Source organism: Streptomyces sp. NPDC111507 (assembly GCF_055638955.1).
This window is the reverse complement of sequence record NZ_JBVKBU010000002.1, coordinates 511262-567148: the sequence shown is the minus strand read 5'-3', so window position 1 is coordinate 567148 and position 55887 is coordinate 511262. Positions and strand designations below refer to the sequence as shown.

51 protein-coding genes and 2 pseudogenes (2 of these 53 only partly in view) are annotated in these 55887 nt (G+C 70.1%); 34 read left to right on the top strand and 19 right to left on the bottom strand.

Annotated elements, in window-relative coordinates; genetic code table 11:
- From ACZ7M2_RS10055 to ACZ7M2_RS10045, 3 genes are all read left to right on the top strand, one after another.
- A protein-coding gene (locus ACZ7M2_RS10055; RefSeq protein ID WP_352049168.1) for an NAD(P)H-quinone dehydrogenase crosses the window boundary here: on the top strand, nucleotides 1–136 show its 3' portion. The gene continues 1313 nt to the left of window position 1, outside the view; the window shows 136 of its 1449 coding nt (coding positions 1314–1449); its start codon lies beyond the left edge, outside the window; it ends in the stop codon at nucleotides 134–136.
- A gap of 167 nt (nucleotides 137–303) precedes the next feature.
- Nucleotides 304–1266: a DeoR/GlpR family DNA-binding transcription regulator gene (locus ACZ7M2_RS10050; RefSeq protein WP_075028312.1), complete on the top strand. Its 963-nt coding sequence runs from the start codon at nucleotides 304–306 to the stop codon at nucleotides 1264–1266.
- A 241-nt stretch (nucleotides 1267–1507) separates the two neighbouring features.
- Entirely contained in the window at nucleotides 1508–2686 is a 1179-nt protein-coding gene (locus ACZ7M2_RS10045; RefSeq protein ID WP_471594854.1) for an AI-2E family transporter, read from the top strand.
- Between the two features lie 79 nt (nucleotides 2687–2765).
- Here ACZ7M2_RS10045 and ACZ7M2_RS10040 read toward each other — a convergent pair whose 3' ends face one another.
- Nucleotides 2766–4538 (bottom strand): acetyl/propionyl/methylcrotonyl-CoA carboxylase subunit alpha, encoded by a 1773-nt coding sequence (locus ACZ7M2_RS10040; protein ID WP_471594853.1) that lies wholly within the window; start codon nucleotides 4536–4538, stop codon nucleotides 2766–2768.
- Nucleotides 4539–4893: 355 nt separating this feature from the next.
- Between ACZ7M2_RS10040 and ACZ7M2_RS10035 the strand changes: the two genes are divergently transcribed.
- Nucleotides 4894–5436, top strand: coding sequence for a hypothetical protein (locus tag ACZ7M2_RS10035; protein ID WP_471594852.1), 543 nt, complete (start codon nucleotides 4894–4896; stop codon nucleotides 5434–5436).
- Here ACZ7M2_RS10035 and ACZ7M2_RS10030 read toward each other — a convergent pair whose 3' ends face one another.
- Both ACZ7M2_RS10030 and mmpB read right to left on the bottom strand, forming a co-directional pair.
- Nucleotides 5437–6057, bottom strand: coding sequence for a Maf family protein (locus ACZ7M2_RS10030; protein WP_471594851.1), 621 nt, complete (start codon nucleotides 6055–6057; stop codon nucleotides 5437–5439). It lies immediately after the preceding gene.
- A 73-nt stretch (nucleotides 6058–6130) separates the two neighbouring features.
- On the bottom strand, nucleotides 6131–6259 hold the full coding sequence (gene mmpB, locus ACZ7M2_RS10025; protein WP_096239832.1) for a morphogenic membrane protein MmpB: 129 nt from the start codon (nucleotides 6257–6259) through the stop codon (nucleotides 6131–6133).
- A gap of 164 nt (nucleotides 6260–6423) precedes the next feature.
- Between mmpB and ACZ7M2_RS10020 the strand changes: the two genes are divergently transcribed.
- Nucleotides 6424–7554 carry an SGNH/GDSL hydrolase family protein gene (locus ACZ7M2_RS10020; protein ID WP_471594850.1) on the top strand — a complete coding sequence of 377 codons (1131 nt, stop codon included), beginning with the start codon at nucleotides 6424–6426 and terminating at the stop codon, nucleotides 7552–7554.
- Here the strand turns inward: ACZ7M2_RS10020 and ACZ7M2_RS10015 are convergent.
- The gene (locus ACZ7M2_RS10015; RefSeq protein WP_471594849.1) at nucleotides 7551–7757 is read right to left on the bottom strand and encodes an acyl-CoA carboxylase epsilon subunit; all 207 of its coding nucleotides are present in this window, start codon (nucleotides 7755–7757) and stop codon (nucleotides 7551–7553) included. The two genes, ACZ7M2_RS10020 and ACZ7M2_RS10015, sit on opposite strands and share 4 nt — an antisense overlap.
- 24 nt (nucleotides 7758–7781) lie before the next feature.
- Nucleotides 7782–9374 carry an acyl-CoA carboxylase subunit beta gene (locus ACZ7M2_RS10010; protein ID WP_471594848.1) on the bottom strand — a complete coding sequence of 531 codons (1593 nt, stop codon included), beginning with the start codon at nucleotides 9372–9374 and terminating at the stop codon, nucleotides 7782–7784.
- 131 nt (nucleotides 9375–9505) lie between these two features.
- Here ACZ7M2_RS10010 and ACZ7M2_RS10005 point away from each other — a divergent pair, with 131 nt between their 5' ends.
- A complete protein-coding gene (locus ACZ7M2_RS10005) occupies nucleotides 9506–10372 on the top strand; it encodes a biotin--[acetyl-CoA-carboxylase] ligase (protein WP_471594847.1) in 867 nt (288 codons plus the stop codon).
- A 397-nt stretch (nucleotides 10373–10769) separates the two neighbouring features.
- Entirely contained in the window at nucleotides 10770–11852 is a 1083-nt protein-coding gene (locus ACZ7M2_RS10000; protein ID WP_471595216.1) for an adenylate/guanylate cyclase domain-containing protein, read from the top strand.
- A 31-nt stretch (nucleotides 11853–11883) separates the two neighbouring features.
- Here the strand turns inward: ACZ7M2_RS10000 and ACZ7M2_RS09995 are convergent, their stop codons facing one another.
- Nucleotides 11884–12729 (bottom strand): hypothetical protein, encoded by an 846-nt coding sequence (locus tag ACZ7M2_RS09995; protein ID WP_471594846.1) that lies wholly within the window; start codon nucleotides 12727–12729, stop codon nucleotides 11884–11886.
- A gap of 220 nt (nucleotides 12730–12949) precedes the next feature.
- On the opposite strand from ACZ7M2_RS09995, the gene ACZ7M2_RS09990 reads away from it, so the two are divergent.
- The 5 genes from ACZ7M2_RS09990 to ACZ7M2_RS09970 all read left to right on the top strand — a co-directional run bounded on the left by ACZ7M2_RS09990 (nucleotide 12950) and on the right by ACZ7M2_RS09970 (nucleotide 18809).
- The gene (locus ACZ7M2_RS09990; RefSeq protein ID WP_097286015.1) at nucleotides 12950–13756 is read left to right on the top strand and encodes an enoyl-CoA hydratase/isomerase family protein; all 807 of its coding nucleotides are present in this window, start codon (nucleotides 12950–12952) and stop codon (nucleotides 13754–13756) included.
- Nucleotides 13757–13852: 96 nt separating this feature from the next.
- Nucleotides 13853–15007: a GGDEF domain-containing protein gene (locus ACZ7M2_RS09985; protein WP_471594845.1), complete on the top strand. Its 1155-nt coding sequence runs from the start codon at nucleotides 13853–13855 to the stop codon at nucleotides 15005–15007.
- Nucleotides 15008–15106: 99 nt separating this feature from the next.
- Nucleotides 15107–16645, top strand: coding sequence for a histidine ammonia-lyase (hutH, locus tag ACZ7M2_RS09980; protein WP_471595215.1), 1539 nt, complete (start codon nucleotides 15107–15109; stop codon nucleotides 16643–16645).
- A gap of 193 nt (nucleotides 16646–16838) precedes the next feature.
- Nucleotides 16839–17042 (top strand): cold-shock protein, encoded by a 204-nt coding sequence (locus ACZ7M2_RS09975; protein ID WP_028803001.1) that lies wholly within the window; start codon nucleotides 16839–16841, stop codon nucleotides 17040–17042.
- Nucleotides 17043–17177: 135 nt separating this feature from the next.
- Nucleotides 17178–18809: a DEAD/DEAH box helicase gene (locus tag ACZ7M2_RS09970; RefSeq protein WP_471594844.1), complete on the top strand. Its 1632-nt coding sequence runs from the start codon at nucleotides 17178–17180 to the stop codon at nucleotides 18807–18809.
- A gap of 102 nt (nucleotides 18810–18911) precedes the next feature.
- Here ACZ7M2_RS09970 and ACZ7M2_RS09965 read toward each other — a convergent pair whose 3' ends face one another.
- Together ACZ7M2_RS09965 and ACZ7M2_RS09960 are read right to left on the bottom strand one after the other, a co-directional pair.
- Nucleotides 18912–19649 carry a DUF2625 family protein gene (locus tag ACZ7M2_RS09965; RefSeq protein ID WP_471594843.1) on the bottom strand — a complete coding sequence of 246 codons (738 nt, stop codon included), beginning with the start codon at nucleotides 19647–19649 and terminating at the stop codon, nucleotides 18912–18914.
- A 35-nt stretch (nucleotides 19650–19684) separates the two neighbouring features.
- Nucleotides 19685–20065 carry a cell wall protein gene (locus ACZ7M2_RS09960; protein ID WP_471594842.1) on the bottom strand — a complete coding sequence of 127 codons (381 nt, stop codon included), beginning with the start codon at nucleotides 20063–20065 and terminating at the stop codon, nucleotides 19685–19687.
- 110 nt (nucleotides 20066–20175) lie between these two features.
- Between ACZ7M2_RS09960 and ACZ7M2_RS09955 the strand changes: the two genes are divergently transcribed.
- From ACZ7M2_RS09955 to ACZ7M2_RS09935, 5 genes are all read left to right on the top strand, one after another.
- Entirely contained in the window at nucleotides 20176–20523 is a 348-nt protein-coding gene (locus tag ACZ7M2_RS09955; protein ID WP_471594841.1) for a hypothetical protein, read from the top strand.
- 266 nt (nucleotides 20524–20789) lie between these two features.
- Nucleotides 20790–22055: a L,D-transpeptidase gene (locus ACZ7M2_RS09950; protein WP_471594840.1), complete on the top strand. Its 1266-nt coding sequence runs from the start codon at nucleotides 20790–20792 to the stop codon at nucleotides 22053–22055.
- Nucleotides 22056–22459: 404 nt separating this feature from the next.
- Entirely contained in the window at nucleotides 22460–23926 is a 1467-nt protein-coding gene (locus ACZ7M2_RS09945) for an ABC transporter permease (RefSeq protein ID WP_470052397.1), read from the top strand.
- Nucleotides 23927–23955: 29 nt separating this feature from the next.
- The gene (locus ACZ7M2_RS09940) at nucleotides 23956–24639 is read left to right on the top strand and encodes an ABC transporter ATP-binding protein (RefSeq protein ID WP_319751483.1); all 684 of its coding nucleotides are present in this window, start codon (nucleotides 23956–23958) and stop codon (nucleotides 24637–24639) included.
- Nucleotides 24640–24872: 233 nt separating this feature from the next.
- Nucleotides 24873–28145, top strand: coding sequence for a S8 family peptidase (locus tag ACZ7M2_RS09935; RefSeq protein WP_471594839.1), 3273 nt, complete (start codon nucleotides 24873–24875; stop codon nucleotides 28143–28145).
- A gap of 129 nt (nucleotides 28146–28274) precedes the next feature.
- Here ACZ7M2_RS09935 and ACZ7M2_RS09930 read toward each other — a convergent pair whose 3' ends face one another.
- Nucleotides 28275–29624, bottom strand: coding sequence for a glycoside hydrolase family protein (locus ACZ7M2_RS09930; protein WP_471594838.1), 1350 nt, complete (start codon nucleotides 29622–29624; stop codon nucleotides 28275–28277).
- A 180-nt stretch (nucleotides 29625–29804) separates the two neighbouring features.
- Here ACZ7M2_RS09930 and ACZ7M2_RS09925 point away from each other — a divergent pair, with 180 nt between their 5' ends.
- From ACZ7M2_RS09925 to ACZ7M2_RS09900, 6 genes and pseudogenes are all read left to right on the top strand, one after another.
- Nucleotides 29805–30824 (top strand): LacI family DNA-binding transcriptional regulator, encoded by a 1020-nt coding sequence (locus ACZ7M2_RS09925; RefSeq protein ID WP_471594837.1) that lies wholly within the window; start codon nucleotides 29805–29807, stop codon nucleotides 30822–30824.
- A gap of 137 nt (nucleotides 30825–30961) precedes the next feature.
- A complete protein-coding gene (locus tag ACZ7M2_RS09920; RefSeq protein ID WP_471594836.1) occupies nucleotides 30962–32308 on the top strand; it encodes an ABC transporter substrate-binding protein in 1347 nt (448 codons plus the stop codon).
- Between the two features lie 65 nt (nucleotides 32309–32373).
- A complete protein-coding gene (locus ACZ7M2_RS09915) occupies nucleotides 32374–33369 on the top strand; it encodes a carbohydrate ABC transporter permease (protein ID WP_471594835.1) in 996 nt (331 codons plus the stop codon).
- A gap of 15 nt (nucleotides 33370–33384) precedes the next feature.
- The gene (locus ACZ7M2_RS09910; protein ID WP_471594834.1) at nucleotides 33385–34221 is read left to right on the top strand and encodes a carbohydrate ABC transporter permease; all 837 of its coding nucleotides are present in this window, start codon (nucleotides 33385–33387) and stop codon (nucleotides 34219–34221) included.
- 24 nt (nucleotides 34222–34245) lie between these two features.
- Nucleotides 34246–34491: pseudogene (locus ACZ7M2_RS09905) on the top strand (DUF397 domain-containing protein); the annotation flags it as partial.
- Nucleotides 34492–34568: 77 nt separating this feature from the next.
- On the top strand, nucleotides 34569–35339 hold the full coding sequence (locus tag ACZ7M2_RS09900) for a globin domain-containing protein (RefSeq protein WP_471594833.1): 771 nt from the start codon (nucleotides 34569–34571) through the stop codon (nucleotides 35337–35339).
- Between the two features lie 134 nt (nucleotides 35340–35473).
- Here ACZ7M2_RS09900 and ACZ7M2_RS09895 read toward each other — a convergent pair whose 3' ends face one another.
- Nucleotides 35474–36364, bottom strand: coding sequence for a helix-turn-helix domain-containing protein (locus tag ACZ7M2_RS09895; RefSeq protein WP_471594832.1), 891 nt, complete (start codon nucleotides 36362–36364; stop codon nucleotides 35474–35476).
- Nucleotides 36365–36539: 175 nt separating this feature from the next.
- Between ACZ7M2_RS09895 and ACZ7M2_RS09890 the strand changes: the two genes are divergently transcribed.
- Nucleotides 36540–37580, top strand: a complete 1041-nt coding sequence (locus tag ACZ7M2_RS09890) for an NAD(P)-dependent alcohol dehydrogenase (RefSeq protein WP_470052389.1) — start codon at nucleotides 36540–36542, stop codon at nucleotides 37578–37580.
- Nucleotides 37581–37664: 84 nt separating this feature from the next.
- On the opposite strand, the gene ACZ7M2_RS09885 is transcribed toward ACZ7M2_RS09890, so the two are convergent.
- Genes ACZ7M2_RS09885 through ACZ7M2_RS09875 form a run of 3 tightly spaced genes read right to left on the bottom strand, consistent with a single transcriptional unit; the run spans nucleotide 37665 to nucleotide 40839 of the window.
- Nucleotides 37665–38750, bottom strand: coding sequence for a FecCD family ABC transporter permease (locus ACZ7M2_RS09885; RefSeq protein ID WP_471594831.1), 1086 nt, complete (start codon nucleotides 38748–38750; stop codon nucleotides 37665–37667).
- Nucleotides 38747–39733: a FecCD family ABC transporter permease gene (locus tag ACZ7M2_RS09880; RefSeq protein WP_471595214.1), complete on the bottom strand. Its 987-nt coding sequence runs from the start codon at nucleotides 39731–39733 to the stop codon at nucleotides 38747–38749. Before ACZ7M2_RS09880 ends, ACZ7M2_RS09885 begins: the two co-directional genes overlap by 4 nt.
- Before the next feature lie 44 nt (nucleotides 39734–39777).
- Nucleotides 39778–40839 carry an iron-siderophore ABC transporter substrate-binding protein gene (locus ACZ7M2_RS09875; RefSeq protein ID WP_471594830.1) on the bottom strand — a complete coding sequence of 354 codons (1062 nt, stop codon included), beginning with the start codon at nucleotides 40837–40839 and terminating at the stop codon, nucleotides 39778–39780.
- Nucleotides 40840–40992: 153 nt separating this feature from the next.
- Between ACZ7M2_RS09875 and ACZ7M2_RS09870 the strand changes: the two genes are divergently transcribed.
- Complete coding sequence (locus tag ACZ7M2_RS09870) at nucleotides 40993–42630, top strand: multicopper oxidase family protein (protein ID WP_471594829.1); 1638 nt, start codon at nucleotides 40993–40995, stop codon at nucleotides 42628–42630.
- A gap of 30 nt (nucleotides 42631–42660) precedes the next feature.
- On the opposite strand, the gene ACZ7M2_RS09865 is transcribed toward ACZ7M2_RS09870, so the two are convergent.
- Entirely contained in the window at nucleotides 42661–42810 is a 150-nt protein-coding gene (locus tag ACZ7M2_RS09865; protein WP_471594828.1) for a hypothetical protein, read from the bottom strand.
- A 194-nt stretch (nucleotides 42811–43004) separates the two neighbouring features.
- On the opposite strand from ACZ7M2_RS09865, the gene ACZ7M2_RS09860 reads away from it, so the two are divergent.
- From ACZ7M2_RS09860 to ACZ7M2_RS09835, 6 genes and pseudogenes are all read left to right on the top strand, one after another.
- Nucleotides 43005–43535: a hypothetical protein gene (locus ACZ7M2_RS09860; protein WP_471594827.1), complete on the top strand. Its 531-nt coding sequence runs from the start codon at nucleotides 43005–43007 to the stop codon at nucleotides 43533–43535.
- A 263-nt stretch (nucleotides 43536–43798) separates the two neighbouring features.
- Nucleotides 43799–44026, top strand: coding sequence for a ferredoxin (locus ACZ7M2_RS09855; protein WP_352049790.1), 228 nt, complete (start codon nucleotides 43799–43801; stop codon nucleotides 44024–44026).
- Nucleotides 44023–45414 carry an NAD(P)/FAD-dependent oxidoreductase gene (locus ACZ7M2_RS09850; RefSeq protein ID WP_403696649.1) on the top strand — a complete coding sequence of 464 codons (1392 nt, stop codon included), beginning with the start codon at nucleotides 44023–44025 and terminating at the stop codon, nucleotides 45412–45414. The genes ACZ7M2_RS09855 and ACZ7M2_RS09850 overlap by 4 nt, the downstream gene beginning before the upstream one ends.
- Before the next feature lie 45 nt (nucleotides 45415–45459).
- The gene (locus ACZ7M2_RS09845; protein ID WP_471594826.1) at nucleotides 45460–46674 is read left to right on the top strand and encodes a cytochrome P450; all 1215 of its coding nucleotides are present in this window, start codon (nucleotides 45460–45462) and stop codon (nucleotides 46672–46674) included.
- Nucleotides 46675–46898: 224 nt separating this feature from the next.
- On the top strand, nucleotides 46899–47741 hold the full coding sequence (locus ACZ7M2_RS09840; RefSeq protein WP_471594825.1) for a YhjD/YihY/BrkB family envelope integrity protein: 843 nt from the start codon (nucleotides 46899–46901) through the stop codon (nucleotides 47739–47741).
- Nucleotides 47742–48021: 280 nt separating this feature from the next.
- A pseudogene (locus ACZ7M2_RS09835) lies at nucleotides 48022–48123 on the top strand (phosphotyrosine protein phosphatase); the annotation flags it as partial.
- Nucleotides 48124–48194: 71 nt separating this feature from the next.
- Here ACZ7M2_RS09835 and ACZ7M2_RS09830 read toward each other — a convergent pair.
- On the bottom strand, nucleotides 48195–49703 hold the full coding sequence (locus tag ACZ7M2_RS09830; RefSeq protein WP_471594824.1) for an FAD-binding oxidoreductase: 1509 nt from the start codon (nucleotides 49701–49703) through the stop codon (nucleotides 48195–48197).
- A 400-nt stretch (nucleotides 49704–50103) separates the two neighbouring features.
- On the opposite strand from ACZ7M2_RS09830, the gene ACZ7M2_RS09825 reads away from it, so the two are divergent.
- Together ACZ7M2_RS09825 and ACZ7M2_RS09820 are read left to right on the top strand one after the other, a co-directional pair.
- Nucleotides 50104–50586 (top strand): hypothetical protein, encoded by a 483-nt coding sequence (locus tag ACZ7M2_RS09825; protein WP_471594823.1) that lies wholly within the window; start codon nucleotides 50104–50106, stop codon nucleotides 50584–50586.
- A 276-nt stretch (nucleotides 50587–50862) separates the two neighbouring features.
- A complete protein-coding gene (locus ACZ7M2_RS09820) occupies nucleotides 50863–52356 on the top strand; it encodes a vanadium-dependent haloperoxidase (RefSeq protein WP_471594822.1) in 1494 nt (497 codons plus the stop codon).
- Between the two features lie 339 nt (nucleotides 52357–52695).
- On the opposite strand, the gene ACZ7M2_RS09815 is transcribed toward ACZ7M2_RS09820, so the two are convergent.
- From ACZ7M2_RS09815 to ACZ7M2_RS09805, 3 genes are all read right to left on the bottom strand, one after another.
- A complete protein-coding gene (locus ACZ7M2_RS09815) occupies nucleotides 52696–53160 on the bottom strand; it encodes a GNAT family N-acetyltransferase (RefSeq protein WP_471594821.1) in 465 nt (154 codons plus the stop codon).
- A gap of 267 nt (nucleotides 53161–53427) precedes the next feature.
- On the bottom strand, nucleotides 53428–53712 hold the full coding sequence (locus ACZ7M2_RS09810) for a hypothetical protein (RefSeq protein ID WP_352049798.1): 285 nt from the start codon (nucleotides 53710–53712) through the stop codon (nucleotides 53428–53430).
- 174 nt (nucleotides 53713–53886) lie between these two features.
- Nucleotides 53887–54642, bottom strand: coding sequence for a hypothetical protein (locus ACZ7M2_RS09805; protein ID WP_471594820.1), 756 nt, complete (start codon nucleotides 54640–54642; stop codon nucleotides 53887–53889).
- 176 nt (nucleotides 54643–54818) lie between these two features.
- Here ACZ7M2_RS09805 and ACZ7M2_RS09800 point away from each other — a divergent pair, with 176 nt between their 5' ends.
- Nucleotides 54819–55205, top strand: a complete 387-nt coding sequence (locus ACZ7M2_RS09800) for an Imm32 family immunity protein (protein WP_471594819.1) — start codon at nucleotides 54819–54821, stop codon at nucleotides 55203–55205.
- Nucleotides 55206–55226: 21 nt separating this feature from the next.
- Here the strand turns inward: ACZ7M2_RS09800 and ACZ7M2_RS09795 are convergent, their stop codons facing one another.
- Nucleotides 55227–55887, bottom strand: partial view of a SpoIIE family protein phosphatase gene (locus ACZ7M2_RS09795; RefSeq protein WP_471594818.1) — the 3' portion only. 1778 nt of this gene lie beyond the right edge of the window; 661 of the gene's 2439 nt are visible here — the last part of the coding sequence; the start codon falls outside the window, past its right edge; its stop codon occupies nucleotides 55227–55229.

Genomic DNA, 55887 nt, shown 5'->3' with positions numbered 1-55887 from the left:
CATCTCGATCGCGGTCGACAACAATCTGACGGTCGAACAGATCGCGAACGCGTTCACCGTGTATCCCTCCCTTTCGGGCTCGATCGCCGAGGTCGCACGGCAGTTGCACACCCGCAAGGCGGGCGACGGGGGCTGACGTCCCACCCCGACTTCCCGCTGGTCACGGGGAGTTGTCGACCATTCGTACGGCATAGGCGGCGCGAGTAGGCGCGTATACCACTTCGCGTACTGCCATGCGAACAACTTCTGTTATTCGGCGCAAACTGCTGAAAGCAGACGGTCGTTGGGGTTACTGTCAGTTTCGTGTTCGCTGCAGAACGTCGCCAATTGATCCTCGAAATGGTGCGAGCGAACGGGGCCGTGTCGCTCCGTGAGCTCGCCCGCGTCGTCCAGACCTCCGAAGTGACCGTACGGCGGGACGTGCGCGCACTGGAGGCAGAAGGACTCCTCGACCGCCGGCATGGCGGTGCGGTATTGCCGGGCGGGTTCACGCGGGAGTCCGGCTTTCCGCAGAAATCGCATCTCGCGACCGCCGAGAAGACGGCCATCGCCGATCTCGCCGCGGGTCTCGTCGAAGAGGGCGAGGCCATCGTGGTGGGCGCGGGCACCACGACGCAGGAGCTGGCGCGCCGGCTCGCGCGGGTGCCCGGGCTGACCGTCGTCACCAACTCCCTGCTGGTGGCGCAGGCGCTGGCCCATGCCAACCGCGTCGAGGTCGTGATGACCGGCGGCACCCTGCGCGGTTCCAACTACGCCCTGGTCGGCAGCGGCGCCGAGCAGTCCCTCCAGGGGTTGCGGGTCTCGCGGGCCTTTCTCTCCGGCAGTGGGCTCACCGCCGAGCGCGGGCTGTCCACCTCCAACATGCTGTCGGCGTCCGTCGACCGCGCGCTGGTGCAGGCCGCCGCGGAGGTCGTCGTCCTCGCCGACCACACCAAGCTCGGCACCGACACGATGTTCCAGACGGTGCCGACCGATCTGATCACCCGCCTGGTCACGGACGAGCCGCCGGCTCACGACGACCGCGCGGTCACCGAACTGCAGGCCCTGGCGGACCAGGGCGTACAGATCGCGGTGGCCGGGCAGTCGGGCGGCGGCACGGGAGGGGATACGGTCCCGGCGGGGCGCCAGCCGCGCCGGGACATGCCCCTCCCCGGTCCGCGCCGCGGCCAGGTGCCGGGTGCGGGACCGCAGTTGCGCAGCGCTACGGTCCTGGGCGAGCAGTCCCCGGGAGAGCGGGCGCGAGTGGCGGATTTGCGCCGCCGCTGACCGATCCGACCGGCGTGCACCGCCATGGGCCGTATGGCGTACGCCGGGCACCCTCCACTCGGCCGTCCCCCCGGTCGCGCTACGGGGAAGCGGTCCAGCTCACGGCGTACGGGTACGGTTTGTCCGCATGCGTCCCGGCTTGCGACGGCTCCTCGTCCACCCGCAACCTGTCCCTGACACGGCGACGGGAGGCGGTGACGCACAGGTGAACGACGGATCGCGTCGTTCGCACCGGCGACGGATGCGGTACGTCGTCCTGGGGAGCCGGCCCGCCCGCGGGTCCGCCCGCGGGGTGAAGACGGTGGCACGGGCCCGTACGGCGGGGACGGCGATCCGGCGTGCCGCGGAGCGCGACGACGTGCCGGTGAACCAGGGGCTTCGGACGGCCGCGGCGTACGCATGGCGGCTGCTGGTGCTCGGGGTGGTCGTGTACGCGGCCTTCAAGATCCTGGGCCGGTTGCAACTGGTCGCCGTGGCGCTGTTCCTCGCGCTGGTGGTGACCTCGGTGCTGCGTCCTCTGGCCGATCTGCTGGCGCGGCGCATGCCCCGGTCCCTGGCCGTCGTGGTGAGCGTGGTGGGCAGTCTGGTGCTGATGCTCGGGCTGCTGGCGCTGGTCGGCAGTCTGGTCGCGGGCGAGTCGGACCAGTTGGGCCAGCAGTTCGCCGGGGGCGTCGGGCGGATCCAGCGGTGGCTGGAGGGCCCTCCCTTCCGCGTCCGCCACACCGTGCTGTCGGACTTTCAGGGCAAGGTGAGGACGTACCTCTCGGAGCACCGCTCCACGCTGATCAGCAGTGCCCTCAGCGGCGTGGGGCGGGCGGTGGAGGTGCTGACCGGAGCGGTGCTCGCGCTGTTCTGCTCGCTGTTCTTCATCCACTCCGGGGACAGGTTCTGGCACTGGTTCCAGGGCCTGCTGCCCGAGAGTGCCAGGGATCCCTGGGGCCGCGCGGGACGGGCCGCCTGGCGGACGTTCGCCGGGTACACCCGCGGCATCATCATCGTGGCCGCCACCAACGCCGTACTGGTCGGGATCGCCCTGTTCGCGCTGCGCGTGCCGCTGGCCCTGCCACTGACCCTGCTGGAGTTCTTCGCCGCGTTCATCCCGCTGGTGGGCTCGCCCATCGCGCTGGCCGTGGCCACGGTCGTCGCGCTGGCCTCACGGGGGCCGGTCATCGCGCTCGTGGTGCTCGCCATGATCGTGGTCGTCGGCCAGATCGAGGGCCATGTCCTGCACCCGCTCGTGCTGAGCTGGGCGGTCCGGCTGCACCCGGTGGTCGTGGCCCTGTCCGTCATCTCCGGCGGCATCCTCGCCGGTGTGATCGGCGCGGTCGTCGCCGTCCCGATGGTGTCGGTCGCCTGGTCCGTGATCAGCGAGATCCGAACCCGCCCCGACCCGGCCCATCCCGGCCGCTCACCCGGCTGAGGCGACGAACAACGCCGAAGCGCCCGGCGGACCGATCGCTCGGTTCGGCGGGCGCTTCGGATGTCGTACGACCGTGTCGTCAGTCCTTGATCTCACAGATCGCGGCGCCGGACGTGATGGACGCGCCGACCTCCGCGCTCAGGCCCTTGATGGTGCCGGAGCGGTGGGCGTTGAGGGGCTGTTCCATCTTCATGGCCTCCAGGACGACGACGAGGTCGCCCTCCTTGACCTCCTGGCCCTCCTCGACCGCGACCTTGACGATCGTGCCCTGCATCGGCGAGGCGAGCGTGTCACCGGAGGCGACCGGGCCGGACTTCTTGGCCGCGCGGCGCTTGGGCTTGGCGCCCGCGGCGAGGCCGGTGCGGGCCAGGGACATGCCCAGCGAGGAGGGCAGCGAGACCTCCAGGCGCTTGCCGCCGACCTCGACGACCACCGTCTCGCGGCCCGGCTCCTCGTCGGTCTCCGTGTCCGCGGGAGCCGTGAAGGCGGGGATCTCGTTGGCGAACTCGGTCTCGATCCAGCGGGTGTGGACCGTGAACGGGTCGGCGGAGCCGGTCAGTTCGGGGGCGAAGGCCGGGTCCTGGACCACCGCGCGGTGGAACGGGATGGCGGTCGCCATGCCCTCGACCTGGAACTCCTCGAGGGCGCGGGCGGCACGCTGGAGCGCCTGCTCGCGGGTGGCGCCGGTGACGATCAGCTTGGCGAGCAGGGAGTCCCAGGCCGGGCCGATCACACTGCCGGACTCGACGCCCGCGTCCAGGCGCACGCCCGGACCCGACGGCGGGGCGAACAGCGTCACCGTGCCGGGGGCGGGCAGGAAGTTGCGTCCCGGGTCTTCGCCGTTGATGCGGAACTCGAAGGAGTGGCCGCGCAGGGCGGGGTCGCCGTAGCCGAGTTCCTCGCCGTCGGCGATGCGGAACATCTCGCGGACGAGGTCGATGCCGGCGACTTCCTCGGTGACGGGGTGCTCGACCTGGAGGCGGGTGTTGACCTCGAGGAAGGAGATCGTGCCGTCCATGCCGACGAGGAACTCCACGGTGCCGGCGCCGACGTAGCCGGCTTCCTTGAGGATCGCCTTGGAGGAGGAGTACAGCTCCGCCACCTGGGCGTCCGACAGGAACGGCGCGGGGGCCTCCTCCACCAGTTTCTGGTGGCGGCGCTGGAGGGAGCAGTCGCGGGTGGAGACGACGACGACGTTGCCGTGGGTGTCGGCCAGGCACTGGGTCTCGACGTGGCGGGGCTTGTCGAGGTAGCGCTCGACGAAGCACTCGCCGCGGCCGAACGCGGCCACCGCCTCACGCACGGCGGACTCGTACAGCTCGGGGACCTCTTCGAGGGTGCGGGCGACCTTCAGGCCGCGTCCGCCGCCGCCGAAGGCCGCCTTGATCGCGATCGGCAGTCCGTGCTCGCGGGCGAAGGCGACGACCTCGTCGGCGCCGTTCACCGGGTCCGGTGTCCCCGCGACGAGGGGGGCTCCGGCGCGCTGGGCGATGTGGCGGGCGGCGACCTTGTCGCCGAGGTCGCGGATGGCCTGCGGGGGCGGGCCGATCCAGGTCAGGCCGGCGTCCAGGACCGCCTGGGCGAACTCGGCGTTCTCCGACAGGAAGCCGTAGCCCGGGTGGATGGCGTCCGCGCCGGAGTCCTTGGCGGCCTGGAGGACCTTGGCGATGTCCAGGTAGCTGGTGGCGGGGGTGTCACCGCCCAGGGCGAACGCCTCGTCCGCCGCCCGGACATGCAGAGCGTCCCTGTCTGGTTCCGCATACACGGCAACGCTCGCGATCCCGGCATCCCGGCACGCCCGGGCCACGCGGACAGCGATTTCGCCACGGTTGGCGATGAGCACCTTGCGCACGATGGCTCCCTCCTTGAAACAAGCCGAGTTTAGGGACTGCCGACACGACCTTTCGACCCGTCCCCAATGGTGAGCTTGCCCACACGGAGCGTGATTCGAGGCTCGCTCGACCCGCGAGATCCCTTGTCACACCGCGGTACGCAGGAATCCTTGGCTGAACCCTAGCCCTCCTGTGTGGCCAAGGTCTCTGTGAGGCCGTGCTGCGACGCACAGCGTTTCTTTGTGGAGTCCCTACGAATGGCCCAACGATTCTTTGCCCGCGGCCGAACCCTTGTCCCGGCGTTTACCCGTTAGTAGCGTTCGGGAGGTCTCGAACATACTTGGGGTAACAGCACTCGGAAGTGGGTGGGGACCGGTGGTGCGCAGACCGGTGGCGTGGGTGGCGGCGATCGTGCTCTTCGTGGAGGCGATCGGCATCGCGCTGCTGAACTGGTTCCTCGGCGTGGTCGTCGACCGCCAGGACATGTCTCTGGCGGGTCTCGACTCGGACATGATGTCCGTCTCGTCCAAGGTCGGGGGGCTGGTCTTCGGCCTCTACTTCGCGCTGTGCGGCGTCGCCGCGCTGCTCGTCGCGGTGCGCGGCCGCGCCCCGGGCCTCTTCGGCCGCATCCTGCTGATCAGCGCCGCCGTGGTGCACGGTCTGCTCGGCGCGTTCACGGTGGGCCTGGTGGGCTGGGGCGCGTTCGTGTTCATGATGGTGGCGCTCGGGCTGATCGTGTTCACTCTGTTGGCCTTCGACCGCGGCGCGGGTCCCGCCGACGCCGCGCCGGGCGACGGCGCGGGCGGCAAGGACGGCAAGGACGGCAACGGGGGCACGAACGGGGACCCGAACGGCGGTATGAACGGGGGTACCGGGGGATCCCCGGTCACGGCGCCCCCGACACCGAGCGCGTCCTGATCACTTCTCGCGCGGGGTCCACAACTCCGTGATGCTCACGCCCAGTTGGGCCAGCAGGCGGCGCACCAGCGGCAGGGAGATGCCGATGACGTTGCCGTGGTCGCCGTCGATGCCCTCGATGAAGGGGGCCGAGCGGCCGTCGAGCGTGAAGGCCCCGGCGACGTGGAGCGGCTCGCCCGAGGCGACGTACGCGGCGATCTCGGCGTCGGTCGGGTCGCCGAAGCGGACCACCGTGGACGCGGTCGCCGACGCGTAGCGTTTGGCGGCCGTGTCGTAGACGCAGTGTCCCGTCTGGAGGGTGCCGGCCCGGCCGCGCATCGCCTTCCAGCGCGCGGTGGCCTCCTCGGCGTCCGCGGGCTTGCCCAGTGCCTCGCCGTCCAGGTCGAGGACCGAGTCGCAGCCGATCACCAGGGCGCCCTGGACCTCGGTCCGGGCGGCCACGACGGAGGCCTTGGCCTCGGCCAGGGCGAGCGCGAGTTCGGCGGGGGTCGGGGCGGAGACGGCGTCCTCGTCGACGCCGCTCACGATGACCTCGGGGTCGAGTCCGGCCTGGCGCAGCAGGCCGAGCCGGGCGGGGGACTGCGAGGCGAGCACGAGGCGGCGGCGCGGCTGATCAGTCATGCGGTCAGGGTATCGGCGTGGGCGTGTCGTCCCCCGTCGCCTGTCCCACCTCGCGCCGAGCACGCCGCGCCGATCACATCACTCCGAGGACGATCATCGCGAGCAGCATGGCCAACGCCATGAGAAGGCCGAGTCGCCGCAACATCTCCTGCATGTCGCGAAGTTCCTTGGGCGGCTCGTTCTCCGGGTCGGACCACAGCATGCCTTCGATCGTGCGGCGGCGAGGGCGCCGACCGCCTGAGTACGCGTACTCAACTTGCCCACGACCCGATTAAACGGGTCCAGGGTTCCTTTAGTGTGCCTCCTCCTGTTACGGTCATGCCAGCTACTAAAGGAACTCTGGTCCCTTTTATGGAGGCAGCTGCCGTGTTCACCACCGTCTGGACCGCATCGCCCCAGCTCCCCGCCATGGGCTTCACCCCCAACTGGTCCCAGGAGGGCTTCTGGCGCCAGTCCCTGCGCCAGGTCGTCCGCATCGGGGCGGGCGGCGGCCGGGTTCGTATACGGCTGTCGAACGCGTACGGCAGCTCGCCGCTGCGGATCGCGGGAGCCACCGTGGCCCGTGCGGGTGAGGGGGCCGGTGTCGAGCCCGGCTCACTGCGGCGGCTCACCTTCGAGGGGGCCGGGGGCGTCGAGATCCCGGCGCGCGGACAGGTCGCCAGCGACCCCGCCGAACTCGCGGTGGAGGCCCTGGAGTCCGTGACCGTCACCCTGCACCTCGACGCCGTCACCGGGCCCGCGACCTTCCACGCCCAGGCCTTCGCGACGAGCCACCGGGGTGAGGGCGACCGCCTCGACGACCTCGACGGCGACGGATTCGGCGAGACGAGCGAGTCCTGGTACTTCCTGTCGGCCGTCGAGGTCGACGCGGACCGCACGGATGGTGTCGTGCTCTTCGGGGACTCCATCGTGGACGGGTTCGGCTCGACGCCGGGCGCGAACCGCCGCTGGTCGGACGCGCTCGCCGAGCGCACGGGGCGGCCCGTTCTGGGCGCGGGCATCGGCGGGAACCTGCTGCTGAACGACTCCGCCTGGTACGGGGAGAAGGGTGTCCGGCGGTTCGGGCGGGACGTTCTCGGTCAGGCCGGGGTCGAGGCGGTCGTCGTGCTGCTGGGGCTCAACGACATCGGGTTCAGCGAGACGGACGAACAGCCGACGTACAAGCCCGCGCCGGTGGTGGAGGCCGATGAACTCATCGGCGGGTACCGGCAGTTGATACGGCAGGCTCGCGGGCGGGGGCTGCGGGCGATCGGGGCGACGCTGCTCCCCTTCGGCGGGTCCGATCACTGGGGGGAGCGGGCGGCGAAGGTGAGCCGTGAGGTGAACGGGTGGATTCTCGGGGCGGGGGAGTGGGATGCGGTGGTGGACCTCAACGAGGTGTTGGCCGATCCGGGGGATCCGGATCGGCTACGGGGTGTGTACGACTTCGGCGATCACCTGCACCCCAATGACGCCGGGTACGAGGTGATGGCCGAGGAGGTGTCGGGGTGCTTCTAGGCGGGCCAGTACGTGCGCGTCCATGCCGTGGGTCCCGGCTGGGGCAGGTACTGGGCGGCTATGCGGGACGGGTCCGACCAGGAGTCCCGGCTGCCGGGCGCGCCGGGTGGCGTGGTGGCCGCCGCGGCGCGCGCTCGGACCACCGCCAGAGCGGCGGCCAGCTCCTCCGGGGTCGGATTGCCCCGTACGACCTTGATCGTCATGTCTGCTCCCAAGGGTCCGGGGTTCTAGAGCGGGATGTTGCCGTGCTTCTTCGGAGGGAGTGATTCCCGCTTCGTACGCAGCTGACGCAGGCCCCGTACGACGTGGGAGCGGGTGTCGGAGGGCATGATCACCGCGTCGATGTAGCCGCGCTCGGCCGCCGTGTAGGGGTTGAGGAGGGTGTCCTCGTACTCCTGGATCAGGCGGGCCCGGGTGGCGTCCTGGTCGTCGGCGGTGGCGATGGTGCGGCGGTGCAGGATGTTCACCGCGCCCTGCGCGCCCATCACCGCGATCTGGGCGGTCGGCCAGGCGAGGTTGAGGTCCGCGCCCAGGTGCTTGGAGCCCATGACGTCGTAGGCGCCGCCGAAGGCCTTGCGGGTGATGACCGTGATGAGCGGGACGGTCGCCTCGGCGTAGGCGTAGATCAGCTTGGCGCCGCGGCGGATGATGCCCGTGTGCTCCTGGTCGACGCCCGGGAGGAAGCCGGGGACGTCCACGAAGGTGATGACGGGGACGTTGAAGGCGTCGCAGGTGCGCACGAAGCGGGCCGCCTTCTCGGACGCGTCGATGTCCAGGCAGCCGGCGAACTGCATCGGCTGGTTGGCGACGATGCCCACCGGGCGGCCCTCGACCCGTCCGAAGCCGGTGAGGATGTTCGGCGCGAACAGCGCCTGGGTCTCGAAGAACTCGGCGTCGTCCAGGACGTGCTCGATCACCGCGTGCATGTCGTACGGCTGGTTCGCGCTGTCCGGCACGATCACGTCCAGCTCGCGGTCCTCGTCCGTGAGGGCGAGGTCCGCCTCCTCGGGGAAGACCGGGGGCTCACTGAGGTTGTTGGACGGCAGGTACGACAGCAGCTGCTTGACGTACTCGATGGCGTCCTTCTCGTCGCCCGCCATGTGGTGGGCCACGCCCGACACCGCGTTGTGGGTGCGCGCGCCGCCGAGCTCCTCGAAGCCGACGTCCTCGCCCGTCACCGTCTTGATGACGTCCGGCCCCGTGATGAACATGTGCGAGGTCTGGTCGACCATGACCGTGAAGTCGGTGATCGCGGGGGAGTACACCGCGCCGCCCGCGCAGGGGCCGACGACGAGCGAGATCTGCGGGATGACACCGGAGGCGTGCGTGTTGCGGCGGAAGATCTCGCCGTACATGCCGAGCGCGCTGACGCCCTCCTGGATGCGGGCGCCACCGGAGTCGTTGATGCCGATGACCGGACAGCCGGTCTTCAGCGCGAAGTCCATCACCTTCATGATCTTCTGTCCGAAGACCTCGCCCAGGGCGCCGCCGAAGACGGTGAAGTCCTGCGAGAAGACGGCGACGGGACGGCCGTCGACCATGCCGTAGCCGGTGACGACCCCGTCGCCGTAGGGCCGGTTGTCCTCCATGCCGAAGTCGGTCGAACGGTGCTGTGCGAACTCGTCCAGCTCGACGAACGAGCCCTCGTCGATCAGCAGCTCGATCCGCTCACGGGCCGTCAACTTGCCCTTGGCGTGCTGCTTTTCGACAGCGCGTGCCGAGCCGGCGTGCGTCGCTTCCTGGACGCGGCGCCGCAGGTCCGCGAGTTTGCCCGCGGTCGTGTGGATGTCGGGGTGGTGCAGCTCTTCCGGCTCGGACATCGGGATGCGGCTCCCTGCCTGCTCAGTGCGAATATGAGGGTGATGTGCTCAGGGGGTTGCTACTGACTCGTAGGGTAGTGGTGCCGATACCGTTCGGCAGTGCGGCGTTTACCACACCTAGGGTGGGTTGCATGACGCCGCGAGATGCTTCAGACGCGAACGACAACCGGTGGTCCGACCTGGACCGTCCACCGCTGAACGGGGCCGCCCTGCGCCGGGCTCTCATCCGCGAGGGCGGGCTCTGGGGCGATGTCCGGATCGTGCCGCGCACCGGGTCCACCAATTCCGACCTCGTGGCCCTCGCCACGGACGAGAAGGCCGACGAGGGCGTCGTCCTCGTCGCGGAGGAGCAGAACGCCGGGCGGGGCCGTCTGGACCGCCAGTGGACGGCACCGGCCCGCTCGGGCCTGTTCTTCTCCGTGCTGCTGAGGCCCACCGGGGTACCCGTCGAGCGCTGGGGCTGGCTCCCGCTGCTCACCGGGGTCGCGGTGGCCACGGCCCTGTCCCGGGTGGCGGGGGTCGACACCGCGCTCAAGTGGCCCAACGACCTGCTGGTCACCGTGGGCGGCGAGGAACGCAAGACGGGCGGCATCCTTGCCGAGCGCGCCGGGAACGACGCGGTCGTCGTCGGCATCGGAATCAACGTCACCCTGCGCGAGGACGAACTGCCCGTGCCCGGCGCGGGCTCCCTCGCCCTCGCGGGCGCCACGACCACGGACCGTGACACCGTGCTGCGGGCCGTCCTGCGCTCCCTGGAGCAGTGGTACGGGAAGTGGCGGGACGTGGGTGGCGACCCCGCCGCCTCCGGTCTCCAGGAGACGTATGCCGCGGGATGCGCGACCCTCGGAAGGGTGGTGCGTGCCGAACTGCCCGGCGACACGTCGATCACCGGGGAAGCGGTGGCGGTCGACGGGGACGGGCGTCTGGTCCTGGCCACGGAGGAGGGCGTACAGCAGCCGGTGGGAGCGGGGGACATCGTCCATCTGCGGCCGGCGTGAGCCGAGGAGGCCGGCAGACCGTACTCAGCGGTGGGGCCCGGAACCGATCGCGGTGCCGAGCTCCGACCGGGCGTACGAGTCAGGAGTGAGCCAGCGCACACCTGCCGTAGAGTTGAGCGCGGTCGATACCTGACCACGGCAGATCGGAAGGGCAGCAGGCGTGACCGTCGACGACACGGGCTCGGGCACGGGTGCATACCCCGCCCCCGACGGTGAGCCGGGGCGTACCGCCGGGCCGGTCACCGACCCGGCGCCCGCACGCGTCGACACGAACGGTGACATGGCCGGCGAGGAGACCGCCGGGCCGACCGGTGGGACGAGCGGTGAGACGACCGGGCCGACCGGTGAGACGACCGGGCGGATGGACGGACAGAGCCGCTTGGACGCGCAGAACCGGATGGACGAGGAGTTCGTCGACTCCGGCGAGGACCCCCTCGCGCTGCGCCTCGAAACGCTCATCCTCGGCGCCGAGCGCCGCTATACCCCCTTCCAGGCCGCGCGCAGCGCAGGCGTCTCCATGGAACTGGCCTCGCGTTTCTGGCGGGCCATGGGCTTCGCCGACATCGGCCAGGCCAAGGCGCTGACCGAGGCCGACGTGCTGGCGCTGCGACGCCTCGCCGGTCTCGTCGAGGCGGGCCTGCTGAGCGAGGCGATGGCTGTCCAGGTCGCCCGCTCCACCGGGCAGACCACGGCCCGCCTGGCCGAATGGCAGATCGACTCCTTCCTGGAGGGCCTGACCGAGCCCCCCGAGCCGGGCATGACGCGCACCGAGGTCACGTACCCCCTGATCGAGCTGCTCCTGCCCGAGCTGGAGGAGTTCATCGTCTATGTCTGGCGGCGCCAGCTCGCCGCCGCGACCGGCCGCGTCGTCCAGGCCGGCGACGACGAGGAGATGGTCGACCGCCGCCTCGCCGTCGGCTTCGCGGACCTCGTCGGCTTCACGCGGCTGACGCGCCGGATGGAGGAGGAGGAACTCGGCGAGCTCGTCGAGGCCTTCGAGACCACCGCCGCCGACCTGGTGGCCGCGCACGGGGGGCGCCTCATCAAGACCCTCGGCGACGAGGTGCTGTACTCCGCGGACGACGCCGGGGTCGCCGCCGAGATCGCCCTGCGCCTCATCGAGACGATGGCCAACGACGAGACGATGCCGGAGCTGCGCGTCGGCATCGCCTTCGGCACCGTGACGACCCGCATGGGCGACGTCTTCGGTACGACGGTGAACCTCGCCTCGCGGCTCACGTCGATAGCGCCACGGGATGCCGTCCTGGTGGACGGCGCCTTGGCGGAGGAACTGATCCGCACCGGGGACGCGCCCGCCTCCGAGGCGGAGGCCGCCGAGGCCGCGGCCGCCGCGGAGAAGGAGGGTGAGGAGCCGCCCGTCTACCGCTTCGCCCTCCAGCCGATGTGGCAGCGCCCCGTCCGCGGCCTCGGCGTGGTCGAACCGTGGCTGCTGGCCCGCCGGAACGGCGACCAGCCGTAGGCCCTGTTTCCTTTGACAGGCCCTGTTTCCCTCAATGGCCCCCGGCGGGGCCCGCCAGATCGTTCACACAGATGCCGACGATCGGCACGCACAGACCCGGCGGGTTCTGGGTGGGCGCCGGGGCCGGGGCGTGGGTGGTGGGACTCGGGTCCGGCGGACGCTGCGTGTGTGGCGGCGACGGTACGACGATGGGCGCGGTCGGGATGCCGGTCGTGTCCGGCACGCTCGCCACGGGGGCGCTCGCCCGGGCGGACGGGATCGTCGCCGTCGCTGAGGACGAGGCGGCCGTCGACGGTGCCGTGGGCGCCGGGCTCACGACCGAGGCCGGGGTCGCGCTCGCCCCGACCTGCGCGCCGGTCGGGCCCGGAGGCGCCGGATGCGCGGAGGGCACGGCCCAGACGGTCGGCGCGGCGTCGAGAGCCTCGCCCGTGGCGACCCCGGGCCTCGGCTCTGCCTCCGTGTTCCCGCTCCCGCCGCCGACCACCGCCTCCGGTGCCATCCGCGCCAGACTCAACGCCCCCGCTGCCAGCGCGAGCCCACCCACGGCGAACAGCGCCCGCCGGGGCCGCGGTTTACGGTGCCGTCCCCGGCCGCCCCGCTCCGGGAGCGGACCGACCGCCTCGCCCTCCACGAGGCCCGCGGAGGTGCCACCGGCGGCTGCCGGGTCTGCCTCCGGGCGACCGGCCGACACGCGACCGGCCGACACGCGACCGGCCCCCACGGGGCGCGACACACCGCGGGTTGCCGCGGCGCCGGGTTCACGCGTCGCCGCAGGGACCGGTGCGCGCCAGGCCGAGGGCAGGGAGTACGGGGTGCGTGGAGTGTCCGTCGGTGTTCCCGACGGCCTCGTCATGTCTGTCGTCGTGCCGTTCGTCATGGTCATCCCTCCCCGATGTGCCCGCGCCCCCCGAAGCACCGGGCGGTGCGCAGGTTATGCGCGTTTTGGGGGCGTGGGGCGGGAGTTGGGCGGGATGTCACTCGAACGGGGTGTGCGGGGCGTGGGGAGGGGAGGTGACGGGTTTCGCCGGGCGGAGGTGGCTGCGATGATCGGAGGCATCGGGAGTTAACCCGCGTTAACCGTTCACCGGGAGGGTGTCATGGCGGAGCAAGGGGACGAGCGGCGGTTCGGGGAGTTCGTCGTCGTACGGCGGCACGCGTACGTCGCGGAACTCGCCCTCGACCGGCCGAAGGCCATGAACGCCGTGTCCACGGACATGGCCCGCTCCATCGCGGCCGCCTGCGAGGCACTCGGCGGCGAGCGAGACGTACGGGTGGTCGTGCTGACCTCCACCGCCGAGCGCGCCTTCTGCGTCGGCGCCGACCTGAAGGAGCGCAACTCCTTCAGCGACGCCGACCTGGTCCGTCAGCGCCCCGTCGCACGGGCCGCGTACACCGGCGTCCTGGAGCTGCCGATGCCGACGATCGCCGCCGTGCACGGCTTCGCGCTCGGCGGCGGGTTCGAGCTCGCCCTGTCCTGCGACCTGATCGTGGCCGACCGTACGGCGGTGCTCGGGCTGCCCGAGGTGTCGGTCGGGGTGATTCCCGGCGGCGGCGGCACGCAGTTGCTGCCGCGGCGGGTGGGGGCGGCCCGCGCGGCCGAGCTGATCTTCTCGGCGCGGCGGCTGGAGGCGGGCGAGGCGAGGGAGCTGGGCCTCGTCGACGAACTCGTGGACGCGGGCCAGGACCGCGGCGAAGCCCTCGCGCTCGCCGCCCGCATCGCCGCCAACTCCCCCGTCGGCCTGCGCGCCGCCAAGCGTGCGCTGCGGCTCGGGCACGGGCTCGACCTGCGCGCGGGCCTGGAGGTGGAGGACGCGGCCTGGCGGTCCGTCGCCTTCTCGGGGGACCGCGCGGAGGGAGTCGCCGCGTTCAACGAGAAGCGCCCGCCGCAGTGGCCGGGGGAGTAGCCCCACGCTTCCCGGCACCCTCCCGGTACGGCCGCTCGGACCCCTGTTCGCCTCACCAATATCCCGAATCGTCGCGAATATCCCTAGCCTGGAGTGATGGGTGAGGACAGACGGCTGAGGGCCGTGGTGGAGCTGGCGCAGGGGATGGCGGCGGCACGCACCCCGCGCGAGTCCTGGCGGGCCGCGGCGCTCGGCGCCTGCCACGCGCTCGCCGGGAGCTTCGCCGCGCTCTCCGTGTGGGAGCGCGAGCTCGGCCGGCTGCGGGTCCTGGCGAACGTGGGCGAACGCGCGCCGGACGAGGAGGAGTTCCCGGACGGCGAGGCCTACCCCGTGCACCAGTTCCCGGAGATCACCGAGTTCCTGCACGAGCGCTGGGCCGGGGGCGGTGGCCCGAACGCCTGGGTGGAGACCGCCGCCGGGCCGGCGGCCGGTCCCGTCGGCTACTGCCATCAGAGAGTCGCCGCCCTGCGCCGGCGCCGCCGCGGCTGCTGCGTCGTCGCCCCGATCGTGCTGCACGGACGGGCGTGGGGCGAGCTGTATGTGGCCCGCCCGGTCACGGCACCCGTCTTCGACCGGGCCGACGCGGACTTCGCGACCGTGCTGGCCTCCGTCGTCGCCGCCGGACTCGCTCAGACCGAGCGTCTGGAGGAGGCCCGGCGCCTCGCGTTCACGGACGCCCTCACCGGACTCGCCAACCGCCGCGCGGTCGACGTACGCCTGGACGAGGCCATCGAGCTGCACCGGCAGGAAGGGGCCGCGGTCAGTCTCGTCGTCTGTGACCTCAACGGACTCAAGAACGTCAACGACACCCGCGGGCACGCCGTCGGCGACCGGCTCCTGGAGCGGTTCGGATCGGTGCTGTCGCTGTGCGGGGCGATGCTCCCGGGCACGCTCGCCGCCCGCCTCGGCGGTGACGAGTTCTGCCTGCTCGCGGTCGGCCCGCCGGCCGACGAGGTCGTCCGGATCGCCGACGAACTCTGCCGCCGCGCAGCCGAGTTGGAGCTGGGGGAGGGGGTGGCGTGCGGGGTCGCCTCGACCGCGGACCCGATCGGTCCGGTGCGCTCGGCGCGGCGGCTCTTCCGGCTGGCCGACGCCGCCCAGTACCGCGCGAAGGCCGTACGGGCCGCGAAGCCCGTCGTCGCCGGGCGCGAGGGACCCGACGACCCGGTCGTGCGTCTCGCCGACGCGCCCTCCCCGGCGCGGGGCGAACGCCGCCGCTTCCGTGGGCGCCACGAGCACCCTCACCCCTGAGTCCGCGCGGGCGTGTGTGACGTACGTCGGAGTAAGGGGTCAACCGCCCACCCACTAGTGACATCATCGAATTCACTGCGTACGCTCCTGAATATGGATATGCACACTGTGGTGGTGGGGACGTCCGGAGTGACCGCGTCCGACGTACTCGCCGTGGCGCGCGGCGGCGCCCGGATCGAGCTCTCCGAAGAGGCGGTGGCGGCCCTCGCCGCGGCCCGCGAGATCGTGGACGCGCTGGCCGCCAAGCCGGAGCCGGTCTACGGCGTCTCCACCGGCTTCGGCGCCCTCGCGACCCGGCACATCAGCCCGGAGCTGCGCGCCCAGCTGCAGCGCAACATCGTCCGCTCGCACGCCGCAGGCATGGGCCCGCGCGTGGAGCGTGAGGTCGTCCGCGCGCTGATGTTCCTGCGTCTCAAGACCGTCTGCTCCGGGCACACCGGTGTGCGGCCCGAGGTCGCCCAGACCATGGCCGACATCCTCAACGCCCGGATCACCCCGGTCGTCCACGAGTTCGGTTCGCTCGGCTGCTCCGGCGACCTGGCCCCGCTCTCCCACTGCGCGCTGACGCTGATGGGCGAGGGTGACGCCGAGGGCCCCGACGGTGTCGTACGGCCCGCGGGCGAGCTGCTCGCCGAGGCCGGCATCACCCCCGTCGAACTGCGCGAGAAGGAGGGCCTCGCCCTTCTCAACGGCACCGACGGCATGCTCGGCATGCTGGTCATGGCCCTCGCCGACCTGGAGACGCTCTACAAGTCGGCCGACGTCACCGCCGCGCTCTCCCTCGAAGCCCTCCTCGGCACGGACAAGGTGCTCGCCCCGGAGCTGCACGCCATCCGCCCGCACCCGGGACAGAGCGCCAGCGCCGCCAACATGCTGGCCGTGCTGAAGGGCTCGGAGCTCACCGGCCACCACCAGGGCGACGCCCCGCGTGTCCAGGACGCCTACTCCGTGCGCTGCGCCCCGCAGGTCGCGGGCGCCGGACGCGACACCCTCGCGCACGCCCGGCTCGTCGCCGAGCGCGAGCTCGCCTCCGCCGTGGACAACCCGGTCGTGCTGCCCGACGGCCGCGTCGAGTCGAACGGCAACTTCCACGGCGCCCCGGTCGCCTACGTCCTCGACTTCCTCGCCATCGCCGCCGCCGACCTCGGCTCGATCGCCGAGCGCCGTACCGACCGGCTGCTCGACAAGAACCGCTCGCACGGTCTGCCGCCGTTCCTCGCGGACGACGCGGGCGTCGACTCGGGTCTGATGATCGCCCAGTACACCCAGGCGGCGCTGGTGAGCGAGATGAAGCGCCTCGCCGTACCGGCGTCCGCGGACTCCATCCCCTCCTCCGCCATGCAGGAGGACCACGTCTCCATGGGCTGGTCGGCCGCGCGCAAGCTGCGCACCGCCGTGGACAACCTCACCCGTATCGTCGCGATCGAGCTGTACGCGGCCACCCGTGCGATCGAGCTGCGCGAGGGCCTGACCCCCGCCCCCGCCTCGCAGGCCGTCATCGAGGCCGTCCGCGCGGCCGGCGTCCAGGGCCCGGGCCCCGACCGCTTCCTCGCCCCGGACCTGGAGGCGGCGGACGCGTTCGTGCGCGGCGGCCGGGTGGTGGCGGCGGTGGAGCCGGTGACCGGACCGCTGGCCTGACCGGAGCGCCTTCGGGCCGCCGCTGTCACGGGGGCGGCCCGAAGTGTGCTACTGTCTCATTGATACGTTTTTGGTACCCATTTACTTTGTGCGCCTGATCGGAATCCTCCGCAGGCGCGTTTTGTTTTACCGGCATCTCCGGCTTTTCCCGGTGCATCTCCGGATTGGGGCCCTACCTATTCAGGAGAAAAACATGGCAACTGGCACCGTGAAGTGGTTCAACTCGGAAAAGGGCTTCGGCTTCATCGAGCAGGACGGCGGCGGCCCCGACGTCTTCGCCCACTACTCCAACATCGCCAGCTCCGGCTTCCGTGAGCTGCTGGAGGGCCAGAAGGTCTCGTTCGACGTCGCGCAGGGCCAGAAGGGCCTGCAGGCGGAGAACATCATCCCCGCCTGATTTCGGGGACGCGCTTTTCCAGAGCCGGGGCCCGCACCTTCGGGGTGCGGGTCCCGGCTCGTGCTGTGAGTGCTTGTCAGTTGCGAGCGCTGTGCGTGCAGTCCGTGGGGCCCAGGAAGGAAATCCAGATCCAGCATGACTCGATCCGAACGTCCCGTCCGTAAGCGGCCGGCAAACGCACGAGGTGGCGCCCAGACCGGCGGCTTCGCGAAGGGCGCGGGCCGCGGCGGCGGCCGTGGCACCGGCAAGGGTCCGGCCCGCAAGGCCGTGGCGCCGCAGGAGTTCTCCCTGCCCGAGACCATCACCCCGGCGCTGCCCGCCGTCGACTCCTTCGACGCGCTCGACATGCCGGCGGCCCTCACCAAGACCCTCGCCGCGCAGGGCGTCACCGAGCCCTTCCCGATCCAGGGCGCGACGCTGCCCAACTCCCTCGCCGGACGCGACGTCCTCGGCCGTGGCCGCACCGGATCCGGCAAGACGCTCGCCTTCGGACTCGCCCTGCTGGCCCGTACGGCGGGTCGCCGGGCGGAGTCGAAGGCGCCGCTCGCACTCGTCCTCGTCCCCACGCGCGAACTCGCCCAGCAGGTCGACGACGCGCTCACGCCGTACGCCACCGCGGTCAACCTGCGCGTGGCCACGGCCGTCGGCGGGATGTCGATCGGCCGGCAGGCCGGCACGCTGCGGCGCGGCGCCGAGGTGCTCGTGGCCACCCCCGGGCGGCTCAAGGACCTCATCGAGCGCGGTGACTGCGTCCTCGACCAGGTCGCGATCACGGTTCTCGACGAGGCCGACCAGATGGCCGACATGGGCTTCATGCCGCAGGTCACCGCGCTGCTCAAGCAGGTCGAGCCGGGCGGTCAGCGACTGCTCTTCTCGGCCACGCTCGACAAGAACATCGACCGGCTCGTGAAGATGTTCCTCACGGACCCCGTGGTGCACTCCGTCGACCCCTCGGCGGGTGCGGTGACCACCATGGAGCACCACGTCCTCCACGTCGCCGACGAGACCGACAAGAAGGCCGTCGCCCTGCGGATCGCTGCGCGCGACGGCCGGGTGATCCTCTTCGTCGACACCAAGCGCGGCGCCGACCGGTTCACCAAGCGGCTGCTCGCCAACGGCGTCCGGGCGTCCGCGCTGCACGGCGGGCGCAGCCAGCCGCAGCGCAACCGCACCCTGGACCAGTTCAAGAACGGTCAGGTCACCGCGCTCGTCGCCACCAACGTCGCGGCGCGCGGCATCCACATCGACGACCTCGACCTCGTGGTCAACGTCGACCCGCCGACCGACCACAAGGACTACCTGCACCGCGGCGGACGCACCGCCCGGGCCGGTGAGTCCGGCAGCGTCGTCACCCTCGTACTGCCCGAGCAGCGGCGGGAGATGACGCGGCTGATGGCCGACGCCGGCATCACCCCGCGCACGGCGCGGATCGCGTCCAGCGACGAGGAGCTCGCCCGCCTCACCGGCGCCCGTGAGCCCTCCGGCGTCCCGGTCGTCATCGAGGTGCCGCAGCCGGCCGAGCAGCCGAAGAAGCGGTCACGGCCGCGGGTCGGGGGCGGGGCGAGGCGTCCGGCCGGAGCGGGTTCGGGCGCGGGTTCGGAGTCGCAGGGCCGTCAGCCGCGGCGTACCGCCGGCGGTACGGCCGGTGGCGGCACGGGCGGCGGCGGTACGGGGGGTGCGGGTCGCTCCGGTGGTCGTGGGCGTGCCCCGCAGCAGCAGCGGCGTACGGAGCGTGGCGGGCAGGGCGGCGGGCGTCGCGCGGCGTAGCCAGGTGAGTATCTGCGGGTTCGGCGGGGGCTGGCCGCGCAGTTCCCCGCGCCCCTGGGAGCACGCTTCCAGGGGCGCGTCGGCCAGGGGCGCCGGACCTTCTCAGTAGTCGAAGTTGCCCAGGAAGCCCGGGTCGATCTTGTCGAGCTCCAGACCGGTGCCTCGGTGGAGGTCCATGAGATCCGACATGTGGATGGCGCGACGGCGGGCCGCGGGAAGGTCGCGGCGGTTGGCGGCCGTCCACAGGACCGGGTCGAAGGTGATCCCGTGGGACCCCGGCATGGGCCCCGTCTCGGCGCGCCAGCCGGGCCAGCGCAGGGTGTCGTAGAACTGCTCTATGCCGTCTTCGTCCAGGAGCCAGCTGAGCCAGTCCGCGTGGCCCACGCCGAGCGCGTCCCAGCGCAGCGAGTCCGGCGCGAAGTACAGCACCTCGCCGGGACCGCCGGGGCGGTTGGCCTGCGCGGGGTCGGGTCCGTTGACCACGAAGACGCCGCCGAGGACGTCATGGGCGATGACGAGCCCGCCCTCCGGCCGCCACGCCGGATCGAAGCGCTCGGGGACGTCATTGACCTCGGCGAAGCTCGGCGTCCCCGCAGGCGCGTCGTCGTCGGGGCTGCCGTAGATGCGCAGCCAGCCGCTGTCCAGCAGCACCCCGCCGCAGTTGAGCACGAAGGAGCCGAGCCAGGAGCGCGCGGTGAGTTGCAGTTGCAGCAGGGATCCACGGGCCTGCGCCGGGTCTGCCGGCAGCACATCCATGGACACCCTGCTGTTGGAGATCGCCTCGGAGAGGAGCGGCCACGCGGGCTCCTCGACATCAGTCAGCTCGGTCAGGTCTCGCATGGGTATCCCGTGGGTTCCGGGCCGGAGCGTCGCGCTCAGAAGGCCGCCGTGCGCTCCCGGCGCACCGAGTAGGTCACAAAGCCGGCGCCGAGGCCCAGGAAAAGGGTTCCACCGACGACGTACGGCGTCGTGTTGACGCTTCCGGTATCGGCGAGCCGGGTCCCGTTGTCTTGCGACCCGGTGGTGTCGGAGCCCGTGTCGTTCGCTCCGGCGTCGCTCGCATCGGCGGCGCCCGACTGGGTGTCACCCGACTCCGTGGAGACCTGCACCGCGGTTCTCGACGTGGTGTTCGTCGACATGTTGCTGTGCTGAGCAGGCTTTTCCGGGGTCGCGTTGGCGGACGGGACGAACCACAGGGCCCCCAGAAGGGTTCCCGCTGCGGTGGCGGTCAGCAACGAGCGACGAGCGGCGGACACGTAATATCGATCCCCTTGTGGCGCTGGCGAATTGGCCGTGTGGGCCGATGCTAATGAAAGGCGCGGGTCGTGGGAAAGTCGCGGGAGCCACGGGCCGTACGCTCCGTCTCATGAGTACTCCTGAGACATCACGATTTGTCCGGCTTCGCGTGGAGCTGGTGTTGGAAGTCGACGACGTGGACGCCGTCACCAAGGCCGCGTTGCGTCGCATCGCGGACGACTCCGGCATGCCGGCCGACGAGCGGACCCACGCCGAGAATGCAGTGACGGAAGACACTGCTGAGGCCCTGGCCTATCTCGTAGACCCGTTCGACCTGGTCAGCGAGGTGCCCGGGGTCGATCTCGCCCAGGCTTCCTGGAGCAGCGAGCCGATCGACTACGACCCCGATTCGCCGGAATGGGACCTCGACGAGGATGATGGCGACGAGGATGACGACGAGGAAGTCGGAGTCGGCTGACGCCTCTTGGGGAAAACGTGACCCCGGGTGGCAACCGCTACCCGGGGTTCTGCCGTCTCCGACGGCGCACCGGCCACCTCCGCACCAGAATTCGGTCCGGCAGTCGGTAACCACTCGATCGGGGTCCGGCGGCTCGGGTCGATTCGGTTGACGCCGTGGATCGGCGTGGTGTTACCCACGCGTCGGACGTATGTGGAATGTCACGAACCGGTCGTAGCGTTGATGGTTCGAACGGGGCTCATGTGGTTCCAGGTGATTCGGCAACGATGGAGAAGCGTGTGATGACGGACAGTAAGCGGCGCAAGGGTCTGACGGCCGCGTCCGCTCTGCTCGGCGGAGTGCTGGTGCTCTCTGCGTGCAGCAGTGGGAACGGCAGCAAGGCCAGTGCCTCGGACGGCGAGACCTCGCAGGCCCAGGCCGATGCGGCGGCGGCCAAGAAGAGCTCACAGGCCCAGATCAAGATCACGCCCGCGGACGGTTCCGACAACGCCTCCATCAACAACGCCGCGGCGGTCGCCGTGAGCAAGGGCACGCTCACGGCCGTCACCATGACGACCGAGTCGGGCACGCCGGTGTCCGGTCAGATATCCGCCGACAAGAAGAGCTGGAAGCCCGCGTCCCAGCTCGAGCGGGCCACCACGTACAAGGTGGCCGCCGAAGCCACCGACTCCGCGGGCCTAGTGGCCCACGAGAACGCCTCGTTCACCACGGTCTCCGCGGCCAACAGCTTCATAGGAAACTTCACGCCGGAGGACGGTTCCACCGTCGGTGTCGGCATGCCGGTCTCGATCAACTTCAACAAGGCGATCACGAACAAGGCCGCCGTGCAGAAGGGGATCACCGTCTCCTCCAGCAGCGGCCAGGAGGTCGTCGGCCACTGGTTCAACGCCAACCGCCTCGACTTCCGGCCCGAGGACTACTGGACCGGCGGCTCCACCGTCACCCTCAAGCTCAACCTGGACGGCGTCCAGGGCGCGAGCGGTGTCTACGGCGTGCAGCAGAAGACGGTCACCTTCAAGATCGGCCGCAACCAGGTCTCCATCGTCGACGCGAAGACCAAGACGATGAAGGTCACGCAGAACGGCAAGACGATCAAGACCATCCCGATCTCCGCGGGTGCGCCGGACCACACGACGTACCAGGGCCAGATGGTGATCTCCGAGAAGTTCAAGGAGACCCGGATGGACGGCTCGACGGTCGGCTTCACGAAGAACGACGGCAAGGGCGAGTACGACATCAAGGACGTACCGCACGCCATGCGTCTGTCGAGCTCCGGCACCTTCATCCACGGCAACTACTGGGGTGCCAAGTCCATCTTCGGCGCGGTGAACACCAGTCACGGCTGTGTCGGTCTGTCCGACACCAAGGGCGCAGGCGACCCGAACACGACGGCTGCCTGGTTCTACAACCACTCGCTGATCGGTGACGTCGTGGTCGTCAAGAACACCGGCGACAAGACCATCGCCCCGGACAACGGCCTCAACGGCTGGAACCTGGACTGGGCGGCCTGGAAGGCCGGCTCGGCCGCCTAGGCCTGTCCGGCGGATCATGCCGCAGACGTGGGGCTTGGCACCCACATCTGCGGCGTTGTCGTCGGTTGCCGACTCCCCCACTCTCGGCTTTGCTCGAGCGGGGGGACCCCCATCGCGTCGACGCCCTCCTCCGCCTTGCAGCTGTACGCACCAAGCCCCACTCGCCAGCGTCGATGAGGCACCGCCCGTTTCCTGCGACCTGATCCGCCGGACAGGCCCTAGTCCGGCCGCACCACCCTCGTTCGCCGATGGCGGCGGTGGCCCTCACGGGTCGCCGCCGCCATCGGCGTTCTCACAGCCTTCAGGGACCGCCCACAGGTGAACTTCCGGGCCGCCACAGCCTTCTCATCCTTCTCTTATGCGGGGCTTATCGCGCCATCACGCGCCGTACCTAGCTTTCCGCCATGTTCTTCACCTACCTGAGGCGCGAACTGCGCCGCCGCAGGAAGGCGGCGCTCGTCGTCGCCTCCGGACTCGCCCTGGGCATCGCCCTGGTCATCGTGGTCAGCTCCGTGTCGTCCGGCATGGAGAAGGCGCAGGGCAAGGTCCTCCAGTCGCTGTACGGACTGGGTACGGACATGACCGTCACCAAGGCGGCGGCGCCGGCGACGAGCACCAGCCAGCGCCCGCGCTTCAACTTCGACGCGAACGACAACGGCTCCACCAAGGAGCAGAGCAGCGACCGCGTCATGGTGCAGGGCTTCCAGACCCTGGCCGCCTCCACGGTCACCAAGGTCGACTCCCAGAAGGGCGTCGCGGACTCCGTCGGCGGACTGAGCCTCCAGGTCATCAGGATCAACGGCCAGTTCACGCGGGGTCAGTTCCAGCAGAACCAGAACGGCGGCACCGGCCAGGGGGGTGGGCGCCCGAACGCCCAGCAGTCCCCGCAGGGCCGTGTCGAGGGTGGCGGCGCCAACTTCGACGTCAACAACTACTCGGTGTACGGCACCGACGTCACCAAGCCCGCCCTCGGCCCGCTGACCTCCTCGAAGATCACCAGCGGTCGTACGTTCCAGACGTCCGAGACCGATGCCAAGGTGGTCGTCGCCGACGTCTCGTACGCCAAGGAGAAGAAGCTCAAGGTCGGTTCCACCGTCACCATCAAGAGCGTCAAGTACAAGGTCATCGGCATCGCCACGCCCGACAGCGGTGACGCGGCGGCCAACCTCTACATCCCGCTCAAGCAGGCGCAGACGCTCAGCGGCTCCAAGGACAAGGTCACCACGATCTACGTCAAGGCGTCGGACTCGCAGCAGATCTCCAGCGTGAAGAGCACCATCCAGAAGAACATCTCGGGGACGACGGTCACCACCTCCGCCGACCTCGCGTCCACCGTCTCCGGCTCCCTCTCCACCGCCTCCAGCCTCGCGTCGAACGTCGGCAAGTGGCTGTCCATCGCGGTGCTCGTGGCCGCGTTCCTGGTCGCCGGCCTGCTCACCTCGTCCGCCGTCTCCCGGCGCGTGCGCGAGTTCGGCACCCTCAAGGCGCTCGGCTGGAAGTCGGGCCGGGTGACCCGGCAGGTCGTCGGCGAGGCCATGGTCAACGGTCTGGTCGGCGGCGCCCTCGGTATCGCGATCGGCCTCGCGGGCGCCTACGTCGTCACCGAGATCAGCCCCACCCTGCAGGCGCAGGTGGGCGGTTCGGGCGGCGGCGGAGGCCAGGGCGGCCCCGGCGGCGGTGGCGGCTTCGGCGGTCCCGGCCGACAGGCCGCGGCCAAGGCCCTCGACGTCGCGCTCACCGCGCCCGTCAGCCTCGGCACCATCGTCGGCGCGGTGGCCCTCGCCATCACCGGTGGTCTGATCGCCGGCGCCTTCGGCGGCTGGCGCGCCTCCCGACTCCGCCCCGCGGACGCCCTGCGCCGCGTCGAATAGGCCCAGCCACCTCATCCAGGAGTTGCACCATGTACGAACTCAGAGGCGTCACCAAGCGCTACACCCGGGGCAAGGAGACGGTCGACGCGCTCGCCGGGGTCGACCTGACCATCGCGGACGGCGACCGGCTCGTCATCCAGGGCCCCACCGGTGGCGGGAAATCCACCCTTCTCCAGATGCTCGGCGGTCTTGACCGGCCCACCGAGGGCAGCGTCGAACTCGACGGCACGGACATGGCCAAACTGTCCGAGGCGAAGCTCACCAAAGTGCGCAGCGAGAACATCGGATTCGTCTTTCAGAGCTTCAACCTGATTCCCACGCTCACCGCTCAGGAAAACGTGGAGACCGCCCTCGTACCTCTCGGTGTGAAGGTGAAGGAACGGCGGCAACGGGCCGCCGACGCACTGGAGTCGGTGGGCCTCGCCGAGCGGCTCGGGCATCTGCCCGCCGAGCTCTCCGGTGGCCAGCAGCAGCGTGTCGCGATCGCCCGCGCCCTGGTCAAGCAGCCGAAGGTGCTGCTCGCCGACGAGCCCACCGGCAACCTCGACGAGTCCATGCGCGACGAGATCATGGAGGTGCTCGAGGCCATGTGGAAGGAGCACGGGCTCACTTTCATCATGGTCACGCACGATTCCTCGATCGCGAAGAAGGCCCCGCGCCTCGCGACGATTCGCAAGGGGAAGATCTCCGTCAAGGAAAACGCGGGTGCTTAAAGAAGTGCAAAAGGAGCGTGCGGGGGCTTAGCGGAACAACTCCGTCAACTCTTCACCCTCGCCCCGCTATTGAGGGGGCTATCACCCCCCGGGCATACTTGCGTATTCCGGGGGGTGTACGTGCATGCGTACGAGGCTTCCCCCGACCGGATGAACGGGGATTCGTCCGGACCTGATCTCCAGGGGGAGACTTGCGCAGACAAGTGAAAAGAGCGTGCGCGGCAACCATCGCGATGGCGGCGTCCGTGGCACTGGCGGCGGGTATGACCAGCCCGGCGTCCGCGCGGGCGGAGCAGCGCACGGCGGGCGTGTCCGCGGCCGGGAAAGCGGCTGGGATCACGGCCAAGCACCGCATCACCCTCATCACCGGTGACCGGGTGGTCGTCGACGCCAAGGGGCGCGTCGTCGGCTTCGAGCGGGCCAAGGGCCGCGAGCACGTGCCCGTGCAGATCCGCAAGGCCGGCGGCCACACCCTGGTGGTGCCGGCCGACGCCCAGGCGCTCATAGCCGGCGGCAAGCTCGACCGGCGGCTCTTCGATGTCACCGAGCTCAACAAGGCGGCGGTCCGCAAGTCCCAGCAGCGGGGCCTGAAGGTGATCGTCGGCTACCGAGGATCCGCGGCGGCCGCCAAGGCCGACGTCCGCGACGCCGGCACGCTCCGCAGGAGCCTGAAGGCCCTGAACGCGGACGCGGTGCAGACGCCGCAGCGGGACGCGGCCCAGCTGTGGTCCGCGGTCACCGACGACGGGAAGACGGCCTCCGGCATCGCGCACGTCTGGCTGGACGGCGTCCGCAAGGCGAGCCTCGACAAGTCCGTGCCGCAGATCGGCGCCCCCACGGCATGGGCGGCCGGATACGACGGCAAGGGCGTCAAGATCGCCGTCCTGGACACCGGCGTCGACGCGAGCCACCCGGACCTCAAGACCCAGGTGATCGAGTCCAAGAACTTCTCCACCGCCGCCGACGCCACCGACCACTTCGGCCACGGCACCCACGTCGCGTCCATCGCGGCGGGCACCGGTGCCAAGTCGGGCGGCAAGTACAAGGGTGTCGCGCCCGGCGCGAAGATCCTCAACGGCAAGGTCCTCGACGACACCGGCAGCGGCGACGACTCCAACATCCTCGCGGGCATGGAGTGGGCGGCCGAGCAGGGCGCCGACATCGTGAACCTGAGCCTGGGCGGCCAGGACACCCCCGACATCGACCCGTTGGAGGCCGAGGTCAACAAGCTCTCGGCCGAGAAGGGCATCCTCTTCGCGATCGCGGCGGGCAACGAGGGCCCCGAGTCGATCGGCTCCCCCGGCAGCGCGGACGCCGCGCTCACCGTCGGCGCCGTCGACGACAACGACAAGCTGGCGGACTTCTCCAGCACCGGCCCGCGCGTCGGCGACAGCGCCATCAAGCCGGACGTCACCGCGCCCGGCGTGGACATCACGGCGGCGGCGGCCCCGGGCAGCCTCATCGACCAGGAGGTCGGCGAGAAGCCCGCGGGCTACCTGACCATTTCCGGTACGTCGATGGCGACCCCGCATGTCGCGGGCGCCGCGGCCATCCTCAAGCAGGAACACCCGGACTGGACGTACACCGAGCTCAAGAGTGCGCTGACGGGCTCCGCGAAGGGCGGCAAGTACACGCCGTTCCAGCAGGGTTCGGGCCGGATCGCCGTCGACAAGGCGATCAAGCAGACCGTGCTCGCCGACCCGTCATCGGTGAGCTTCGGTGTCGCGCAGTGGCCGCACACCGACGACACGGCGACGACCAGGCAGCTGACGTACCGCAACCTCGGGACGACGGACGTCACCCTGACCCTGGCGATCTCCGCGACCGACCCCAAGGGCCAGGCGGCTCCGGCGGGCTTCTTCGCGCTCGGCGCCAAGACGCTCACCGTCCCGGCGGGCGGCAAGGCCGCTGTCGACGTCACCGCGAACACGAAGCTCGGCGGCGCCCTCGACGGCGCGTACTCGGCGTACGTGACGGCGAGCGGCGGCGGCCAGGCCGTGCGCACGGCCGTAGCGGTCGAGCGCGAGGTGGAGTCGTACGACGTCACCCTCAAGTACGTCAACCGCGCCGGTGAGATGCCCACGCACCTCACCGACCTGGAGGGCTACTCCGGCGTCGGCGAGGCCCGGGACTACACGTCGCAGAGCACGGCCGACACCGCGACCCTGCGTGTTCCCAAGGGCAAGTACGTGCTCAACTCCCTCTTCGTGAAGGACCTGGTCGAGGCGAAGGGCGGGGTCGACTGGCTGATCCAGCCCCGGCTGAGCGTCACCAGGAACACCACGGTGACCCTCGACGCCCGTACCGCCAAGGGCGCCGACATCACGGTGCCGGACGCGGGGGCGAAGCCGCTGTCGGCGCTCGTCAACTACTTCGACGACGCCACCGGCCTCGGCACCGGCATCGGCCTTGCCTCCTTCCAGGACGTGCGCGTGGCACACGTCGGCCCGGCGATCTCCTCCGGCCTCTTCCAGAGCTGGTCCGGACAGTGGACCAAGGGTGCGGGCACCGAGTACGACACCTTCACCGGCACCAGGACGACCAAGCTCCAGGGCGCGCACGTCAAGCACTACAAGGCGAGCGAGCTGGCCAAGGTGAAGGCCAACCTCGGGGCCGCGGCCTCCGGCAAGACGGGCGCGGTCACCGCGTACGGCTTCCTGCCCGACGACGACAGCATGAGCGTCGGGGTCAGCCAGAAGCTGCCGTCCTCGCGCACGCTGTACGTGTCGACCGGTGAGAAGGTCCAGTGGGCGTTCGACTTCGAGCAGGACGCCGGCGTCGACGCCACCGGGACCCCGATCATCGAGGCCTACTACACGGACGACTACCCGCAGATCCTCACGGCGGGCAAGAGCTACACGAGGACGTACAACACGGCCGTCTTCGGCCCGAAGATCAACGCGGACTACGGCGTCTTCCGGAACGGCAACAGCATCGCGGGCTACCTGCCGCTGTTCGCCGACGGGAGCGGTCACCCCGGCTCCTCGCTGTACACCTCCGTGACGACGACGCTGTACCGCAACGGCGCGAAGGTCGGTTCGAACGACGACCCGCTCGTGGGGATGAAGGAGTTCAAGGTCCCGGCCGCCGAGGCCACCTACAAGCTCACGACCTCGGTCAAGCGCACGGTGAAGGTCGCCGCGGCCTCCACGCGGATCGACGCCAGCTGGACCTTCAAGTCGAAGAAGGCCGACTTCGCGAAGCTGCCCACCTCCACGGTCCGCTTCAACGCCACCACCGGCCTCGACAGCCGTGTCGCGGCCGGCAAGACGGTCGCGATCCCGGTCTCCGTGCAGGGCTCGGCCGCGGGCAAGAACCTCAAGTCGCTGTACGTCTACGTCTCGTACGACTACGGCCAGACCTGGAAGATGCTCAAGGTCAAGAACGGCAAGATCACCGTCAAGAACCCGGCGAAGGGGAAGGGCATCTCCTTCCACGCGAAGATCACCGACAAGCAGGGCAACAAGTCGACGGTCTCGATCTACAACGCGTACTACGGAAAGTGACGGCCAGTACGTAGCCGAGGCCGGAGTACCGGCGCACAGCAGCAAGGGCGGGCCCTTCGGGAATTCACTCCCGAAGGGCCCGCTTCTGGTGGAGGCAAACAGGTCCACCGCTCCGGAGGGGAGCCGAGGTCAGCGTGCCGACGGGCCGGGCCAGACGGCCGAGGCGTCGTCCCGGTGGGGGTCGGGCAGCCGGACCGGGCGGACGGGGACGGCTCGGCTGTGTCCCTCGGTGACGGCCGTCCAGGGGGCGGGGTGGCCGGAGTAGCACAGGGTCGTCAGGGCGAAGACGCCGTCGGCGTAGACCTCGACGTACTCGCCGATGGTGAGGATGCGCAGCGTGGTGGCGGGTTCGGTGAGGGTGGTCTCGCCGAGCCGGGCCCCGCCGGGGCCGGTGACCCAGAGGTTCTTGCCGTCGCAGCCGACGACGAGGGCGGGCCGGTCGCCGTCCGCGGCCTCGGTGCGCAGGGTGATCTCGACAGGCCCTGACACGCCGATGTCGCCGACCGCGTTCAGGACGGGGTGGTCGGTCTCCTCGTCGAGCCAGGTGTTCAGACCGGGCCACCACTCCAGGCGGGGTGCCGAATCCTCGGGAACGACCAGGGACTTGGGCTGGGCGAGCATCCCGCGGCAGCGTTCCCCGGTGTCGGTGAGGTCCACCCGGCGGGGCGTGGTGTGCAGCACGACGCGGGAGCCGTCGGGCGCGGCGATGACACGAGGAGCGTAGGAGCCGGTCGGGCCGAGGGGCCCGCGCCGGGTCCAGGGGCCCCGCAGACTCGGTGCGGTCCACGCCTCGAAGCCGCGCGTCTGGCCGATGGAGCCGAGCAGCAGCCAGGACCCGTCGTCGAGGCGTTCCAGGACCGGGCACTCCAACTCGTCGACGTCGCCGGGCGAGATGAGCGGCGGGTGGACCGTCCAGTGCTCCAGGTCGTCGGAAGTTGCCAGCGCCACGCAGCCGCTGACCTCCACCGGGAGGGAGGCGTCGCTGGCGCAGACGACCATGACCCAGCCGTCCGACGCGTCGTCGCGCACGACGAAGGGATCGCGCCAGCCCATGCGCTCACCGGTGCGGTACCAGCGCGGGTCGGCCTCGACGACCGGTCCGGTGCCGTGGCGTCGCCAGCCCGTGCCGTCGGTGCGGTCGGAGTGGGCGAGGCCGACGGACTGGAGCGGCCAGCCGCCCGGGGTGAGGCCGAAGACGCCGGTGTAGAACATCGCCATTCCGGCGCCGTGCCGGAAGGGGTGCATGGTCCACACCGCCTGCTGGTCGAAGCGGCCGGGCAGGCCGTTGCCGAAGGCGGTGCCCTGGGGCTGCCAGCGGACCAGGTCGGTGGAGGTGGCCCGGCCGTAGGAGGTCTCCATCCGCAGATGGTCGAACTCCGGTGTCCAGGGGCCTTGCAGGTGCAGCACCGCGTACGTGCCGTCCTCGTCGCGCAGCAGGGCGAAGTCGTTCACACAGAGGCCGGGCGGGGCGTATCGCATGCGCAGTTCCTGTCGGCTCACAGCGCCCAAACGCGTGCGCTGATCATGGATCACAACGAGATCTATTGGGAATCGGCCCAAGTAAATATGAACGCAAACGCTTGCGCAACAGCGAGGGCGGGTTTACGGTCACGTCACCCACAGATCACACCGATGTGAAACCGACGGGAGAAATGCGCTGTGACGGTCAGCATCACCGATGTCGCCCGCGCCGCCGGAGTCTCGGCGTCCACCGTGTCCCGCGCCCTGCGCGGCCAGCCGGGCGTGTCCGACGAGGTGCGGGCACAGATCACGGCCGTCGCCGGCCGGCTCGGCTACACCGCGTCGCGTTCGGCATCCAGCCTGGCCAGCGGCCGCACCTTCACCATCGGGGTCGTCGTCCCGTACGTGGGCCGCTGGTTCTTCGGCACCGTGCTGGACGCCGCCGAGAAGGTGTTCAGCGCCGCCGGGTACGACGTCCTGCTGTACAACCTGGGTTCGCCGGAGACGCGCAAGCGATTCTTCACCAAGCTGCCGGTCCGCAAGCGGGTGGACGCCGTGCTGTCGCTGCTGATCCCCGACGAGGAGGAGTCCGCCGCGCTGCGCTCGCTGGGGGTGCCGCTGGCCAGCACCGTCGGCGGTGCCCGGCCCGGGTTCACCGTGGTCGGCATCGACGACCGGGTCGGCGCGGAAAGCGCCGTACGGCACCTGGTCAACCTCGGCCACCGTCGGATCGGCATGATCGCGGGGGCCAGCGGGCCGCTGCACTGGACCACCCCCGTCGAGCGGCGGCAGGCGTATCTGGACGTCCTGGCCGAGGCCGGAATAGAGCACGACCCGGCCCTGGAGGCGGACGGCGACTACACCGTCGAGGGCGGTGAGCGGGCCATGACCGAGCTGCTGGCCGCCGCGCGCCCGCCGACCGCGGTGTTCGCGCAGTCCGACGAGATGGCGATGGGCGCGCTGCGCGCCCTGCGCCGCCACCGGCTGAAGGTGCCCGACGACGTGTCCGTCATCGGCTTCGACGACCACGAACTCGCCGACGTGGTCGGGCTGACCACCATCGCCCAGCCGGTCACCGGCCAGGGCGCCGAGGCCGCCCGGCTGCTGCTGCGGCAGCTGGACGAGCCGGTCGCCGAACCGCCGGGACATGTGCAGATGCCCATCCGCCTCGTCCTGCGCGAGACCACCGCCCCGCCGCGCCCGCGCGGACCGCAGTGACCCCCGAGCCCTTGCCCCCCGAGCCGCAAGCGCTTGAGCCGCAAGCGCTTGAGTCGCAAGGCCGTGAGCCCCGCACCCGCACGCCCCGAAAGCACTTCCGCACCTCGAAACCTCGCCACAGCACGGAGGCACAGTCCATGAGCTCGACCAACAGAAGGTTCCGCCGCACGGCCTCGACGGGGCTGGCCCTCACCCTCCCCCTGGCGGCACTGGCCGCCTGCGGCGGAGGCAGCGGCAGCGGCAATGCCTCCGCCGAGGCTGGCAGCGGCAAGGGCACCATCAGTGTCTGGGCGCACCAGGGACAGAAGAGCGAGGCCGCCGCGCTGCAGGACGCGGTGAAGTCGTTCAACTCCTCTCAGAGCAAGATCAAGGTCGAGCTGAAGCTGATTCCCGAGAGCGACTACACCAAGACCATCACCACCACCGACGCCTCCCAGCTGCCGGACGTGATGGAATTCGACGGCCCGACCATGGCGAACTTCGTCTACAACAAGAAGCTCGCCCCGATCGACTCCTACGTCTCCGCCAAGACCCTCGCCAACGCCACCGACGCGAGCAAGTCACAGGGCGAGATCGGCGGCAAGCACTACGGCCTGGGCATGTTCGACTCCGGGCTCGGCATCTACGGCAACAAGAAGCTGCTGGACGCGGCCGGGGTGAAGTACCCGACGAGCCTGTCCGACGACTGGACGGCGGCGCAGTTCACCGCCGCGCTCAAGGCGCTCAAGGCCAAGGACCCCGACGGCAAGACCCTCGACATCCAGGAGAACAACGGTCTGGCCAACGAGTGGGGCACTTACGGCTTCGCCCCGATCGTCTGGTCGGCCGGCGGTTCCCTCATCAAGGACGGCAAGGCGGAGGGTGCCCTCGACAGTCCCGCTGCGGTCTCGGCCATGAAGACCTTCCAGTCCTGGAAGACGTCCGTCGACCCCAACACGGACGGCAACGCCTTTGCCAAGGGCCGCGTCGCCCTGAGCTGGGTGGGCCACTGGATGTACCCCACCTACAGCAAGGCCCTCGGTGACGACCTCGTCGTGCTGCCGCTGCCCGACTTCGGCAACGGCCCCAAGACCGGTCAGGGCTCCTGGTCCTGGGGTATCGGCGCCGACTCGAAGAACGCCAAGGCGGCGGGAGCGTTCATGGACAACCTCCTGGACGACACCAACGTCACCGCCATGACGACGGCCAACGGGGCCGTGCCCGCCACCAAGACCGCGCTCGCCGCGAGCCCCCTCTACAAGCAGGGCGGCCCGCTCCAGCTCTTCGCCGACCAGCTCGCCAAGCCCTGCGGCGACAGTGACATCACCAAGTCCTGCGTCGCGGTCACCCGCCCGGTGACCGCCGGATACCCCGTCATCACCTCGAAGTTCAGCGGAGCCCTGAACTCGATCTACGGCGGAGCCGACCCCAAGAGCGCCCTGGCCAAGGCCGCCCGCGCCATCGACCAGGACTTCTCCGACAACGCCGGTTACAAGATCCCGTAGGACCCATCGGCAGGGGCGGGCGCGCGCAAGCGGCGTCCGCCCCCGGCCGGGAACAGGACCCACCCGTGAAATCCGACGAACCCGCGCACCCCGCGCCCCCCGACCCGGAGCAGGCCCCGCCCGTGACACCTGTGAAGCCCGCGAGGCCGGCGCGAACGGTGCGAAAGAACCGCGAGTGGGTGCACGGACTGCTGATGTCCAGCCCCGCCGTCGTCGGTCTCATCGCCTTCGTGGGCGTGCCGTTCGGCTACGCCGTCGTCCTCTCCTTCTACAACGTGCGCCTCGGCTCCCCGCTGGCGCCGTCGTTCTTCGGCCTGGAGCAGTACCGGCGCCTGTTCACCGACCCGGACCTGTCAGGCCCGTTCCTGCGGGCCCTGCTCAACAACCTGACCTTCGCCGTCGTCGTCGTACCGCTGCAGACCGGCCTCGCGCTCGCACTGGCGACCCTGCTCAACCGCAAGCTCAAGGCCATCGGCCTGTTCCGGTCCTTCTTCTTCATGCCGGTCGTCTTCCCCATGGCGCTGGTCGCCGTGATCTGGCGGCTCATCCTCAGCCGCAGCGACCAGGGCCTGCTCAACTCGACGCTGCACGCGGTGAGCTTCGGCCACTGGGGCGCCTTCGACTGGCTCGGCGACGGCGCCACCGCCATGGCCTCGATCATCGTGCTGTCCGTCTGGCAGGGCGTCGGCTTCCAGATGGTCATCCTGCTGGCCGGGCTCCAGCAGATCCCGGGCGAGCTCTACGAAGCCGCCGAACTCGACCGCGCGACCCGCTGGCAGCAGTTCCGCCACGTCACCCTGCCCGGCATCCGCGGCACCCTCGTCTTCGTCGTGATGCTCACCTCGGTGCTTTCCTTCCGCGTCTTCGACCAGGTCTACGTCCTCATCCGCGGTGGCGGACTCGACGAGGACGCCACCCGCACCGTGATGTACCAGGCCGTCACCACCGCCTTCGACCAGAACAACATCGGCCAGGCATCCGCGATCACCGTCATCTTCTTCCTGATCGTCGTCGTCCTGACCCTCGTCCAGCGCCGTGTCGTCCGGCCCGAGAACACCTGAAACGGGGCCTGACACATGACCCGCACGCGGCTGCGCCGCTTCCTCGACTACGCCGTACTCGGCGTCCTGGCGTTCATCTTCGCCCTGCCGGTTCTCTACCTGCTCATGGGCAGCCTCAAGCCCTCCGACGAAGTCCTGAACGGCCTCTCCGGCTTCCTGCCCACCCACCTGTCCTTCGACAACTACTCCGCCGTCCTGGACAGTCTCAACTCCGACAGCACCGGCTACTTCTGGCGCTTCATGGGTGTCTCGCTGCTGCTGGCCTTCGTGGTCGTCACCGGCGGCCTGTTCGTCAACTCCATGGCGGCGTACGGCCTGTCACGGCTGAAGTGGCGAGGCCGGGAAGCCGTCTTCACCCTCGTCCTGCTCCTGATGCTGGTGCCCTTCGAGTCCGTGGCCGTCCCGCTCTTCTACATGTTCAACGGCCAGCGCAACACCCTCTTCATCCAGGCGATCCCCTTCATCGCCAACGCCTTCTCGATCTACCAGTTCCACACGTTCTTCCGCTCGATCCCGCCCAGCATCGAGGAAGCCGCCCGCCTCGACGGGGCCGGCCCCTGGCGCACCTTCTTCGCCATCATCGTCCCGATGAGCAAGTCGGCCTTCGCCTCCGTCGCGATCCTGACCTTCCTCACCCAGTGGGGCTCGTTCCTGTGGCCGGTGCTGATGGTCTCGGATCCGTCGGTGCGCCCTCTCCCCCTGGAGATGAGCGTCTTCCAGGGCCAGCTGCCCCCCGACTGGGGCCAGATCCTCGCCTTCGGCGTACTCCTCGTCCTGCCCGTCCTCGTGGTCTTCGCGTTCTTCCAGCGCTGGTTCGTCCAGGGAGTCGCCAGCTCCGCGGTCAAGGGCTGAGTTCGCACCACACGGTCTTGCTGTAGCTACAGCAACGGCAGCGGTGGCAACTGCGTAGAGGTCGCGAGCGACTTCCCCGGCGTCGCCCTCTGGCGCAAGTCCAGCCACAGCAACGGTGACGGCGGGGAGTGCGTCGAAGTCGCCGACGGACTCCCGGGCCTCGTCCCCGTCCGCGACTCCAAGGTCCCCGAGGGCCCGGCCCTCGTCCTCCCCGCGTACGCCTGGGCCCCCTTCGTCGCGGCGCTCAAGGGCGACGGGCCGACTCGCTGAGCGCATGAGCGGTGACACGGCGTGGCGGTCCGTCGGAAGGAGAGCGTCCGGCGGGCCCTCCGTGTTTGTGTGGGGGGATGACCGCATCGACTGTCGAGTACATCCGCTACCGCATTCCCGAGGAGAAGTCCGCGGAGTTCCTGGCCGCCTACACGCGGGCCGCGGCCCAGCTCGCCGCGTCGCCGCATTGCGTGGACTACGAGCTGGCGCGTTGCGAGGAGGACTTCGAGCACTTCGTCCTGCGGATCACCTGGACCTCGACCGAGGACCACGTCGAGGGATTCCGGAAGTCGGAGCTGTTCCCCGCCTTCTACGCCGAGATCCAGCCCTACATCCCCTACATCGAGGAGATGCGCCACTACGCGCCGACGACGGTACGGGGCCCGGGCGCGGCGGTCCCCACTCTCTACGCCTGGGCCGGGGGCGCCGAGGCCTTCGCCCGCCTCACCGAGGCGTTCTACGCCAAGGTCGTCAAGGACGATGTCCTCGCACCGGTGTTCGAGGGCCTGGCCCCCGAACACGCGATGCATGTCGCCCTCTGGCTCGGCGAGGTCTTCGGCGGACCGCCCGCCTACTCCGAGACCCAGGGCGGCCATGACCACATGGTCGCCAAACACTTCGGCAAGAACATCACCGAGGCGCAGCGCCGCCGGTGGGTCAACCTGATCCAGGACGCGGCGGACGACGCGGGCCTGCCCACGGACGCCGAGTTCCGCTCCGCCTTCCTCGCCTACGCGGAATGGGGCACGCGCCTGGCCGTCCACTTCTCCGGCCCCGACGCAACCCCTCCGGGAGACCAGCCGGTACCGAGGTGGACGTGGGGAGCGGCCCCGCCGTACCAGCCCTGACGGCCGGGTTTCCTTGGCCACCCGCGCCGCCCGGAGGTTTTCAGGGGCGCGGGGAACCGCGCGACCAGCCCCACTGGCCCGCAGTCGAAGAACGCACCCGGGTCCGGGGCGCAGCCCCGGGAAGCGGGCCGGTGCTACGTGGGCGTGCTCGCGCCCGCGCGGGTCGCGTCCGTGCCCCAGCTGGCCAGCAGGCGCAGTGCCTCCGCCGAGGCGGACCCCGGCTCCGCGTGGTAGGTGACCAGTGACTGCTCGCTGTCGTCGGGCAGCCGGAACGACTCGTACTGGAGGGAGAGATCACCCACCAGCGGATGCCGCATCCGCTTCACCCCGTGGCTCTTCTCCTTGACGTCGTGCGTGGCCCACAGCCGCCGGAAGTCCTCGCTCTTCACGGACAGCTCCCCGACCAGGGCGGAAAGCCGCGGATCGTCGGGGTGACAGCCCGCGTCCATGCGCAGCATGCAGACGATGTCGATCGCCTTCTGCTCCCAGTCCACGTACAGGTCGCGGTACTCCGGCCTCAGGAACACCAGCCGCGCCCAGTTCCGCTCCTGCGGCGCCAGCTCCGACCAGTCACCGAACACGGCCGCCGCCATCCGGTTCCACACCAGGATGTCCGTGCGCCGCCCACCGACGTACGCGGGGACGCCGTCCATCGAGTCCAGCAGCTGCCGCAGCGCCCCCCGTACCTGCTGCGGCCGTGCCGGCTGCTTCTTCTTGTGCGCCTTGGGCTTCGCGAGGTGCGTGAGATGCGCGTGCTCGGCGTCCGTCAGCCGCAGGGCGCGGGCGATCGCGTCGAGCACCTCCGCCGACACGTTCCGTCCGTTGCCCTGTTCCAGGCGCGTGTAGTACGCCACGGACACCCCGGCCAGCTGCGCCAGCTCCTCGCGCCGCAGCCCGGGCACCCGGCGGTGCCGGCCGAAGTCGGGAAGCCCCACGTCCTCCGGCTTCAGCCGGGCCCGGCGGGTGCGCAGAAACTCGCTGAGCTCGGCACGCCGGTCCAGGGGCGGGGAGGGCTGTTCGTCCATGCGTCCAGTATTCACGGTCGTACGCCGGTGAACCTGACCCCGCCAGTAGTAGGACCAGCGGACGTACGCAAAGCCGTGACCTGGGTGAAGGCTCTCCGCTCGGGCAAGCTGTACAGCGTGCCCGACCGAAGGCAGCCGGGCACAGGACACACCACTCCTTAGGAGAACCCCCGGCATGACCACTGTTGCTGCGTACGCGGCCCCCGCCGCCAAGGCTCCGCTGGAGCGCACCACCATCGAGCGCCGCCCGGTCGGTGAGTTCGACGTCCTGATCGACATCAAGTTCGCCGGTATCTGCCACTCGGACATCCACCAGGCCCGGGAGGGCTGGGGTGAGGCGATCTTCCCGATGGTGCCGGGTCACGAGATCGCCGGCATCGTCTCCGAGGTCGGCTCCGGCGTCACCAAGTTCAAGGTCGGCGACCGCGTGGGCGTCGGCTGTCTCGTCGACTCCTGCCGCGAGTGCGACAACTGCAAGGCCGGCCTGGAGCAGTACTGCACCGGAGGCGGCGTCGGCACGTACAACGCCCTCGACAAGAACGGCGAGCCGACCTACGGCGGCTACTCCGAGAAGATCGTCGTCGACGAGAACTACACCGTCCGTATCCCCGACGGCATCTCCCTCGACGTGGCCGCGCCGCTGCTCTGCGCCGGCATCACCACGTACTCCCCGCTCAAGCACTGGAACGCCGGCCCCGGCAAGAAGGTCGCGATCCTCGGCATGGGCGGCCTCGGCCACATGGGCGTCAAGATCGCGGACGCGCTCGGTGCCGAGGTGACCGTCCTGTCGCAGTCCCTGCGCAAGAAGGACGACGGGCTGAAGCTGGGCGCCGACCACTACTACGCCACCAGCGACCCGAAGACCTTCGAGGAACTGCGCGGCACCTTCGACCTGATCCTGTCGACCGTGTCCGCCCCGCTGGACCTGGACGCCTACCTGTCCCTGCTGAGGACGGACGGCGCCTTCGTGAACGTGGGCGCCCCGGAGGAGCCCGTCAAGCTCAACCTCTTCTCCGTGATCGGCGGCCGCAAGACCCTCGCCGGTTCCGGTATCGGCGGCATCCGGGAGACCCAGGAGATGCTGGACTTCTGCGCCGAGCACGGCTTCGGCGCCGAGATCGAGCTGATCAGCGCATCCGAGATCAACGACGCCTACGAGCGGGTGCTGACGAGCGACGTCCGCTACCGCTTCGTGATCGACACCGCCACCATCTAGTCGCGGACGGAGTTCGCAGGGCGCCTACCGGTCGTACGACCGGTAGGCGCCCTCGGTGTTTCCACCGTAGGTACGGCGATCCCGTCAGCGGCGGCCCGACCTGCCCAGCAGCCACAGCAGATAGGGACCGCCCACCAGGGATGTGAGCGCCCCGACCGGGATCTCCAGCGGCGGCACCAGCGTGCGGGCCACCAGGTCGGCGCCCACCACGATCAGCGCGCCCGTCAGGGCGGAGGCGGCGAGGGGGAGTTGCGGGGTGCGGCTGAGGCGGCGGGCCAGTTGGGGCCCGGTGAGGGCGACGAAGCCGACCGGGCCCGCCGCGCCGGTCGCGACCGCGGCGAGCACCACCCCGAGCACGGTCAGACCGAGCTGGGTGCGCTGCACGCGGACGCCGAGCGCGGCGGCCGTGTCGGCGTCCAGGCCGAGCGGGCGCAGCGCGCGGCTCGCCCACACCAGGGCGGGCAGCGCGAGGAGGAGGACCCCGGCGAGGGGGCCCGCCTGCTCCCAGCCGCGCCCGTTCAGACTGCCCGTCAGCCACAGCTTGACCTGCTCGGCGGCGGCCAGTTCGCTGTCGGTGAGGTAGAGCTGGACGACGGCGGAGAGGGCGACGCCGATGCCCACCCCGGTCAGGACGAACCGGCTCGGCTGCATTCCGTGCCGCCAGGCCAGTACGTACACCAGGGCGGCGGCCGCGAGACCACCGGTGACGGCGACGGCGGGCAGCGCGCCGGGGGAGGCGACGGTTCCGGTGGCCAGCGCCAGTACGGTCGCGGCGGCGGCCCCGTGCCCGACGCCGATGACGTCCGGGCTGGCCAGCGGGTTGCGCGTGACGGTCTGTACGAGCGCCCCGGAGAGCCCGAGCGCCGCCCCGACCAGCGCGCCGAGCACGATCCGCGGGACCCGCAGCTCGCCGACGACCAGGTCGTAGGGGCCGCCGTGGCCGCGCAGCACCCGCCAGACCTCGCCCGGCGGGACATACGTCTGCCCGACGCACGCCGCGAGCAGCATCACGCCCGCGAGGAGCAGGAGAAGGACGGTGACGACGACGGCGGCGCGCCGGTGCAGGAGGAGGGAGAGGCGCCGGTGGCGGAGCACGGACAGCCCGGCCGCGTGCGGGTACGCGGTGCGGCTCGCGGTGGGCTCGGCGGGCGCCGTGGGGGCCCTGGTCACGAGGCCATGCCCTTCCGCCGTACGAGGACGACCAGGACCGGCACGCCGACCAGCGCGGTCATCACCCCGGCCGGCACTTCCGCCGGGGCGCGTACCACCCGGCCCGCCACGTCCGCGGTGAGCAGCAGGGCGGCGCCGAGCAGTGCGGAGAGGGGAAGGGTCCAGCGGTGGCCGCCCTTGACCAGTCGGCGGGCGAGGTGGGGGACGGCGAGGCCGATGAAGGCGATGGGGCCCGCGGCGGCGACCGCGGCCGCGGTGAGCACGGTCGCGCCGAGCGCCGCACAGCCCCGTACGAGCGTGACCCGGTGGCCCAGTGCCCGTGCGGTGTCGTCGCCGAGCGCGAGCGCGTCCAGGCCGCGGGCGCAGGCCAGCACGAGCAGCGCACCGGCGGCGAGGAAGGGCAGCATGCGCCCCACCGTCGCCGCGTCGCGCCCGCTGAGCGCGCCCACCTGCCAGAACCTGAACTGGTCCAGCGTGGCCGAACTCGAGGTGAGGACCACGGTCGTGGCTCCCGCCGTCATCGCCGACAGGGCCGTGCCGGCGAGCGCCAGTTTCACCGGGGAGGCGCCGCCGCGTCCGCGCGAGGCGATGGCGTACACGACGCAGGCGGCGAGGACCGCGCCGGTGAAGGCGTACCAGACGTACCCGTCGAAGCCGTTCGCCCAGCCGAGCGCGATGGCGAACACGACACCGGCCGCCGCGCCCTGGCTGAGCCCGAGGATGCCGGGGTCGGCCAGCGGATTGCGGGTGACCGCCTGGAGCGCCGCCCCCGAGAGTCCGAGGGCGGCACCGGCGGTCAGTCCGATCGCGGTCCGCGGCACCCGCAGCGACCGTACGACCAGCGCGTCCGGTGAACCGCCGCCGTGCACCAGCGCGTCGAGGACGGCGGACAGCGGGACGGGGCGGGTGCCGACGGCGAGGCTGAGGGCGGCTGCGGTGACGGCGAGGAGGAGGGCCACACCCAGCCAGGTCGCACGCCGCACGCCCGCGGGGGCGGACGTGCGGCGTGCGAGGGACGTGGGACCGGTCACTTGACGAGGGTGTCCGCGAGCTGTCGTACGACGAGCCGGGCGGCGGTGGGGCCGGCGTTGAGGTACCAGGGGTCGTCGTCGACCTTCACCGCGTGCCCGGCCTTGACCGCCTTCATCGACTTCCACAGGGGCCCGGCGAGCACGCTGCCCGCGTCGGTCTTGGAGGCGTCGCCCTGCACGGAGTAGAAGATCCAGTCCCCGTCCGCGACATCGATGCTCTCCGCCCCGATGTCCTGTGAAATCGCCTTGAACTGCTGTGACTTGGGCCGGGAGAGCCCCATGTCGACGGCGATGGAGCCGGTGAACGACGACACGCCGAACATCCGCGTCCGGTCCGGCGTGAACCGCACCATGGAGACGGCGGGATCGCCGAGCTGCCCGCCCCGTGCGGCGGCGTCGCTCACGATGCCGTTGAGCAGTTCCTGCGCCTTGTCGCCCTTGCCGACCGCGTCACCGACGAGGAGGAGATCCCGCTTCCAGTTGATGCCGTTGCCGGCCGTCACGACGGTGGGCGCGATCTTCGACAGCTTCGGGTAGAGGTCGCCGAGCGAGTCGTTGATCAGGATCAGATCGGGCTTGGCGGCGGCGAGCGTCTCCAGGTTGGGCGCGGTGCGGGTGCCCGCGTCGGTCATGGCCGACAACTGCTTCTTGTACGCGGGGAAGGCGTCGTTCAGATAGTCCGGCGCCAGCCCGGCGTTGTCCGCGCGGGTCGTCACGGTCGGCACGATGCCCAGGGTCAGCAGGTCGTCCAGCTGTCCGGTGCTGAGCGCGGCGATCTTCCCGGGCGCGCTCTTGATCTCCGTCTTGCCCTCGAAGTGTCCGACGGTCCGAGGGAATTCGCCGTCCTTGGCGCCGCCCGCGCCCATCCCGGCGGCGACTGCGCTGGGGGCGGCGGAGGGGCCCTCGGAGGCCCCGCTCACGAGATTGCGGTCGCCGCTGGAGGTGTTCTTGCTCTTCGAGGAGTCGTTGTCCCCGTCCCCGCTCCCGGACGAACATCCGGCCAGCAGACCGCCGACGATGGCCACGGCCAGGACGGCCTTCGACCCCAAGGTGCGCACGAGTACTCCGTTCAATGAATAAGGCAAGCCTAACCTTAGTCCCTGTTTCGGGGTGCCTTCGGGGTGCCTTCGGGGTGACGAGGTCTGCGCCGATGGGGGACACGCCGTGCCGGGTTCGAGGACATATCAGCGTAAAACGTGTGTTATTCATTCATGCACACACCTACGCGGCGCACCCTGCTCGGTGCCTCGATCGCGGCCGCCGGCTCGGGACTCCTGGCCGGCTGCTCCGGGTCCGACTCCTCCTCCGAACCCGGCTCGCACCCCGGGCCGGGCGAGCACCAGGGGAGCGGAGTCGGTCACGGCGGCAGGCCTTTCATTCCCAGGGGACCCAAGGGGTACGTGAATCCGTCCGATCCCGAGGTCCTCGCCGTCGAGAGGAAACGTGGTTCCGGCCCCGTCCGCTCGTTCCACCTCACGGCCGCCGAGACCACCCTCGACCTGGGCGGACGGACCGTCAGATCATGGGCGTACGGCGACTCGCTGCCCGGCAGGGAGGTGCGGATCAAGTCGGGCGACATCCTCGATCTCAACCTGGCCAACCATCTGCCCGTGTCCACGACGCTGCACTCGCACGGTGTCCGTATGCGCTGCGACATGGACGGAGTGCCCGGCCTGACCCAGCACCCCATCAAGCCCGGCGACGACTTCAACTACCGCTTCGCCGTGACGCACCCGGGCACGTACTGGCTGCACTCGCACTCGGGGCTGCAACTCGACCGCGGCCTGTACGCCCCGCTGATCGTCGAGGACCCCAGGGAGCCGTTGTCCTACGACAAGGAGTGGGTCGTCGTCCTGGACGACTGGGTGGACGGCGTGGCCGGCTCCACCCCCGACGGTGTGCTCGCACAGCTGCTCGACGGCAAGGGCATGGCGACGGGCATGGGCATGGGTGAGGACGACGAACCCGGGGGCAAGGCTCATGACAAGGCCGCCCACGAGAAGCCCCATGGCCCCTCCCGCGTCCTGCGGAACTCCCACAGCCGCATCCTGCACAGCGAGGGAGGCAGCGTCGACTACCCGTTCTACCTGGTCAACGGCCGTCTCGCGAAGGCCCCTTCGGTCTTCCGGGCCCGCAAGGGGGACCGCATCCGGCTGCGGATCATCAACGCCGGCGCCGAAACCGCCTTCCGGGTGGCGCTGGGCGGCCACGAGATGACGATCACGCACACGGACGGCTACCCCGTCGAGCACACGAGGACGGACGCGTTGCTGCTCGGCATGGCCGAACGCTACGACGTGTTGATCACCGCCAAGGACGGGGTGTTCCCGCTGGTCGCGCTCGCCGAGGGCAAGAACGCCAGGGCCCTGGCCGTCCTGCGCACCGGCAGTGGGGACAATCCTCACCCCTCCGTGCACCCGGACGAACTCGACGGCAAACTCGTCCCGGCCAGACGCCTGGTGCCGGACGACTCCGTGGCCCTCACTGACGACGAACCGGACCGCGAGCTGCGCATCAGGCTGACCGGCGGGATGAAGAAGTTCGACTGGGCCTTCGACCACAAGCCGTACTCCGTCGAGCAACGCCACCCGATCAGCTACGGCGAACGGATCCGGCTGACCCTCATGAACGCCACCGACATGTGGCATCCCATGCACCTGCACGGCCACACCTTCGCCCTCGGCGGCTTCGGCGCGGTCGGCGCCCGCAAGGACACCGCCCACGTGGTGCCACACCACAAACTCGTCGTCGACTTCTACGCCGACAACCCGGGCCTGTGGATGCTCCACTGCCACAACCAGTACCACTCGGAGTCCGGCATGATGACGATCCTCGGCTATCGGAAGTGAGGCACCAGCCGCCGACGCGTTGTCACCTGATCATGCGAAACCCCGCTGATGGAAGGAGACGCGGTGGCCGAACGGGCCGCCGAAGTCGGTCGGCGCGTCGAAGCGTTCGGCGAGGACCAGGGCGAGGTGCCCGAGCGGCAGGTGGCTCCCCCGCCCCGAGCCGCGGGCAGGCCCGCCCACCGCATCCTCCGTGCATCAGCCGCGGCGCTGCCACCAGCGGCGCTTCGGTCCGGGTGTCGGAGGAAGCGGTTCGGCCGGCTCATGGGCTGCCGCGGTGTCCGGGGCGACGGCGGCACCTCGCGCTCGAGAGCGTAGCTTGGGACGGCCGGGACGACCGGGGCGTTGTTCCGGGCTGACACTCCGGGGGAGAGCGGATGAACGGCTGGGGCCGGCGCAGGGAAAGAGTCCGGGCAGGCCGTCCGGCGGTCATGGTCGTCGTTCTCGTGGCCGCGGGCATCGGACTGACCTGGTTCGCCGGAACGCATTTCGCCTACGCCACGGGCCTGGCCGGCACCCCGGGGCATCTCAGGATCGAAGCATGCGCCTGGGAACACGTCGGGGGCCACCGGTATCCGCACTGCAGTGGCATCTTCCGCTCCTCCGACGGCACCGTCGTCGACCCGAACGCCTCGATCGGCAAGAACCTGCCCGTCGGCGACACGGTCGCGTTGCAGCGGGTGGCCTCCGGCGGATACGAGCAGACGGGCACCGCGTCCACGTTCGGGTGGCTGGCGATCTCCCTGCTCGGCCTGATGGTGCTGCTGCTGGGGATCCTGGTCGTCTGCGGCAAGGGCGGTGCGCGTCGAGTACCGCGCGGGCTGCTGGTGCTGCTCGGTGCGCTGGGCGCCTTGATGCTGCTCAGCGCGTTCATCGGCGGAGTGGCGGGGATGACCGGGGTGTTCTGAGGCCCGCCCACCTCGTGCGGCGGGCGTGCGGACGACGTGCGCCGGGGATAGGCTTTTGACCGCAAGGTCAGGTTCTCCGGGCGGTTTTGCAGACGCCGAGACCTCATTCGCGATGATCGACTCTTCCTGCGGAGACCTGCCGACTCCTTTCTTCGACGAAGGCGTGCCTCGCGTCTTCGACGAAGGCGTGCCTCGCGCTTCGGGCGCCGTAGGAGTGCTGCCTCAGGACCCGCGGCTTCGCGGTCCCCGCAAGGGAGGTCGGGATGAGAGTTGTCGTTGATCTTTCCCGGTGCCAGGGGTACGCGCAGTGCGCGTTCCTGGCACCGGACGCGTTCCGGATGCACGGCGAGGAAGCGCTGATGTACGCCTCGAACCCCGACGACGCCCAGCGCCAACAGGTGTTGCGCGCCGCGGCGGCCTGCCCCGTCCAGGCCATTCTGGTCGACCGGCTGGAGGGCCGGGACGCGCCGGTGGGGACGTCGCCGTCATGAGCACCGCCGACACCCTGCAGGGGTTCAAGCGCGACGGCCGCGTCGTGATCGTCGGGGCGTCACTGGCGGGACTGCGCGCCGCGGAGGCCCTGCGCGACGAGGGGTTCACCGGGAAGCTGACCATGATCGGTGACGAGTTGGGGGAGCCCTACGACCGCCCCCCGCTGTCCAAGCAGGTACTGACCGGATGGGTGCCGGCCGACGGCACCACCCTGCCACGGCGTCGTGACATCGACGCGGAGTGGCTCCTGGGCGTCCCCGCCGACGGACTGGACCTGGCGAACAACCACGTGCGGCTCGCCGACGGCCGCACGGTCCCCTTCGACCGCATGCTGATCTCCACCGGCGTACGGGCCCGGCCCTGGCCCGTCGAGGCCGAGGCGGCCCTGGACGGTGTCTTCGTGGTCCGCACGCGCGAGGACGCCGCAGGCCTGCAGCGGGCGGTCGCCGCCGGGCCCTCCCGCGTACTGATCATCGGCGCGGGCTTCACCGGCTCCGAGATCGCCTCCGTCTGCCGCGAGCGCGACATCCCGGTGACCGTCGCCGAGCTCGCGCCGGCCCCGCTGGTCGGGGGACTCGGCGCGATGATCGGCGAGGTCGCCGCGGAGATGCAGCGCGCGCACGGCGTCGACCTGCGCTGCGGTGTCCGAGTCACCCAGCTGGAGGGCGACGCGCAGGGGCGGTTGCGCCGCGCCCACTTCGACGACGGCAGCACGGTCGACGCCGACGTGGCGGTGGTGGCGCTCGGGGGCATCCGCAACACCGAGTGGCTGCGGGACTCGGGACTGGCGGTGGGCATATGGGGAGTCGCCTGTGACGCGGGCTGCCGCGCCTTCGACCTCAACGGCCTGGTCACCGACGACATCTTCGTCGCCGGAGACGTGGCACGCAGCCCGAACCCCGTCTACGAGTACCGGTTCATCTCGCTCGAACACTGGGCCAACGCCGTGGAGCAGGCGGAGATCGCCGCGCACAACATGGTCAGCGCCCAGGCGGACCGCTGGCCGCACCTGACCATCCCGACGTTCTGGTCCATCCAGTTCGGCGTCAACATCAAGTCCGTCGGTGTGCCGACCTACGCCGACGAGGTCGTCGTCACCCAGGGATCCGTGCCCGACCACCGCTTCGTCGCCACCTACGGGTACCAGGGCCGCGTCACGGCGGCCGTCAGCTTCAACAACGCGAAGTGGCTGGACCACTACCGGCGGCTGATCGAGACGGCCGCGCCCTTCCCGCCCCCCTGCCCCACGCCCGACCAGCCCGTCGACGCGAAGCCGGTGCCCGTCGACTTCCCGGGCCCCACTCTGCTCGGTCAGGGCGCCACCGTGGTCGTCACCGGCCATGACCCGGGCGAGCGGCGCGTCACCGCCATGCGGCAGCACCGCTAGGAGGGAAGCGACAGCACCGCTGGGAGGACCAGGAGGGAAAGCGACATGACCACGACCGAGACGCCCGACATCCTGCCCCGGATCCTCGACTACGCGAACCGGGCGGACCCGTACCCGCTCTACGCCGAGCTGCGCAGGACGCCGGTGGCCCTGCAGGAGGACGGCAGTTACGTCATCAGCACCTACCGCGAACTCAGCGGCATCCTGCACGACCCGCACCTGAGCTCCGACGTCCGCAACCTGGCGCATCCGATGCCCGCGATGCAGGAACGTGGCACGCCGGCGTTCATCAACCTCGACCCGCCCGAGCACGACCGTCTGCGGCGCCTGGCGATGCGTCACTTCGGGCCCCCGCACACCCCGGGCCTCGTGACCGGCATGGAACCGGACCTGACGGCCATTGTCGCCGGTCTGATCGACGACTTCGCGGGCAAGGAGCGGATCGACATCGTCGACGACTTCGCCTACCCGTTCCCTGTCACCGTGATCTGCCACCTGCTCGGTGTGCCGCGCGAGGACGAACCGCGATTCCACGTGTGGGTGAACGCCATCATCGACTCGATCGACTACAACCCCAAGACCGACCCGCAGGAGAAACTGGACAACGGCATACAGGCCACCAAAGACCTGCGCCACTACCTCGGCGGACTGCTGGAACAACGCCACGGCCACCCCGGCGACGACCTTCTGACACGGCTGGCCAACGACGACGGGCCCGACGGGCGGATGACCGACGCCGAGATCGTCAGCACCGCCAACCTGCTGCTCATCGCGGGCCACGAGACCACCGTCAACCTCATCACCAACGGCATGCTGACGCTGCTGCGCCGCCCTGACGTGCTGCAACGGCTGCGCGCCGAACCGGACCTGGTCGTACCGCTGGTCGAGGAACTGCTGCGCTACGAGCCCCCCGTGCACATCATTCCGTGGCGGGCGGCGTACAGCGACATCTCCGTCGGCGACACCGTCATCCCCAAGGGCTCGAAGGTCATGCTCATGCTCGCCTCGGGCAGCCGCGACCCCGACCGCTTCCACGATCCCGACCGCTTCGACCCCGATCGCCAGGACAACCAGCACCTGGGTTTCGGCAGCGGCATCCACCTGTGCTTCGGCGGCCCGATGGCCCGACTGGAAACCCAGATCGCCCTGACCGCACTGGTACGCCGCCTGGCCGACCCCACCCTGGTGACCGACCCACCTCCGTACCGCCCCAGCCCCGTCCTGCGAGGCCCCATCCACCTGCTCGTCGACCAGAACTGACACCGCGTTCGAGCACCGACACCGCGCCCGAGCCCGGCAGGTGGCCGCTCGTGTCGCCCCTCATCGGTCCTGCGACCGTCCGTTAGGCTCGCGTCGTCCCACAGGTCCCGATCTTCACGGAGGGCAGCACGGCGGGGATCAATCGAGAGCGCCTCGTCAGCACGCTGACCTTCTGGCTGCGTCCCGCCTTCGCCTTGCGGGTCATCAACCGGTTTCAGAAGATCGTGGGTTTCGACCGCTCGATGGCCCTGGCGTCCAGCGCCCTGACGGCATTGATCCCGCTCTCCATCCTCCTCGGCGCCGTCCTCGGCAACCTCGTGCACTACGACGCCGCCGAGCGGATCATCAAGCGCTACCACCTCACCGGAGCGGGCGCCACGGCAGTCAACTCCCTCTTCTCTCCCGCCGAAGGCACCAGCGCGAGCGTGGGCATCTTCGGGGTCGTGTTCCTGACGATCTCGGTGCTGAGTTTCGCGCGCGCCATGCAGCGGCTCTTCGAACAGGCATGGGAACTCAAGCCTCTCAGCGTGCGCAACACACGCAACGGCCTGTGGTGGATCCTCACTCTCGGCGGCTACGGGGTGCTCACCGCGACACTCTCCGCGCTCCTCGGCGGGGGCGCGCTGGGTCTGGCCGCCTCCGTGTGCCAGGTACCGGTGACCGCCGCGTTCCTCGTCTGGAGCGGCCGGATCCTGTCGGCGAAGCGGATCAGCCGGCCGGACCTGCTCCCCTTCGGCATCACCGCCGCCGTTCTGACGGTGGCCTATTCGGTGGGCGCGACCCTCTACATGCCGCGCCTCTTCAACTCCTCCGCCGCACGCTACGGGGTGGTCGGCGCCGTCTTCGCGATGCTCTCCGCCCTCTTCGCTGCCATGCTCGTCCTGGTCGCGTCGGCGGCACTGGGACGAGAAGTACGAGACGAGCTCAGCCGGATCCGCCAGGGCCACCGCCCTTCCGACCACGAGGTCCACCGACAGTGGGACAGCGTGGTCGAGCAGACCCGGTCACGGTGGCGGACGGCACGCGAACAGGTTTCCCACCATCAGAACAAAGACCCGCACCACTGAGTGGGCGGGACCTTGCGGCCGACACTTCCCTTTGCGGGGCCCGGCGGGCGGACAGGGCTCGGACCAAGGACTTCTGGTGCGAGGAGAAGACGGTGCCCGATCGACATGGGCCGTCATCCGTCGCGGAGGCTCCCACCGTGGGGACACGCGGCGCGGCTGGTATTCAGGCGACCGAGCTGTCGCGGGACGTCGGCGTGCACCTGCTCGCCAACTCGCTCGCCACCGTCTTCGGCCTGGGCGCGCTGATCGCTTTGCTGGGGCCGGTCTCCGGCGCGCGCTGCAACTCGACGACCCCGCCGGGCAGGGGGTTGATGCGGTCCGCCCCATCCGAGATGAGATCGATCAGCGGATCCGCAGCCTGGTGACCGACCTGGTCGGCTGACGGCCCCTGAGCAACGGGTAGGCATGGCTGAGCCCCCTCGCCGGTCGCGAGGGGGCTCGGGCCGTGCTCGGTCAGCAGACCGCGGGCGGGACGCTCTGCTCGTACTGGAAGACGTTGTCGGGGTCGTACTTCGCCTTGATCTTGCGGAGCCGGTCGAATTTGTTCCTCCAGTAGGCGGTTTCCCAGTCCTGCTGCGCGATGTTCGGCACGTTGACGTAGGCGCCGTCCACGTAGGTCCGCAGGGCCTGGCTGAACTCGGCGATCCAGGCCTGGCACTGCGAGGTGAGCGGGTCGCAGACGCCCGGCTGGTCGCTGCGCTTACCCCAGCCGACGCCGGGTTCGGCGTAGAAGAGCGCGTCGCGGTGCGGGAACGCGGTGCCGCCGCGCGGGCTCTTCCTGACGTTCCCGCCGAAAGCCTGGACGAAGTAGTTGCTGTCATCCGTCGGGGCGGTTTTGACGAACGACTCGACGATGTCGATCGCGTCGCCCGGGAACGGCTTTCTGGTGAACTGCGAGTGGAACTTCCAGTTCGCCGGTTCCTGCTCGATCGGAACCTGGAATCCCGCGTACACGTCGCCCCAGTTGCCGACCTGCGTGGTGACGGTCGGGCTGTCGATCGACAGGATCGGGGCCAGCAGCTTCTTCGTCTCGTCCGGCGTTCCTTCGGGGAGAACCCCGAACAGGAAGATCTGGTTTCTGTGGATCTCGAGCTGGGTTCCGAGGCGGGCGTCGGTGGTCGGCGCCGTACGCTGATATGCCTCGAAGATGGCGCGGAGGTTGTCGATGTCTGGCCACGTCGCCTGGAGATAGGCGACGCTCTTCAGCGGAGCCACTTTGTAGGTCAGTGACGTGACGATGCCGTAGTTGCCGTTCCCCGCGCCGCGGAGCGCCCAGAGCAGGTCCGAGTTGTTGTGCAGGTCCGCCTTGATCGTCTTGGCGCACTCCTTACCCGACGGGACGACGATCTCGGCCTCCACCAGGCTGTCGCAGGCCATGCCGAGCCAGCGGGTGAGGAAGCCGAATCCGCCGCCGAGCGTCGCACCGGAAAGGCCTACGCTGCCCTCCGATCCGGTGGTCACCGCGAAGTTCTGCTTCGCGAGCGTGGTCACCGCTTCCTCCTGGTTGAGCCCGGCGCCGACCGTCGCGATACGCGACTTGGCGTCGATGTGGACCGACTTCAGCTCGCTGATGTCGATCACGAGGCCGTTGTCCACGTTCGACCAGCCCTCGAGGGCGTGGCGGCCGCTCCGCACCCGCACCGCCACGTCGTTCTGCCGCGCCCACGTCAGCGCGTTGACCACGTCCTGGGTGTTCTGGGCGAAGACGATGATCAGCGGATAGTGGGAGAAGAGTTGGTCCCAGCCGAGGCGCGCGTCCGTGTATCCCGGGTCCTCGGGGCGGACGATCCGGCCGGTCAGCTTCGCCGGCTTGCACTCCGCCCCATACAGATCGCCTTCGGACGCCCCGGTCACGGCGCCGGCAGCGGCTGCCGCGGTGCCCGCGGCGCCCGACACGACGACCGCACCGGCACCGGCGACCGCTGTCGCCTTGAGCAGTCCGCGACGGGAAAAGTCATTCATGGTCCGTGTCCTCGAACACCAAAAAGCGCGAATCGGTTTTTTGGGAATGCTTTAGGCGAAATGGACGGTAGCAACGTCGATCGCGGTGATCCGTCTCGACGCGCTCGCAACCACCACCAGGACGCCTGATGCCGCAGCTCCCCGCCTCGCACGCCGGCTTCGCCCAGACGAACCGTCGGCGCAGCGGCAAACCGGGGCGGCGCTTTGTGGCGCGCGGAGGTCTGACGGACGAGACCCCGCTCCGGTCGGGGCGGTCATGCGGCTGCGCGGGTGACCCCTTGTGTCATCGCGTTACCGCGATGTCTCCCCTCGGGAATCGGTGCTCTCGTACAGCCGTCATTCCACACTCTCGACGCCTTGAAAGATAAACACCATTATCGCGCCACAAGGAGGAGAAAATATGCTTACGAGGGTTCTCGCCGCCGTCACCATCGCCGGTGTCCTCGCGGGACCACTACTCACACAGTCGTCGGCGTACGCCGCCGAGAGGTCCGACCATTCAACATGGGTCACGTCCAAGAGTGCCCACTCCGCGGACGAGTGCGCGGACTCCTCGGGGTTCGCGCTGGTGGTCGATCTCTATCTCAAGGACGCCGTGGCGGCGCGCGCGTACGACAAGCTCGTGGCGCGGACGGTCCCCAAAATTCACGCCAACGAACCCAACACCTTGGTATACACGGAGAATCAGCCCGTCGGCGGCGGAATCAATCGAGTCCAATACGAACTCTACCGCGACAAGGCGGCATACACCTTCCATAGCAACGCGCCCTACGTGCAGAAATACGTAGCGGAGCGGGAGAAATACATTGTCGGATACAAGGTGACAAAATACTGCCTTGTCGGCGGATTCAGCAGGGGATCCAGCGATACCCATCCCGACTGATATTCCAGCTGTTGATCGTTATACGTAGCCTGGTGGTGTACCTGTACGGTGGCGGCAGCCGCCGTACAGGTGGTGCGAGGAAATCGCTCACACGAGTGACATCTCCATGTCTGGGTGATCGCAGCTCGGTTTGGCTGTCAATCATGACTGGATGAGCATTTCCGCGTGAATCCTGAAGTCGAATAAGACGCACGGCGTATCGGCGTGGTTGATCTTCATTTCGGCATATTCGACATTACGCTGCCGCTGTCGATCAGCGACGTCGAAAGGAATGCTGTGCCTCTCAAGCCCCATCATGGCCGTCGGTCGGCCGCGAAGTCCGGGCTCCCACGCCTGAAGTCCCGTGCCGGCAGACGTCTGGGACGGCTACGGGCCGCCGTCGTGGCCGGTGCCCTGCTCGCCGGGCTGAGTCCCCTGGGGGCCGGTGCGCCACAGGCCGCCGCCGCGACAGGGCACAAGGACGATCCGACGCAGTACTGGAACAAGGTCCTGCTCCAGACGTTCCGTAATGCGCGGGGCTGGGACGCCTCGCCCGGCAAACTCTCCAGATCCGGTGCGATGGTCTTCGCGGCGATCTACAACGCGGAGAGCGCCTATCAGTACACGTACGGAACCCTGAAGTACGAGCCGTACCTCAGCCGGCCACTGAAGTATGCCGACAAACACTCGCGGCCGCGTCCGGGCGAGGAGGAGCGGCTGATCGACCGCACGGCGTACCGGATGATCTCGCAGCTCTATCCGGGCGATCAGGCCTACATCGACGCCAAGTACAAGGCCCGGACCGGTCGCTCCCCCCACTCCTACGACCCCCTGGACCGCCTGGTGGTCGACCGCGTGGTGCGGCGGATCAACAGAGACCGGGCGGGCGACGGTTCGGACAACCCGGCGCGCTACCACGGCGACACCACCACACCTGGAGCCTGGCGGCCGACGGGTGAAGAGGCGACGGCTGACGAAGGGGCCTGCAAGCAGCCGAGCGACGCGGTGACCCCGAACTGGGGCAAGGTGAGGCCGTTCGTGCTCCGCTCCGGCTCGCAGTTCCGGCCTCCTACCCTGCGCGGCTTCACTTCCTACGCCGATCTGGTGGCCAGCCCGCAGTACGCGGCCCAGCGCGACGAGGTGCGACGGGTCGGTGCCGTCGACTCCACCGAGCGCACCTACAACCAGACCGTCATCGCTTGGTTCTGGGACCATGACCTGAACGGCACCTACCACCCCCCGGGGCAACTGCTCGAACTGACCGGGATCGTCGCCAAGAAGTTCAAGCTCGACACGTACGAGACCACCCACTTGTTCGCGCTGTCGGCGCTGTCGTTGGCGGATGCCGGGATCGCGGCCTGGGACTCCAAGTTCGACACCCCGATCAAACTGTGGCGCCCGGTGAGCGCGATCCAGGCGACGGGCGGCGCGAACGCCACCTGGGAGCCGCTCAGCGCGGACCGCGCGGGGGCACCGTTCACCCCGTGCTTCCCCGCCTGGACCTCCGGGCACGCCAACTTCACCGCTGCGTGGGCAAGCGCGATGAAGCACTTCTTCGGCCGTGACAAGGCCTCGTTCATCGCACACTCCGAGGACCCGCACACCATCAAGGCGTACCGCCGGATGGACAGCTTCAGCCAGGTCGCCCAGGAGGGCGAGTTCAGCCGACTCTGGCTGGGCGTGCACTACCGCTGGGACGCCGAGGACGGGAACATGATCGGCACCAACGTCGGCGACTACGTGTACGCCAACGCGCTGCAGCCGACACGACAGGGCCATCCGCAGCACTAGTGAAACGACAACCCCGCGCCGGCTGCCGGCGGACACGCTCACTGGGGTGAGTGAGGCGCTGGGGCGCATCGTGGATGCGCCGGCGGGTGCGACCGAAGATGAGGTTGCCGCTGCGCTGGACGCGGTACGCGTACCGACCAGTCGGCGGCAACCTCCCGCGCGGGAGGCGTCCCCTGCACCCCCTGCCCGTCCCATGTTGGAGAGCTCCTGTGTCATTCACCACGCGCAAGCGGGTGCCTGCAAGTTCCGCAGGTCAATAGGGCAATTCCTCTTTGCTCGTGAGGTACTCCCTGGCTCCGGAGCAGAACTTTCGCAGCTCGATGCTTGGAGCCGGTGTCCTCAGCTACGCCCGTCCGGTCCGGAGTCGTCCCGCTCGATCGGGAAGCGGTAGACCGTCGACCGCCGGGCCTGGAAGCCCAGACGCTCGTAAAGCCGGTTCGCTGCCGCGCGATCCGGCCGGGAGGTGAGATCAACCGTCCGGGCGCCCGCCTCCCGGGCAATCCGCAAGGCCTCCTGGGTGAGGAGGCCCGCGACTCCCCGGCCCCGCGCAACGCTGTCCACGACCACGTCTTCGACACGGGCTCGCAAGCCGGACGGCAAGGGCAGGAGCACCAGCGTCAGGGTGCCGACGATCTCATCGGATGTCCGGGCGACGAGCACCGTGGTGGCATCACACGTCACGATCCGGTCGATCGCTTCGTAACCGAGCGGGTCCGCCGTCGAAGACAATTGCGGTAGCAGCCGGGCGAAGGCATCCACGAGTTCCTGACTCGCTTCCCGGGCGATCTCCACACGGACGTCCATGCCGTGAGCCTATCCATCGCCCGGGACTGATCAGCGTCACCTCGCGCGGGTCGTACGCCTCCGTCGCCGGGCGCGTCGCCGGATCCAGGTCGTGCCGCGAGCGACCCCACACTGTTGGCCGGGTGCATCGGGCGCCGTGCGGTGCAGCAGCCCATCGGCCACCAGCCCGGCCACTGCCCGGCCGGGCATCACCAGGCAGCGAGCTGCCCTTCCCCCATGGCCATGGATTCGCGGCTGGGCCGGCTCATGTGGCTGGTCGGAACGCTGTCATGCGGAAGCCACCACCTCGCCGGCCATGACCTGGGGAGCGTTGGGGAGCAGTGACGCGAGGTTGTCCCGCACGAAGTCCGCGGCCCTCGCGATCGATTCGTCGGCACCGGCCCGGTCCTGGAAGACGCTCGTCGAGACCATTGATCCGTCCCCGGTATCGATCCAGTAGTAGGCCACGAAGCCGGGGACCTGACGCATGAGCGCCACGAACCCCTCGTTCACGAGACGTGCGGCCTCGGCCGAATCGGTCACTCCTTCGTACCGCCGGATCGCTGCGTACATCGCCAAGCTCCTCACGGCGTGCTGGGTTCGTCCTCTGCTGAGACGTCGTACCCCGGTGACGGCCGCCCGGCTCATGAGGGGTCCGGCAATCACCTGAAGGGCCGCCTTGGGTGATCCGAACGGCGGTGGTCCCGACCTCGCGTCGAACTCGGACCGCCGCGGCCGGTGGGCCGTTCATGTGGCGGGCCAGGTGCCGAGTGCGTGGGCCAGTCGGTCGCTCTGCTCTCGGGTGATGCCCCGGGCCAGGTGAGTACCGCACCGCGGGCTCAGGGACTCGTCGCAGTGCAGGATTCCGTGGAAGGGCTCCTGGCTGCCAGAGAGCGGGGAGGCGGCGGGAAGCGTCCACTCGGCCGGCTCCCACAAGGGGTGGTCCGCGAGGAGCGCTTCGGCGAGGGACGGTGCCTGCGTTGTGGGGAGGCCGACTCGCGCCAGCGCGTCGCCGAGTACGTCCGCGGCGTCCTCGGGCATGTCCTGGTCGCCGAGCGTCGGCAGCAGGAGGAGCAGGCGCGCGTGTTCGGCGTGGACTCCCGGGGCGTCGAGGTCGGGCGTGCGGGCGATGTGGTGGAGCTCTCGCCAGGAGAGTCCCGGGCCGGCGTGGTGACCGGCGACGGTGGCCAGGTGGCCGTGCCGTCCCCACTCGGGGTGGGTGATGAAGTACTCCGTCCCCGGATCCTCGGGAATGTTGCAACCGAGGACCAGCGCGGTGTGGCCGTCCGCGAACGGGATCCGGAAGACAGGCCACCGGTCCTCGTCGCGCAGTGCGTCGAAGGCCGCGTCAGCATCGGCCCCGTCGACACCGAACCACCCCGGGACGGGGTCGTACTCCTCTGTCTGGCTCAGCCACATCAGGTAGGCCGCCCAGAACCCCGGCAGTGCCAGCAGTTCCTCCCCCGCGACAACGGGGGCGTTCTCGAATCCCTCGATCAGCACCGGTCCAGGCTCTCACCCGCCTATGACAGTCCGTGGAGAACCAGGTGACCGCTGGACACCGCTCTTCGTCGGCTGCCGGGCTGGGCGTCCAAGCGGGTGTGAGCGCGGCTCGATGGCCCGTGCCAAGCTGTGCTCACCAACCCCTTCGGGAGCCCGGCTTTGGAGGAATGACGCCCATGAGAGTGGTCTCCGACCCCAGGTACACCGAAGTGGCTCTCTCCGCGTCAGCGGACGAACTGACCTGGTTGGCAAGCGCGGTGGCCCGGGGCGAGGGGTTGCTCAGCTCCACCTCTTCGCCCGGCGGCGACGCCCTGGCCGGGGTCGAGGTCCTGAAGAGTTCCGGCCCCGGCGTTCTCATCCGCCGGGACGCCGAGCGGCAGATCCTTGTGATCAGCGGTGACTCCGCCGGCAGGGCGGTGCTCGCGGAGAATCTGCGGGCCTTGGCCACGGACGAGGACGGCGGTCACCTCCACATCGACTACTTCCCCGGGCACTTCTACCTGGCCGAAGGGTCACTGCCCCTGGTGGTCGACAGCCCGCACGGAGGCATGCCGACCCGCTGAGCGGGCAGTTGGTCACGCGGGTCACGCGTGCGGCAGAGGCTGCTCCGTCCAGACGGTCTTGCCGTCGTGGCTGTAGCGGGTGCCCCACCGCTCCGTGAGCTGCGCGACCAGGAAGAGCCCGCGTCCGCCCTCGTCCGTGCTGAGGGCCCGTCGGAGGTGAGGGGACGTGTGGCTGGCGTCCGACACCTCACAGATCAGGCAGTGCGTACGGACGAGGCGCAGGGTGACGGGGCCGGTCGCGTACCGGTAGGCGTTGGTGACGAGCTCGCTGGCGACCAGCTCGGTGGTGAAGGCCAGTTCCATCAGGCCCCATTCGGTCAGTTGCGCCGTGGCCAGCTCCCTGGCACGGGCAGCGGCGGTCGCTTCCAGGGGCAGCTGCCAGGTGGCGACATCCTGTGGCGGTAGCACCTGGGTACGGGCGATGAGCAGTGCGACGTCGTCGGTGGGGAGGTGCTCCTTCGGCAGCAGCGCTTCGACCACGGCGTGGCAGGTGCTTTCCAGAGGATCGGCAACGTGGGTGACGCATGTGTGCAGGTGCTCCAGCGCGGCGTCGATGTCGCCGTTGCGCGCCTCCAGAAGACCGTTGGTGTAGAGCGTGAGCAGGCTGCCCTCGGGGAGGTCGAGGTCGTACGTTTCGAAGGGCAGCCCGCCCAGACCCAGCGGTGGACCCGCGGGCAGGTCG

What these genes read in the sequence shown, in the direction of transcription:
- ACZ7M2_RS10045 (WP_471594854.1), top strand. Translation starts at nt 1,508, where the DNA reads ATGCGGTACGTCGTCCTGGGGAGCCGGCCCGCCCGCGGGTCCGCCCGC.
- ACZ7M2_RS10030 (WP_471594851.1), bottom strand. Translation starts at nt 6,057, where the DNA reads ATGACTGATCAGCCGCGCCGCCGCCTCGTGCTCGCCTCGCAGTCCCCC.
- mmpB (WP_096239832.1), bottom strand. Translation starts at nt 6,259, where the DNA reads ATGCTGTGGTCCGACCCGGAGAACGAGCCGCCCAAGGAACTTCGCGAC.
- ACZ7M2_RS10015 (WP_471594849.1), bottom strand. Translation starts at nt 7,757, where the DNA reads ATGACGATCAAGGTCGTACGGGGCAATCCGACCCCGGAGGAGCTGGCC.
- ACZ7M2_RS10010 (WP_471594848.1), bottom strand. Translation starts at nt 9,374, where the DNA reads ATGTCCGAGCCGGAAGAGCTGCACCACCCCGACATCCACACGACCGCG.
- ACZ7M2_RS10005 (WP_471594847.1), top strand. Translation starts at nt 9,506, where the DNA reads ATGACGCCGCGAGATGCTTCAGACGCGAACGACAACCGGTGGTCCGAC.
- ACZ7M2_RS10000 (WP_471595216.1), top strand. Translation starts at nt 10,770, where the DNA reads ATGGACGAGGAGTTCGTCGACTCCGGCGAGGACCCCCTCGCGCTGCGC.
- ACZ7M2_RS09995 (WP_471594846.1), bottom strand. Translation starts at nt 12,729, where the DNA reads ATGACGAACGGCACGACGACAGACATGACGAGGCCGTCGGGAACACCG.
- ACZ7M2_RS09990 (WP_097286015.1), top strand. Translation starts at nt 12,950, where the DNA reads ATGGCGGAGCAAGGGGACGAGCGGCGGTTCGGGGAGTTCGTCGTCGTA.
- ACZ7M2_RS09985 (WP_471594845.1), top strand. Translation starts at nt 13,853, where the DNA reads ATGGGTGAGGACAGACGGCTGAGGGCCGTGGTGGAGCTGGCGCAGGGG.
- hutH (WP_471595215.1), top strand. Translation starts at nt 15,107, where the DNA reads ATGCACACTGTGGTGGTGGGGACGTCCGGAGTGACCGCGTCCGACGTA.
- ACZ7M2_RS09975 (WP_028803001.1), top strand. Translation starts at nt 16,839, where the DNA reads ATGGCAACTGGCACCGTGAAGTGGTTCAACTCGGAAAAGGGCTTCGGC.
- ACZ7M2_RS09970 (WP_471594844.1), top strand. Translation starts at nt 17,178, where the DNA reads ATGACTCGATCCGAACGTCCCGTCCGTAAGCGGCCGGCAAACGCACGA.
- ACZ7M2_RS09965 (WP_471594843.1), bottom strand. Translation starts at nt 19,649, where the DNA reads ATGCGAGACCTGACCGAGCTGACTGATGTCGAGGAGCCCGCGTGGCCG.
- ACZ7M2_RS09955 (WP_471594841.1), top strand. Translation starts at nt 20,176, where the DNA reads ATGAGTACTCCTGAGACATCACGATTTGTCCGGCTTCGCGTGGAGCTG.
- ACZ7M2_RS09950 (WP_471594840.1), top strand. Translation starts at nt 20,790, where the DNA reads ATGGAGAAGCGTGTGATGACGGACAGTAAGCGGCGCAAGGGTCTGACG.
- ACZ7M2_RS09945 (WP_470052397.1), top strand. Translation starts at nt 22,460, where the DNA reads ATGTTCTTCACCTACCTGAGGCGCGAACTGCGCCGCCGCAGGAAGGCG.
- ACZ7M2_RS09940 (WP_319751483.1), top strand. Translation starts at nt 23,956, where the DNA reads ATGTACGAACTCAGAGGCGTCACCAAGCGCTACACCCGGGGCAAGGAG.
- ACZ7M2_RS09935 (WP_471594839.1), top strand. Translation starts at nt 24,873, where the DNA reads ATGGCGGCGTCCGTGGCACTGGCGGCGGGTATGACCAGCCCGGCGTCC.
- ACZ7M2_RS09930 (WP_471594838.1), bottom strand. Translation starts at nt 29,624, where the DNA reads ATGCGATACGCCCCGCCCGGCCTCTGTGTGAACGACTTCGCCCTGCTG.
- ACZ7M2_RS09920 (WP_471594836.1), top strand. Translation starts at nt 30,962, where the DNA reads ATGAGCTCGACCAACAGAAGGTTCCGCCGCACGGCCTCGACGGGGCTG.
- ACZ7M2_RS09910 (WP_471594834.1), top strand. Translation starts at nt 33,385, where the DNA reads ATGACCCGCACGCGGCTGCGCCGCTTCCTCGACTACGCCGTACTCGGC.
- ACZ7M2_RS09900 (WP_471594833.1), top strand. Translation starts at nt 34,569, where the DNA reads ATGACCGCATCGACTGTCGAGTACATCCGCTACCGCATTCCCGAGGAG.
- ACZ7M2_RS09895 (WP_471594832.1), bottom strand. Translation starts at nt 36,364, where the DNA reads ATGGACGAACAGCCCTCCCCGCCCCTGGACCGGCGTGCCGAGCTCAGC.
- ACZ7M2_RS09890 (WP_470052389.1), top strand. Translation starts at nt 36,540, where the DNA reads ATGACCACTGTTGCTGCGTACGCGGCCCCCGCCGCCAAGGCTCCGCTG.
- ACZ7M2_RS09870 (WP_471594829.1), top strand. Translation starts at nt 40,993, where the DNA reads ATGCACACACCTACGCGGCGCACCCTGCTCGGTGCCTCGATCGCGGCC.
- ACZ7M2_RS09860 (WP_471594827.1), top strand. Translation starts at nt 43,005, where the DNA reads ATGAACGGCTGGGGCCGGCGCAGGGAAAGAGTCCGGGCAGGCCGTCCG.
- ACZ7M2_RS09855 (WP_352049790.1), top strand. Translation starts at nt 43,799, where the DNA reads ATGAGAGTTGTCGTTGATCTTTCCCGGTGCCAGGGGTACGCGCAGTGC.
- ACZ7M2_RS09850 (WP_403696649.1), top strand. Translation starts at nt 44,023, where the DNA reads ATGAGCACCGCCGACACCCTGCAGGGGTTCAAGCGCGACGGCCGCGTC.
- ACZ7M2_RS09845 (WP_471594826.1), top strand. Translation starts at nt 45,460, where the DNA reads ATGACCACGACCGAGACGCCCGACATCCTGCCCCGGATCCTCGACTAC.
- ACZ7M2_RS09830 (WP_471594824.1), bottom strand. Translation starts at nt 49,703, where the DNA reads ATGAATGACTTTTCCCGTCGCGGACTGCTCAAGGCGACAGCGGTCGCC.
- ACZ7M2_RS09825 (WP_471594823.1), top strand. Translation starts at nt 50,104, where the DNA reads ATGCTTACGAGGGTTCTCGCCGCCGTCACCATCGCCGGTGTCCTCGCG.
- ACZ7M2_RS09815 (WP_471594821.1), bottom strand. Translation starts at nt 53,160, where the DNA reads ATGGACGTCCGTGTGGAGATCGCCCGGGAAGCGAGTCAGGAACTCGTG.
- ACZ7M2_RS09810 (WP_352049798.1), bottom strand. Translation starts at nt 53,712, where the DNA reads ATGTACGCAGCGATCCGGCGGTACGAAGGAGTGACCGATTCGGCCGAG.
- ACZ7M2_RS09800 (WP_471594819.1), top strand. Translation starts at nt 54,819, where the DNA reads ATGAGAGTGGTCTCCGACCCCAGGTACACCGAAGTGGCTCTCTCCGCG.